The organism is Orbus sasakiae (genome assembly GCF_039542345.1).
GTDB classification, from domain to species: Bacteria; Pseudomonadota; Gammaproteobacteria; order Enterobacterales; family Orbaceae; genus Orbus; species Orbus sasakiae.
This window is the reverse complement of sequence record NZ_BAABHY010000001.1, coordinates 1-57,671: the sequence shown is the minus strand read 5'-3', so window position 1 is coordinate 57,671 and position 57,671 is coordinate 1. Positions and strand designations below refer to the sequence as shown.

Genomic DNA, 57,671 nt, shown 5'->3' with positions numbered 1-57,671 from the left:
ATAATCCAATTTCCATGCGATATGCCATTATTACCTCTTATAATGGTGGTGCCGGTAGTGTATTACGCACATTCTCTGATGACCGCAAAAAAGCGGTAGACGTGATTAATTCACTCACGCCTGAGCAGGTTTATAAAAAACTAACATCATCGCATGCGTCGCAAGAATCGCGTAACTACTTGATTAAAGTTAACCGTATTTTGACACAATAAGACGATGGTAAGACATAATAACGGGCCCAATATTGAACAGGAAAAAGTCACGATTAGCTGTATGATTGACTTGTACTGCACCAAAAAACACGGGCAACCCAAAAACCAATTGTGTCAGGAATGTGAAGACCTAAAAACCTACGCGATGGCAAGGCTGACGTATTGTCGTTATGGTGAGCAAAAATCGACATGTGAAAAATGTCCGACACATTGTTATCGTAAAGATTACAAACAAAAAATAAAGCAGGTGATGCGATTTGCCGGTCCAAGAATGATGTTATACCATCCAATTATGGCACTGCGTCACTTATATAAAAATTTAAAACATAAGCAATAAATATAATAAATACTATGCCAACATCACTGCCAGAAGATAATTACCAACACTTACTTGATGAAAAAGTTAAACAGACTCAAACGTTATTTGCACCGTTTGCTCTGCCCCAACTCACTGTTTATCCTTCACCCCCTCGACACTATCGTATGCGTGCTGAGTTTAGAATATGGCAAAAAGGTGAAGATATTTATCATGTTATGTATGATCAAAAAACACGTCAACGCATTAGAGTTGAACATTTTCCTGTTGCAACGAAAATCATTAATGATGCCATGACAACGCTTATTGCGTTACTTAAACCCAATGATATTTTACGTTATAAGTTATTTCAGGTGGATTACCTGTCATCACTTAGTGGCCAACTGATTATCACACTACTCTATCATCGGCGTCTTGCTGAAGATTGGCAAGTACAAGCCCGTTTACTTAAAGAGCAACTCATTACATTAGGCTTTGATGTGAATATTGTCGGTCGCGCATCAAACCAGAAAATCAGTGTTGATAAAGACTATGTTTACGAAAAACTCCCTATTCTTGGGCGTGATTACACTTATCAACAAATTGAAAATAGTTTCACTCAACCGAATGCTCACATTAATATTGATATGTTGTCTTGGGTGATTAACTTAACTAAAAACGCGACAGACGACCTACTTGAACTCTATTGCGGTAATGGCAATTTCTCGATTGCTTTAGCGCAAAACTTCCGTCAAGTTATCGCAACTGAAGTGGCAAAAACGTCAGTGAAGTCGGCATTACATAATATTGAAATTAATCATGCCGACAATGTCAACATTGTTCGCCTATCAGCAGAGGAATTTACTCAAGCAATTCATGGCGAACGTGATTTTAAACGTTTAAATGGAATACGCTTATCCGATTATACATTTAATACCGTTTTAGTTGACCCACCACGCAGTGGATTGGATAATGAAACACTTGCAATGGTTGCCAAATATCGCACGATTATTTATATTTCATGCAATCCGCTAAGTCTGAAAGATAATTTGTCTTTTCTCAGTAAAACTCATAAAATTGAACATGCCGCTGTCTTTGATCAGTTTCCTTACACAAAACATCTTGAAATAGGCATGGTTTTAAGTAAAATTGATCGGTAGCTCTTATGAATATTCATTTATTCAATGAGTTAGCCTTGCAAAATATAAAAAAATTATAAAAAAAAACCCTAACCGAAGTTAGGGGTGCATTAAATTGCAAGGAATGGATGAAAGGAAATAAAACAATGAAACAACTATAACTCTAGGCTTCATTGTTAAATAAGGATAGCAGGCATCTTCGTACTGAAAGATGACATAGAAATGACAAAATGGTCATGATTATATCATTAAGAAATTTTTATTTACTTATTAATATATAGTATGTAGCCTTCGGTTAAGTCTATAGTCAATATCAAAGGAAATATCGCTAAAATGAAATTATTGGTTGTTGAGGATGAAGTCAAGACGGGTGAATATCTTCGTCAAGGATTGGTTGAATCTGGTTTTATTGTTGATCTCACTAATAATGGGCTTGATGGCTATCATCGCGCGATGACTGAAGATTATGATTTGATTATTTTAGATGTCATGCTACCTGATATAAGCGGCTGGAAAATCGTGCAGTCGTTACGTGAAGGTCAAAAAGATACGCAAATTATTCTCTTAACCGCAATGGGCAGTGTTGAAGATAAGGTTAAAGGATTTAACCTAGGCGCTGATGATTACTTAGTTAAACCGTTCTCTTTTGCTGAACTGTTAGCTCGCATTAAATCACTACTAAGACGCAATGTCCCACAGGTTAATTTACATCAATTAACAATGGCTGATTTGGTTATGGATTTACCCAAACGTACTGTCACCCGTGCGGGTAAACGCATTGATTTAACCAATAAAGAATTTTTACTCTTAGAATACTTCCTACGCTATCAAGGTGAAGTATTACCGCGTTCATTAATCGCGTCTCAAGTATGGGATATGAATTTTGATAGTGATACTAACGTGATTGATGTTGCTGTGCGTAGACTGCGCAACAAAATCGATGCAACATTCGAACCTAAATTAATTCATACTGTTCGTGGAATGGGCTATAAACTTGATATTATCGCTGAAGAAAAAATATAACAACCGAACACGTTTTTTTTCGACTATAAAAATGCCTGTTATCGCATGCCTATTGGCATGTACTTTACTTTATGTTTTGAGTTACTTTATTGAACGCTCTTTTGAAAAATATGTCATTGCGCAAAATGTCACAGAACTCAATTCAGTGATCGATTCACTCGAACGGGAATTGTCTTATTATGACCCTGAAGCCGAACGTAATGATCTTATCCAAAATATTTTATTAATTTTAGCCAGTCATTATCAACTTTTTGTCAATATTACTGACGAAAACAAAAATATCCTATACAAAACACGTGGCCCGAACTTATTGCAAGTGCGTAAAAATATTGATGTTGAAAACATCATTGAAACCCATGGTTCAGCCATTTGGAATTATGATCAGCATTCTTATCGTATTGCCGCATCGAGTGTTACAGCGGCAGATCAAAAAGAATATACTATCATTGTTGCTGTCAGTCGTGATCTGCAATTAGAGTTTACCGAAAGACTGCATAATGGTTTGCTGATCTTAATTACGATTTCGTGTGTTTTAGTCCTGCTTGGAACACTACTAACCATTTATCTGACGCAAGAACCGATTAATCGACTGATCAAAAAAATTGGGTCAGTCAATTCAAAAAGCTTAAACAACCGTATTCAGCCCTCTTCATTGCCAGCTAAGTATGCCAGTTTAGTTGATGCATTTAATGACATGATTTCACGCATGGAGACGCTATTTCAGAGGCAACATAATTTTACCGCCGATCTTGCCCATGAAATGCGTACCCCCATTACCAATTTAACAACACAAACACAAATTGCGTTAAACAACGCCAGAACGGCGGATGAATATAAAGAAATCCTCTATTCAAATTTGGAAGAATTCGAAAGGCTTACGCAAATTATTACCGATATGCTGTTTTTAGCACAAGCGGATAACAAACAGCTTGTTCCACAGCTTGTTGAAGTGGATCTGTCTAATATGTTTGCGATGATGTTCGACTACTATGAATACCTAAGTGAAGAAAAAGACATTCGTTTAAAACTGCAAGGTACCTGCCCGTCAATTCAAGGCGATAAATTGATGATAGGACGAGCTGTCGGTAACTTGCTATCAAATGCGATTCGCTATACTCCTGATAATCAAACGATCACGGTCACACTGAGCCAAGTCAGTAATAAATTGGTCAAAGTGGTGATCGCAAATCCTGGTAAAAAAATCGAAGCCAGACATTTACCATTACTGTTTGATCGCTTCTATCGACCGGATGAATCACGACAACGTAATGGTGAAGGTGCTGGTATCGGCCTTGCGATTGTGAAATCGATTGTTGAAGCTCATCATGGACGCATCACGGTTGAATCTGACAATGAATCAACCCGATTCATTATGACCTTCCCTATTCCACCTAAAGGCAAAAAATCCGCATAAACGGATCAAAAATTACGTTATTCATTGTGTAACTTGCTGTATAATGTTGACAAAATTGTGTCCAAAATACGCAACGTGCGTTTGTGTTAGATTAATATAATGCTGTAGCGCGTAACGATTCTATTAGGAATAATGTGTGAAGTTTTTAAAAGTTCTAAAATTTTTACTAAAGTTTGCGATTGGTTGCATCCTGTCTGGGATGGTTGTCGCAATAGCTGGGTATTACTACTATTCGCAAGATTTGCCTGACGTTGTTCAGCTTAAAGACGTCAGACTGCAAACCCCGATGCAAGTTTTAAGTAGTGATGGAGAACTGATTGCCACATTCGGTGAGCGACGCCGTATTCCATTAAAATATGAAGACATCCCACCAGTCGTATTACAAGCCGTTATTGCAACGGAAGATTCCCGTTTTTATGATCATTTTGGCGTTGATCCTGTCGGGATTTTGCGTGCGATGTATATCGGATTGAAAAATCGTAGTTTTTCTCAAGGCGGTAGTACGATTACCCAACAAGTTGCTAAAAACTTTTTCCTAACCCCTGAAAAAAGTATTGGTCGAAAAATCCGTGAAATGATTTTGGCGATTCGGATGGAGAAAGAACTCTCCAAAGAAGAAATTATTGCCCTTTACCTCAATATGATTAACTTTGGTTCAAGAGCTTATGGCGTTGGCTCTGCGGCTTATACTTTTTTTGGTAAACAACCGAATGAATTAACCATTAGTGAAGCTGCACTTTTAGCCGGTTTACCCAATGCGCCATCCGCCTATAATCCAATTTATCACCCAGATCGCGCTTTAACGCGACGTAACTGGGTATTACACCGCATGTTGGATCAAGGGTTTATTGACCAACAACAATATGAACATGCTATTGCGGAACCATTGAATGTCGCCTATCACGTACCAAAAATCGCTTTCTCAGCACCTTATGTTGCCGAAATGGCAAGGCAATTCATGTATGATAAATTTGGCGAACAAGCCTACACTGACGGTTATAAAGTTTACACAACCATTTCAAAATTAGACCAAGTGACCGCCACCAATGCGATTCATGACCAAGTCATTAATTATGATATTCGTCATGGTTATCGCGGGCCAGAAAGAACATTATGGAAAGCTGACGAAGCAGCCTGGAGTGAGGATAAAATCTTATCCGCTCTTGGTAACTATATGTGTTATAACGAGCTATGCCCGGCAGTAGTGATTAAGGATAATGACACTCAGGCGACAGCACTATTATCCGATGGCAAAAAAATCCAAATAAGTTTTGATGGCGTAAAATGGGCGAGAGCTTACATTAATGACAATCAACAAGGTCCATTACCAACAACGGTGTCCTCGGTCATTAAAGCGGGTCAACAAATCTGGGTAAAACAGCAAGATAATCAATGGATGCTGGCACAAATTCCAAGTATTAATGGCTCACTGGTGTCAATCAATTCAGATAATGGTCAAATTCGTGCATTGGTTGGTGGGTTCAACTACAATATCAGTAAGTTTAATCGCGCCACACAAGCCATAAGACAGATTGGTTCAACCATAAAACCATTTATTTATACTGCAGCATTAGACAAAGGCTTAACCATGTCAACCATGCTCAATGATGCGCCAATTATGCGTACCAATGCAGGGAGTGATGCGTGGCGACCTAAAAATTCACCACCTGTATATCAAGGTCCACTGCGTTTACGTGTTGGCCTCAGCATGTCAAAAAACGTGATGATGGTAAGAACCTTACGTGCAATTGGTGTTGATTATGCCGCGACGTATCTTGAACGCTTTGGTTTCCCTAAAGATAATATTTCACGCCATGAATCATTAGCATTAGGTTCTGCATCATTTACACCACTACAAGTCACCCGTGCTTATGCGGTACTTGCTAACGGCGGTTATTTGGTTACCCCTTATTTAATTGATCGCATTGAATACAGTGAAGGTGGCGTTATTTATCAACATGCGCCAGAAATTGCATGCCATGACTGCCTAATAGAATTGGCCGATGAAAATCGAGACCGTCAAGTCAATCTTGATAATGTCGAAAATGTGATTCAATCATCAGGGGCTGACGAGCCAGAACAATCAAAATTAAAAGCGGATGATAGTATGCTACTGCCAGATCCTAGCATTCCGTTCGATCGCTTGATTAATCCAGATGGCAGCGTTGCACAGGCGATTGATGAAAATAAAACCAAAGGCCCTGTTTATGCACCCCACGTGATTAGCAGTGATATTGCATTTATCATAAAAGATGCACTGAAATCTACAATTTGGGGCGATCCAAATGGCTTATGGACAGGAACTGCTTGGCGTTCAAAATCACTTGGCCGCAAAGATATTGGCGGTAAAACCGGTACGACAAACTCATCAAAAGATGTGTGGTTTGCTGGTTTTGGCGCAAATATTGTCACGACAGTGTGGCTTGGATTCGATGACCACCGCCGTGAACTGGGTAAAGCAAGACGTGACACGCTCAGTAATAATTCCTATATTGCAGCAGAAGGGGGTGCCGTTACCGCAAATCCGGTATGGAATGATTATATGTCAGTTATTTTAAAAGATATTCCACAGCAGCAAGACATTAAACCTGCCACGGTTATTTCGGTATTAATTGATAAAAAGAGCGGATTGCTTGCCACTCAACCAGGCAACGATGCAATCATGGAATATTTTATTGAAGGCACAGAACCGACCAAATATGCAACAAAAGAGGTTGGAACGAAAGTGACTGATGAAAATGGAAATACATCAGAACTATTTTAATAAGGCAAATAATCAAGATAACGCATTATGAATGGATTTATTCGAGTTATTGGTGGAAAGTGGCGCGGACGTAAACTGCCCGTTTTAGATAACGAGGGCTTACGCCCAACCACCGACCGCGTTAAAGAGACACTCTTTAATTGGCTCATGCCAGTCATCCATGACGCGAACTGCCTTGATTGTTTTGCTGGAAGCGGTTCACTCGGGTTTGAAGCGTTATCGCGTGGCGCAAAACACGCGACACTGCTTGAAAAAAACCGCACTGCGGCTCAACAGCTTAACAAAAATAAGCAGTTACTACAGATCCAAAATGGACACATTTTGCAAACCGATACCATCAACTGGTTAGCCTCATCTGCCGATCAAAAATTTGATGTGGTTTTTGTTGATCCCCCTTTTCATCATGGACTTGCGTCTAAAACAATACAACGCCTTGAAACATATGATTGGCTATCAAACGGTGCCTATATCTATGTTGAAACCGAACAAAATGGTTTACTCAGTCGTGATGTTCCGCTAAATTGGACATTACACCGTGAAAAAACCACAGGCCAAGTTCATTCATATTTATTTATTAGAGAAAATGCGTAATGTTTATTATTATTGGCAAAATAGTCTACCTTTTGATTTGGTTATTCTTATTATTTAATCTGGTTTTTCCTTATCCTAAACCAGCTAATGTGGTGGCTTACATCGCACTCGCCTCATTTGCTATTGTGCATGGACTACAAGCCTGGTTACTTAGCTCTACTTTAAGTAGCCAAGAAAAACAACAAGATCGCTTTAAAGTGCTACGAATGTTTATATTTGGTGTATTCGAAGTATTAAGCTGGAAACAAAAAAACACTAAATCATAAAAAAATACTTGCCAGAAAAATGATTTTTTGTATAATGCTCACCTCTTCACAAGAAGAGTCTCAAAGCGGGAATAGCTCAGTTGGTAGAGCGCAACCTTGCCAAGGTTGAGGTCGCGAGTTCGAACCTCGTTTCCCGCTCCAATTATTCTTCTAAAGACATCTAAATAAGTCCATAACCTTTTAATTACACTTGTAATCCCAATTTTATTGCCCGTTTTAAGCCATTACAATTCGCTTAAAGAAAGTACAATTAAGTCCACCGTTATATTCATCTTAGACAACCGTTTTACTGGGTATTTTGCCTTATTTCCATGTTGTATTGCATTAGGTCCATATTCGGTTATGACATTCTGCTGTTTCTTGTTCTTTAGTCATTTTTGACATTTAAAACCCTTTGAACAATGAACAAGAGGATATAGCACTATGACACTGCTAACCGATTTATCTATCAGACGAGCCAAACCTACTGCCAAAGCCTATACCCTTAAATACGGCGCAGGTCTTTATCTTAACATTAAGCATAATAGTACTAAACAATGGTTGTTTCGCTTTTATTGGGACGGTACACAAAAATGTATTTCCTTTGGGGTTTACCCAAATGTGGATTCAAGGCAAGCACTTTCTTTACGGCAACATGCTTTAGATTTAATTACTTCGGGCATTGGCCACAGAACAAGCAGAAAGAGTGTGATTAAGCCGGTGGCTATGGTCTGTCAGTCTAAGTTAACCTTTGCTGAGTATGCGCAGATATGGAAGGAGTTTAAGTTTAGGAAGTTAGGTTTAGACAGAGCCAGTAAAAGGCAAAGTACACACATTCAAATTGAGTGTTATTTGTATTACCTTTATTAGGTAATAAGGTATTAACAGAGATACCCCGTGACGATGTATTAGCGGTTCAGAGTAAGATTGAACAGCGCGGAGCGTTGTCAATTGCTGAGAAGTGCCGCAGTTGATTGAATGAAATCTTTCGTCATGCTATTGCGGAAGGTTTTATTGAGCATAATCTAGCGAGTGATTTGGATATTATCGCGTTACCCCAACGCCCTACTTTACATAATCCTTTTTTGAAACTGGACGATTTTACAGGCTTTAAAGTATTATCAAGGATCTAAACAAACGCAGTTAGGGATTTATTTGTTGTTGCTAACAGGCGTCCGAATAGGTGAGTTAATACAGGCTACCCATTAGCATTTTGATTTAAAGAATAATCTGTGGTTAATCCCTGCTGATAGTGTGAAACAGCTACAAGAGCAAGTTAGGAATAGCTCTAAAGAGATACCGCCTTATATTGAGCCATTACCTAAACAGGCAGTAATCATTATTCAGTAGCTGTTAAGTTGTCGCTTTCATGGTCAACGTTATTTGTTAGCCCATTGCTATGACTTAACACAGATGGTTAGTGAAAATACACTGAATACGGCATTAAAGCGTATAGGCTATAGTGACAGGCTGACAGGTCATAGTATTCCGGCAACGATTTCAACGGCTTTAAATGAGTTGGGTTATCCTAAAGAATGGATTGAGGCACAATTATCTGCGGCTTATAATCATGCTGAGTATATTGAACAAAGACGAAACATGATGCAGGAATCGGCGGATAAGCTCGATAAATGGGAGGCACAGAAACTAAAATAGCTAAGTAAAGCTACTTGCATGCAGTTTTCAAAAAGTAAAAATGCTTTCATTAAGACAGCGCTTTTACTTATCCTTCATATTTTTTAATTGTTCTTCACTATATATTTTTAAAACTTTTAGAGTATCTTCACAACACCATGACATGTCTTCTTTTCCAACGATCTCTTGAACAGTTTGTTGGTTGAAGGGAATTTCATGCTGAAATGAAGGATTTTTAGTTTTATCAACTTGTATTTTCGCGCCATCATTTACCCAATGTGCTTCTAACCTGACATTAAGATTTTGCCATTCAATATTTTTACGTTGTCTATCTTTTTTTAACGTATAAAAGAATGCTGAATTTCCATTAGGTGTTGGATGGTTTGCCATTAGCATCAATAACAAGGGAATTCCCCACTCTGGTAAATAACTGTAAAACCAAACCCCATAACTATCAGCTACTCTAACCATCTCTATAAATTCTGATTGGGCGAGCTTTCCCTTTCCTCCCCGTAGATGCCTACAAATGATATAGGCTCGAGATAAGGAGTCAAAATCCATGAAATTAAATCGGCGTTCTTTCGCTTGAGCGTATGAGGTTATATAAGCATTTCCCTTTAAACCTGAAAAACGTGCTGTATTGGATGAAAGTGGACAAAACTCACCGTTTGATGGTGGCTCTTTATGGGCAAAATGTGCAGAATATCTTTCATTGGGAGTCATAATGCCTTTATCTATTACGACTTTATTACATGAAATACATCGTAGTTTCGGCCAGTGCAAAGAGTCACGTAACTTACCTTTCACTGTTTCTTCAAATTCTTCGATATAAATTTCTTCCCAACTCTCCCCATTTAGATATTCTGCTTTTCTCATCTCTTCCTCTCAATATGGAACACATCTAGTACTCTAACACAACAAAAAATACAAATAACAAAAGAATATATTTATTTTTTAGTAGTTATTCCAAGACTAAGTCCCATTGGAATCTGCTCAAGAGCAATAAGCATGCTATTGTCTGTAATAATTCTATCATCATACAAAACTGCATATGACGGAAACCATTTGAGTGTTTCTTGATCAAATTCATAAATTAATCTTTTTACTGGCATTTCTCTAGCTTTCAATTTAGCTATGAATTGAGCTGCTTGTGCTGCTGCATCGGGTAATTTATCATGTCCTTCATAGCTTATTTTGATATCTTTGCTTCTAAAAAGAAATGACACTTGGCAGTTATCTTGAAATGTCTGAATATCAAGTATTGGATTCTTTCTATCAGCTAATTTTTTTAGCAGCTTTTTAAACCATTTATGAAGTGCTGCATAAGTATCTTTACCTGCCTCAGTAGCAATTTTAGTTACAAATGGATTCCAAACAAGAAGTAAAAAGACCACCCCTACTCTAATCAATTCTTGTGCCAATTCGGCAGAATTATGAGAAAGATCGAGCTGATTAATTGGAAGAGGAGCATCTTCTATTACTTGCTTGACCCATTCTATGTCAACTTCTCTTGGGTCAGTACCAAAATCAATCCAAATATCATCAGATAGCGTTGGAAGAACTTTTGGTGAGAGCACTGATATTTTAGTATCTAGCCCAAGTTCTTGAAATTTTAAAATTTCACCTCCAGCATAAAATGCCAAAATTGCTACTATAAATTTTTCATCAAATTTATTTTCAAAATAAGCACTTTCTAGAACTTGTCCAAGTGGTTTGCCCGGATCATGGCTATGTAATAAAATAAAAGGGTCATTGTTGATTTGGTTAACTAATTCAACTGGATCAACTGGTACAATAATTTCACCAGCATCATTTTTTGAATTTGTCCAAATAATCCCTGAGATCACTTTACCAAAAGCCCCCTTTTGGGAATGATGTAGTATTGCTTTATTAATCCAACTTTGTGCTTCTGGGGTATTCTTGATGAAATTGGACATAAAAAACTCCGTATTGTATCTCTTTTTTTAAACAAAGTAATAATCATATTAATGATTATCTTTTAGAAAAAAAGTAAATAATAATTTAGTAAATAATTACTATTACTAATTAAAATAAATTATTATCTATAAGTCAGTTAACTAATTAGATATTTTGAAAAATTATGCGCTCATTTTCGGCGTATCATATCAAGAGGACGCGTTAAAAAAGGTTACCAACGGCCCGATGCGCCACCTCCGCCACTTCGGCCACCGCCACCAAAACCACCTCGAGAACTGCCTCCGCCAAAGCCGCCACCGAATCCACCTCGTGGACCACGTCCATTTCCGCCCATTTGTTTACGCATCGTAAACATCGCTGAAAAAAGAGTACTTGCAACAAACGTTAAAAAAAGAATGGGTAATACAATTGTCACTGGCATACCGAGGAAAAGTGAAAAACCACTGGTCGATAAACCATTAAGTAATCCTGTCACTAAGTTACGTTTGCCCGGCGATGCTTTTAGTCCCGCAAAGGGTAAAAGTAGGCTAATCACCAAACAAATGATAAAAGAGACGATTGCATAATTCATTAATGGTGATGCATATTCACTATCAAAGACATCTTGAATGCTAGTAAGTTGTGCGATACCATTTTTTTCAGTTGGCTCAACATGGTTAAGTATATCGATGATTGACGTTAAGCTATGATCAATGCCTTGATAAAAGTCATTTTGACGAAAAGCGGGAATAAGGGATTGCTCAATAATACGCTTTGCTTTGATATCGGGCAATTCACCTTCTAAACCGTAGCCAACTTCGATCCTCACTTGACGATCTTGTTTAGCAATAATCAATAAAACACCGTTATCGATGCCTTTTTTGCCTATTTTCCATTGTTCAAATGCGCGTGTCGCATATTGTTCAATAGTTTCACCGTCTAGTGTCGTAATCATTAATACCGCGATTTGCGAACCATCTGCGTGAGCGTTTTCAAAGTTGATTAATTTACTGTCGAGCTGTGTGATTTGCTGTGAGCTTAACGTCCCCGTTGTATCAATCACACGTTGAGAAAACGCAGGTATTGCTACCAACGCATTCGCTTGGTAGCAAAAAAAGAACAACACAATCAACAACGATTTAAATAATCGCATAATCAGTCAATTATTCAAAGCTAACAACAGGTGGGGTTGAAATTTGTTTTTCATTTTCAACCGCAAATTGCGCTTTTGGTTTAACATCCAAATAATCCGCGATTAATTTAGCGGGTAAACGTCTAATGTAAGTATTGTAATCTTGAATTGACTCAATATAGCGACCGCGCGCCACTGAGATTCGGTTCTCAGTGCCCTCTAACTGTGCCATGAGATCTTGGTATAAAGGGTTAGCTTTTAAATCAGGATAACTTTCACTTACCGCAATTAAACGACTTAATGAAGAACTTAATTGTTGTTGAGCTTGTTGGAATTTTGCTATCACTTCAGGATCCGTTAATTGGTCAACATTGACTTGAATTGAACCGACTTTTGCCCTGGCTTGGGTCACTTGCAGTAACACCTCTTTTTCGTGTTGCGTATACCCTTTTACGGTATTGACTAAATTCGGCACTAAATCCGCGCGACGTTGATATTGGTTAAGCACTTCAGACCAAGATGCAGCGACTTTCTCATCATGAGATTGAATGCTGTTATAACTATTAAATAGCATAAAAGCACCCACTACAATCAAGATTAAAATCACGTAGAATGGTTTAAATTTCATCTATTTACCTTTACCCATAAACTTATTTTATTATTGGTCGATGATAGTGGCCTATATCACATTTGCTCACTAGCATCGATGATTTGGGTATCCAATGATACCCTGTATTGCGTGTTAAATTAGTTCTTAAATGAATGAATCGGCGCAGGAATACGTCCACCACGTCGAATAAAATCAGCTGAACTAAATTTATTGACTGGCATGATTGGGGCATGACCTAATAAACCACCAAACTCAACATTATCACCCACTTTCATACCCGCCGCAGGAATAATACGAACCGCTGTTGTTTTATGGTTAATCACACCAATTGCCGCTTCATCTGCAATAATCGCCGAAATAGTTTCAGCGGGTGTATCTCCCGGAATCGCAATCATGTCGAGTCCGACGGAGCAAACACACGTCATGGCTTCTAACTTTTCAAGGTTTAATGAACCCTTATTAACGGCATCAATCATTCCGGCATCTTCAGAAACAGGAATAAAAGCACCACTTAACCCACCGACGTGGCCACAAGCCATCACGCCACCTTTTTTAACGGCATCGTTTAGCATCGCGAGCGCAGCCGTCGTACCATGAGTACCGACCACTTCAAGGCCCATTTCTTCGAGAATATGCGCAACCGAATCACCGATGGCAGGTGTTGGTGCTAATGATAAGTCGACAATACCAAATTGTACGCCTAGACGTTCAGAGGCTTCTTTACCAACTAATTGCCCCATACGCGTAATTTTAAACGCCGTTTTCTTGATGGTTTCAGCAACAACATCGAAAGACTCGCCTTTTACTTTCTCAAGTGCACGTTTTACAACGCCAGGCCCACTGACGCCAACATTTATCACACAGTCAGCTTCACCGACCCCATGAAATGCCCCCGCCATAAATGGATTATCTTCAACGGCATTGGCAAAAACCACTAATTTAGCACATGCCATGCTGTTATTATCCGCCGTTAACGCAGCAGCTTCTTTAATGATTTCACCCATACGTTTGACGGCATCCATGTTAATGCCTGTTTGGGTTGAGCCCACGTTAACCGATGAACAAACACGTTCTGTTTCAGCTAATGCTTTAGGAATTGAGTCGATTAAAATTTTATCGCCCTTATGAAACCCTTTTTGCACTAATGCAGAAAAACCACCAATAAAGTTAACGCCAACCGCTTTGGCAGCCGCATCGAGAGTCTTTGCAAATTCAACATAATCTTTATCATCACTTGCGCCTGCAATTAATGAAATCGGCGTGACGGAGATACGTTTATTGATAATTGGGATCCCGAACTCAGATGAAATATCTTCACCTACTTTAACCAAATTACCGGCTAGACGTGTAATCTTGTCATAAATTTTTTGGCGAGCTTTAACGCCATCGCTATCAATACAATCCAGTAATGAAATTCCCATTGTAATGGTACGAATATCGAGTTTTTCTTCCTCGATCATTTTGATCGTTTCAAGGATCTGCTTAGTTTCCATTATAAAATACCTTTAAATGAGATTATAAACGATGCATCGCATCAAAAATTTCTTCACGTTGAATGTTCACTTTAACGTTTAAGTTATCGCCAGTTTGAATTAACGTATTTTTTACTTCTTCAAAAGAGACATCGATTTTTGATAAATCCAGTAACATAATCATCGTAAAGTAATCCCCCATGATGGTTTGTGTTACATCCAAAATATTGATGTTAAGTTCATATAGCTTTTGACTTACGCCAGCAATAATCCCAGTTTGGTCTTTACCTATCACAGTCAAAATGGTTTTCATTAAATTCTCCGTGCAAAATTTATACAAGTTAAAAAATATTTGTCAGCCAACTATAATAACATCTTCAAAAATTATCTAAATAGGAGTAGATTGGTTTATCAAAAAAATTATAGCGATATTTTCCATATAAAGGTCAATAATTATGGTGTCATTTGAAAAATCAAATAAATTAGAGCACGTTTGTTACGATATTCGCGGCCCTATTCTCGATTATGCAAAAAAACTTGAGGAAGAAGGTCAAAAAATTCTTAAGCTTAATATAGGTAATCCCGCCCCATTTGGTTTTGATGCCCCTGATGAATTGCTTGTAGATGTCATTCGTAATTTACCGACATCACAAGGTTATTGTGACTCAAAAGGTTTATACTCTGCACGCAAAGCAATTATGCAAATGTATCAAGCTCGTGGTATCCAAAACCTTGATGTGGAAGATATTTACATTGGTAATGGTGTCTCTGAACTGATCGTACAATGTATGCAAGCTTTACTCAATACTGGTGATGAAATTTTAGTCCCGATGCCTGATTACCCACTTTGGACGGCTGCAATCAGTTTGTCTGGCGGTAGTGCCGTTCACTATGTTTGTGATGAAGAACAAGACTGGCAGCCTGATTTAGAAGATATTAAGAAAAAAATCACACCAAGAACCAAAGGGTTAGTGATTATTAATCCAAATAACCCAACCGGTGCTGTTTATAGTAAAGAGAATTTACTTGAAATTGCTGAGCTTGCTCGTCAACACAATTTTATCATTTTTGCTGACGAAATTTACGATAAAATTTTATATGATGATGCGGTGCATCACTCAATCGCCGCCTTAGCACCGGATCTGTTTGTTGTGACCATGAGTGGTTTATCCAAAACCTATCGTGCGGCCGGTTTTAGACAAGGTTGGATGGCTTTATGTGGGCCTAAAAAACACGTAAAAGGCTATATTGAAGGACTGAATATGCTAGCATCAATGCGCTTATGTGCTAATGTTCCTCTTCAACATGCTATTCAAGCTGCATTAGGTGGCTACCAAAGTATTAATGAGTTCATTAAACCTGGTGGACGTCTTTATGACCAATGTATGATAGCTTGGAAAATGTTAAATGATATTCCTGGTGTCTCGTGTACTAAACCACAAGGTGCACTGTATTTGTTCCCGAAATTAGATATGAAAAAGTTTAATTTGCATAATGACCAAAAATTAGTGCTCGATTTTTTACTGCAAGAAAAAGTCTTACTTGTACAAGGAACCGGATTTAACTGGCATAAACCTGATCATGTGCGAATCGTTGCCCTACCCCATACAGGTGAACTTGACGATGCAATTCAGCGCTTTGCTCGCTTCTTGTCCAATTATCGTCAATAAAAATAAAAAATATGAGGCTCACAAAATGAGCCTCTTTTTTATATATGCTTTCATATCTCTTTAATAATTATCATCTTTAAATTACACCTAAAATAAGCCGTATAAAATCGTTCAAATTTCATCCTTTCTTTTAATATTACTGTCACATTTTTTTAATAATAGTGTCACAATTGATTGTTAACTTATTGCTCATTTCATCACCGACAATAAGGTTATCGATTATCATGACATCTCGCGTTTTTGTTAAATTAACAACAAGTTTAATTTTACTCAGTCTTGCTCAATCGAGTTTTGCACTCGATAACAGAACCATCAAAGCGACCGAACTGATTACTGATTTTAGTTTACTCAATAACAGTGAAGCCGGTCGCAATTTACTACAAGAAAACTTAGCCGTCTCCATCGCTGTCAATAATAATTCAAGTGATGCACAACGTGAACAAGCCATCTACGACAATACTATTATCGCGTTGATCGGTTCAATGAATAACGGTTTATTAGTCGCAGATGCGTTAGGCCCGACAATGAGTCACATCTATTTTTCACAAAATAGTATTAATCAAAAAGATTACTCTTCAACAACCTTTTCACCCAGCTTTGCTAAGCTTTTTTCTCAAGTGAATGCACTCATCCAAATTGATTCAAGTTTTGCAAAAAATTATTTAGCTAACGGCAGTACTGATGGCAAACCTGCAAATCAAGCCGAGGGGATTGATTTACCCGATAGCGGAATATTTAATGTGTATGATGAAGCTTATCACCCATTAGACGAGAATAAAAATAGTGTGGGTAATTCAAGACCAGTACAAGTTTCCCCCTCAAGTATTGACAGTTTTACCGGTAACGACTTTTTTGGTGTTCAAACCGATAGTGCCACCGCGATTTTACCGACAGTAAAAAATAATGCGTCTTTTCCTAGTGGTCATTCTGCCTTTGGTTTCGCCAGTACGACACTCTTTGCCCAACTTGTGCCAGAACGATATCAAAACTTTGTATTACGTGGTTCACAATACGGTAACAGTCGTGTGACACTGGGCGTTCACTATGCGTTAGATGTTATTGGCGCCAGAATTATGACCACCTATACACTTGCACAAATTCTCAACAATAACCCAGAATACCTTAATCAAGATATCAAAGGCTTATTTGGTAATAAAATTACCACTAGTGATGATTTTCAACAATTGATGGTCAATGCACGTAATGACTTAAAAAATATGCTTGAACAAGGCTGTAATGCGACAATTGCGGATTGCTCGGCAAACGATAATGCAACACAAACCGATACCACCGAACAAGATCGTGCCGATTACCTTTGGCGTATGACTTATGGGTTATCCCCCATTGGCGCAACTGACCTTGCACCCGTCGTCCCAGAAGGCGCTGAAATCCTGATTGCAACGCGATTTCCCTATTTAACCGCAGATCAGCGCAGAGACGTTTTAGCAACGACAGAAATTGAATCAGGACATGCTTTAGACAATGGCTCGGGTTGGGCAAGAATCAACTTATTTGATGCGGGAGGAGGGTATGGCGCTTTTAATGGCAATGTATCCATATCGATGGATGCAAGTCAAGGTGGGTTAAGTGCCTATGATGTATGGAATAATAATATTGGCGGTAGTGGACATTTTGAAAAAAAGGGTAGCGGAACCTTAGAATTAAGTGGGCAAAATAGTTTTAATGGTACTACCGATATCAGCGAAGGGACGTTGATTGTGAGTGGTTATCACGGTGACTCAGCCGTAACGGTTAAAGACGGAGCAATGTTAAAAGGTAACGGCACGGTAGGAACGCTAAATGTTGATGCTGCGGGTGTACTTGCTGCACCATCAGTGAATCATGTTTTAACGATAAACGGTGACCTTCATTTAGCACCCAATGCCGTTTATCAAGTTGATGGCATTCATGGTCGCGTTGAATCAAATGGTAAAGCGACAATTGAGGGCAGTCAATTAAAACTCAATTTGACAACCACATCAAGTAATACAGGTAACAGCAGAACTTACCGGTCTCTATTTGATCAAAATTATACCCTGCTGACGGCCTCGCAAGGTATCGAGGGTCAATTTACCTATTCACCACCTGATTACCTTTTTATTGAGCCCACATTAAGTTACAACACTAACAATGTCACTATGCAGCTACAGCGTAATAGCACAGCATTTAGCGATATTGCTCAAACCAGCAACCAACGAAACGTAGCACAAGCCATAAATCAGTTAGCATCAGACAATCCTTTATATGAAGAAATTTTATTAGCAAGTTCACAAAATGCTGTTCGAGCAGCTTACCAACAACTCGATGGCCAACTGTATGCGGATATCACATCGTCATTATTCAACGACAGTCGCCATTTACGCGATACACTTAACCAACGCTTACGGCAAAAAACCGGTGAGGTGGATTTTGCGGAAGTCAAACAAAACCATCATGGTGCATGGATCAGATTACTCAGCACGTGGGGACATACCAATGGCGATAACAATGCACACGGATATAACTCAAAAACGTATGGTGTTCTATTAGGATTAGATAAACTCACTGAAGATAATCAAAGTGTATTCGGTATCTCAACAGGTTATACGCGTAGCTCCGTCAAAGCCCATGGAAGTGCAAGTGCAGATCTCAATAACTACCATCTTGGTTTGTATGCTAGCCATCAATATCATCAGTGGATTATGAAAATCGGCGGTATGTATTCTTGGCATAAGATTGATGCAAGCAGAACGGTTCAATACGATTTAGCCACGCCAGTTCACTTTTCGCCAAATTATCATGCACAATCAAGACAACTGTTTACCGAGCTGAGTTATAATATTGACATGCAACAACTCAAGCTTGAACCCTTTATCAATGTTGCTTACGTCAATATTCAAACCGATGGCTTCAATGAAGGTCAAGCCTCTGCCGCATTAATGACGAATAAACAGCATGATAATATTCTTTTATCGACGCAAGGCGTTCGCTTTGATGCTAAATGGTCAATCACACCAACACTTAACACCTTGTTTAGGAACGAATTGGCTTGGCAACATCAGTATGGAAATTTAGAACGAGATAGCCGTTTAGGTTTTAATGCAGGGACATCCACCTTTACCGTTAATAGTACTTCTGCAGCACGCGATGGGGTAATATTAAAAAGTCATTTAGCTCTTAAAACTGACGATAATCTTGAATTTGTACTGGGTTACAATGGATTCTGGTCTAAAAATATTAAAGATAATAGCCTAAACCTAGGAATAAATTGGGCATTTTGATTTGCAATGATGTAACGATTTAAATAGACGCAAGCCAATATTTTTATAGGGTTGCGTCTTAATGTACGACAACAACTCACCTACGGATAAGACGAGCTATGTTAATCATAACGATGCCTAAACCAAAAAACAGGATTATACCGCTGACGTTTACGTTGTTTCATGGTTTTAACAACCGCATCTAATAGATATTCGTGAGGGGAATGCCCTAATTTTGTTCGATAAGTAAACATTTCAAGGGCTTCTTTATGTGAAAAATTGGTTTTTTCACATACTTGTTGACCGACCATACTATAATGTTGGTTAATCAGCCATTGACCACCAGCCCAAGCGACCCAATCTTCGAGTAACCCAACCATCTGTTTTTTAGCTACATCAATATGTCGAGCTTGTACATTAAACCAATTTTTTGCTATCGGCATCGGCTCATGACGATAAATTTGTGCTTTTTTCATTAATGGACTAATGAACGACACTTCATGATTACCGGTTCCGACAGGATCTAAGGTAATCAAATATTCGACATCAACGCCAGATTTGGACAAAATCGAAGAAAGGTGAGCCCCATTCCAGCCACCCAGACTATGCCCAACAATATAGACTTTCGTCTGTTGACCAATATTTTTTTTGATCTGTTTATAGCGTTCATCAATAGGTTCGACTGACACGGCTTGCGTTGGGTCAACATCTTTTAATTCTTCAAAAAAAACGTCGGTATAACTCAAATAATCAATTTTATAATACAATGCTTTTTCTGTTTCAATGGGGTGTTCAAACCGAGCACTAAGCTCCTTTTCAAAAGACGCCGCTAATGCGCCAATGGTATGATGGGGCCATAGATGCGTAAAAGGTAAGTCGATGTTTCCCCATAAAAAAGACTCTTTATCAGCGGCGCCACCGATAAAAATTATATAAACAGCAGGGTGTATCATAAATCGCGTTTGCTAATAAAGAAAAGATACGCTATTGCAACACAATTAACGATACTTCTCAATATTAGCAATCAACTTTAAATGCCATTTCTTGCAATGCTATACTAACAACGTTTAGTGTGTTTGCTTAACAATCGGGAAATACACTTCCGTAATATTTTGATTAGCTGGCGTGTGATTGGGATCGGTTAAGTAAATTTCAAACGGTGCTGATGAAATCTTATAGCCTTGTGCATCAATCCATTGCATAATTTTGGTATAGACTGATGACAGCGCTGAATAAGGCCCAATTAATTTTGCCATCGCACAGGGTCGACCGTCAAATTGATGTGTACCAGTAACAGACTCTTTGACCGGTATAGCAATCTCGGCATCGAATGCTGCCGGATTGAATTCTCTGTCATGATAAAAGGTCATTGGTGCACCCACCACTGTTAATTTTTGGTCTAACACGGTTTGATATAATTTAGCCATGTTTTGACCAAATTCATTTAAACTCATTTCTAATCGTAAAGAAAAAATATTAATGGTTTTAAAATCAACTAATTGAACACTAATGTTATCTAAATAAGACATGATGTTACCTCCGTTTGTTAAATAATAAATATCTTGATCAATTTGCTGCAAAATAGACGCATAATGCGCAACTTTTTGCTGAATATCGTGTTGTTTTTGTTGGATCAAAATCAGTAACTGCTGATTATCTATAGGTGGCTGTATGAGTTTTGCAATCTCATCTAATGAAAAGCGATATTGCTTTAGCTTGCTAATCAACAACATTGTTTTCAATTGTCTAATATCGTAGTAACGGTAGCCGTTTTCTTGGTTAACATAAACAGGCTTAAGCAACCCAATTTCGTCGTAATAACGTAAGGTATTTGTTGTGACAGTGGTAATCTTTGAAAATTCGCCAATGCTTATCATATATCATTCCTCATGCACTTCATCGTAAAATTTGACTTGAGTATAAATGTTAGTGTAAGGCGAAAGTCAAGCTGCAAATAACAGATAATCGATGAATTATCATTTTCCCAACCCTATTGTTTCGACGTCTGAATCTGTGATCAAAATAACAATCAAAAAAAATGTACAACAATCTGATAGATAACACATTTTAGGTCACACTATAAGTATGCTACAATGCATTAATCATTTGCTTTTAATTATAACAATTGTCATTTTTGTAGATATTTTGACAGGAGAACACTCATGAAATGGGAAGAAAAACGCGACCTGGTTAAAATTGCAACGTGGTATTACCAATATGGTTGGACACAAGCCCAAATAGCCCAAAAAATTGGCATATCTCGTTCAATTATCTCAAAAAAATTACAAGATGCTAAAGACCTTGGTATCGTTGAAATTTTTATTAAAGATGAAACCGCACATACCGTCGAGTTAGAACAGAAATTAGAAATAAAATTTGGTCTTGATGAAGCCATTGTGATTTCAACTCACAATCTTTCTGAAGAAGAAATTTTAAATTCACTCGCCAAAAAAGCAGCGTATTCATTAAGTAAACGTATTGCAAAAATTAACAAATTGGGGATTTCATGGGGTAAAACAATCCGTAAATTTGCCAATGAGTTCCCCTATTTTAATCATAAAGACCTCACCATCGTCCCCTTAATTGGTGGCATGGGCGCCGATGAGATTGACTTGCACTCAAACCAAATCTGTTATGACCTAAAAAAGAAAATGCAGTGTAATTGTAAATACCTTTACGCCCCAGCATTGGTTGAAGACAAAGCGATGAAGCATGACCTTTGCAACAACAAATACATCAATGAGGTGCTTAATGAAGGCAAAACGGTTGATATGGCTATTGTCGGTATTTCAAGCCCTTATGGGCAAAACACCATGAAAGAGATTGGCTATATAACCGATAAGGATGTTGAAGAACTGCGCTATTACGATGTTGTTGGCGATTCAAACTCTCATTTTTACACGGCGGATGGTAAAGAAGCAAACTGTCCGCTCAATGAACATGTGATTGGATTGAGCTTAGCAGAGCTAAAGAAAATCCCGACCGTTGTTGCAATTGTCGGCGGCAATAACAAAGAACAAGCTTTACATGCTGCACTCAAAGCAGAACTGCTCAATATTATCATTATTACGGATAAAATGGCCGAATATATTCTTAATGTGACACATAAATGAATTCTAACGGTTATTTTAGCTGCTTCGGCAGCTTTTTTTTGCTCAAAACAAAAACATAACATTTGTCGATATATGTGACATATGTCATAAATTTGAGATTTGATACTGGATCTTAAATGAAAAAAAACTTATCTTTAAAAATAAGATGATAAAAAATAATCAATTATTTAAATGCGGAGATAACAAAGATGACCATATACAAACAATTGTTAGAAAGAGAAGAAAATAACAACCCCATTAAAGTCGGTGTTATTGGAGCAGGTCAAATGGGTGCCGGCATGATAGCCCAAATCGCAACGATTCCTGGTATGAGTGTCACGGGAATTAGTGACATTAATCTGAGTGCCGCACAAAAAGCGGCCGATGCTTACAATGCGAGCGCAGAAAAGAAAATCGATATTTTGATTGCCAATGACTTTAAAGAGATTATTAATTCAAACCACGTTGAAATTATTGTTGATGCAACGGGCGTTCCTGAAGTCGGCGCTAAAATTGCGTTAGAAACCCTCTTAGCCAAGAAGCATTTAGTCCTTCTAAACGTTGAAATTGATATTACTATCGGCCCATTAATGTATAAATTATTTAAAGCCGCCGATCTCATTTATACCGGTTCAGATGGTGATGAACCTGCAGCCACTTTAGAGATGTATGAATTTGCTAAATCGATGGGGATGGAAGTTTTAGTCGTCGGGAAAGGTAAAAATAATAAATTACAAATTGATGCTAACCCTGAAACAGCAAGAGCAGAAGCGTTATCTAAAGGTATGGCAGATCATATGCTAGCCGCTTTCCAAGACGGCACGAAAACCATGGCAGAAATGAATCTCCTTTCTAATGCAATGGGATTTGTACCAGATGTTGTTGGAATGCACGGTATCAAAGGCGATCTTGACTCCGTCTTACACGATTTAAACACCAAAGAAAATGGTGGCATATTAAATCAATTTGGCGTGGTTGAATATGTTGATGGGTTAGCGCCAGGGATTTTTGTGATCGTCAAAGGCCAAAATGAGAATGTTCGTCATGAACTCAGTTACCTCATGAAAAAAGGCGAGCGTGATCATCACATTCTTTATCGTCCCTTCCATCTTGCTAGCCTTGAAACACCAATGACAATCGCTAAAGCAATTTTAAATCATGACACGGCCATTGTTCCTCGCGGAGCACCTGTTTCGGAAACTGTCGCGGTGACCAAAAAAGTCATAAAAGCGGGCGAACGACTCGATGGTATTGGCGGTTTTTGTGTTCGAGGAGTGCTTGAAACACATCAAGATATGAAAAAAAATGGTCATATCCCAATTGGTTTAATCAGCGGCAATGTTGTTGCTAAACGCGATATAGCTAAAGGTACCTTTATTACCGAAGACGATGTGTCATTAGATGAAACAACCACAGTTTGGAAACTACGCAAACTGCAAGACGAAGTGTTTAGTTAACGGTGATGGGCTGCTACCCCATAGCAGCCCTTGTTTTATCATTAAATTTAGGAGCTCACTATCATGGAAATCGTGCTTGTTGCCAGCGCTATTTTTATCTTGCAGTCCATACTCAGTTTTATTCAGATCCGTTATTACCAAAGCTTCATGCACAAAATAACAACAAAATATGCAGGCTTTCAACACTACCATTTATATTCAACCATGGAACGACGATTTTTTGGTGCCAGTGCAATTGCCATTATCGTCATCGATGGGAATAAAACAATTCAAGAGTGCCATACACTACAAGGTAAATCGGTGTTTGCAAAATTTAAATCGCAAACCAAATTTCAGCATCAAAATCTAGTGCAAATGATAGATAAATTTGCGCAAGAGCAAGCAATCAGAAAGCTTTCCCTATGGGAAAAAGCAATCGTAAAAACCGCTAATAGTGCCGTTGTATCAGGCTAACTATTAGTCTCATTCATTAAATTCTTGTCGTTATACAAAAAAGGAGTCAACAATGGAATATATTGAATGGTTTGGAACACATTTTATTGGTTTATTCCAAGCCGGCGGACAAGTTTTTATCGGTTTTATTACCGGAATTGTCCCACTATTAATCGTCTTATTAACCTTCACCTATTCACTTATCGCCTTTATCGGTGAACAACGTGTCACCCGTGCAATTCAGTTTTCAGCCAAAAATATGCTATTACGTTATAGTTTAATGCCAATTTTATCGGTGTTAATGCTAACGAATCCAATGGCTTATACCTTTGGACGATTCGTAAAAGAGGAACAAAAACCCGCATTTTATGATTCTGTCGTCTCATTCCTTCATCCTGTGACAGGCCTGTTCCCCTATGCCAATGCGGGTGAACTGTTTGTCTTTTTAGGCATTGCAAATGGAGTAATGGAGGCTGGTTTTAGTCTTTCTAGCCTATCGGTACGCTATTTCTTGGCGGGTATCGTTATCATCTTAATGCGCGGTATTATTACCGAATTTATTACGAAGTTTTTAATGCGAAAAGAAAATCTATAGGAGCTTGTTATGTATAAAACAATTCTAGTTGAAAAAGGCCAAGGAGGCTGGGGAACTGGTTTAACACTGACTCCAACAGACAAACGCAATAAAGTCTTATCCGTCACTGGCGGCGGTATTCATCCGGTTGCGGCTAAAATTGCTGAATTATCAGGCGGGGAAGCCGTTGATGGATTTAAAAATGCCATTGCAGAAGATGAAATTATGTGTGCAGTAATTGATTGTGGCGGCACTGCGCGAATTGGGGTTTATCCAATGAAAAAAATCCCAACGGTGGATGTCATTCCATCAGCACCAAGTGGTCCATTAGCAAAGCATATTACCGAAGCACTGTTTGTTTCTGGCGTGAGACCAGAAAATATTTTGCTAAAGGAACAGGCCCATGAACAATCTCAGGCAAATACGCAAATCGAAGAGAATGCGCCAAAAGAAGATGATGATGCAATTTTGGATCGACAAAAATTCAAAGAAAAATATGCCAACATAAAAGCACAAAACCGTCAGACTGAAAATAACGGTTTTTTGATTACGCTATCGAGAGGGATTGGTAAAGCAATGGGTATTTTTTATCAAGCTGGCCGTGATTCAACTGACATGCTGATCAAAAATATTATTCCATTTATGGCCTTTATTAGTATGCTAATTGGGATCATTAATTACACGGGTATCGGTACGGCAATAGCGACAACCTTATCGCCATTAGCGGGCTCATTATGGGGCATGATGGCCATTGCTTTCATTTGTAGTTTACCTTTTTTATCCCCTATACTAGGGCCGGGCGCTGTGATTGCGCAAGTCATCGGCGTTCTTATTGGCTCACAAATTGCAATCGGTGCAATTCCGGTTGCTTATGCACTACCGGCACTTTTTGCTATCAATGCACAAGCAGGATGTGACTTTATTCCGGTAGGTTTATCATTAGGCGAAGCCAAACCGAAAACCGTCCAATATGGGGTCCCGGCAGTATTATATAGTCGAATGATAACTGGCGTGCTTGCCGTTGTTGTTGCTTGGATATTTAGTATTGGTATGTATTAAATCATATAAAAGGAATAAAAATATGGCTCATAGCGTTATTACCGAAATTGGCCCGATTGTTGCCGAATTTGAAGAAGAAAACGTAATTATTCTATTTGGACCAATGGCAACACCTGATTTACGCGAAATTTGCGTTATCCATGAATTTAAGGAACACCCGACTGAATCATTAATTGAGGGAGCTAAAATCAAACTGGGTAACCAGACTTACACCATCAAACAAGTGGGTAGTGAGGCTAATAAAAACTTTGAAGAACTGGGTCATGTTTCCATCTACTTTAAATCAAATGAAGATGGACTCCTTCCTGGTGCAGTTGAAGTTGAGCCGACAATTTTTCCACAACTCAATGTCGGTGATACCATTCACCTTTTACCATAATCCGAAAACTCACTAGTCGGGAGACATTCCCGCTAGTGAGCAATAACAATCATTCCCATTAAATAAACTAACCATGCAATGACCTGAAGTATAAATGCGGTTAGCTGCTTTTTTAATAAATTAAATGCACCTTTTTGACGAGCGTTTATCGTGCGCTGATTTTTATTTTTCATCAATCCGAGATTAATCAATGACGCGTCAAGTGAATTAACGTAATCATCGGTTTGAGTGTGATTTTTAGTTAAGAAACTAAATAATATGTAATCGATAGAGACGCGTATTGCATAATATTTTTGAATTAACCAAAATAATAGACAAAACAATCCACTTAACCAGATTGGGTTGGGCGGGGTAAATGAGGTGACACTAAAAAGTAATTGCAACACAGTAAAAATCAAAATTATGGATGCAGTTATATCAATATGACGGCCTTGTTTTAATAACGCACACATTATTGCAAAATTGATTTCATCATTGTCTTGTCTATTTTTCATTAATTAGCCTTTCCCATTGGTTGAGTACATTGAGATGTTTATCATTGATAACAACATGTGGTCTCGCTTTTTTTAATATTGCTATAGCCTGTTCAACATTGTTTGCAAACCCTCGAACCAATAACCAAGCTAAAACTATCGTTGCACTGCGTGAATAGCCCAAGGCACAACAAACCAAAATATCACCATCATGTCGTGCGGCATCAATTGCTTGAACGCCTTTTTTACAATCTTCAATTGAAGGTACAGTCATATCTAAAACAGGAATCAGGGTATAATGTGTTTTTAAAACTGGTACCGCAAGTTCAGCACATAAATCAATAACAGCTGCAAATGGATGCAATGTGAAAAGCCGTTTAGTCGGTAATTTACCGATATAAAGATTATCGACAACATGATTAAATGCTGGCTGCCCACGAGTCCAAAGTTGTGAATTTATGCGCATAATGCATCGATAGGGTAATAATAACCCTCCAACGACCGGTTCAAACTGACCGCTTTTTTGTTTTTGAAAACCATTAGCACCAATAATACCATAACTTAGCGTCGCAATCGCCAAGGCCGCACTTAGCCACAGTAACCATAAAGCCCAACCACCTAGCCAATAAGCAATAATGACAGAGATAACCATATTAACGAAATACAGTGTCGCCCATCGCCACTGCTTAGGATAAATCGGTTTATAGAAAATTGACATACGATCAGCTGGCCATAACCAAACACATATTGCTCCCGTTAAAGCCCCTAAAGGCACATCTAAAAAGTGATGCTGCCATGTAGTTAGCACTGAAATACCAATTAGGCTAAACCATAGGTGTAAAAAATAGCGCAGCCAACCTTTCAGGTGTTGCACATAAAAGGCCCACAAGATAACTAATAATGTAATATGTAAAGATGGTGCTTGGTTATACGGTTTATCAAAGCCCATAAGGATATCAAACAGCATCCCAAAGTAACCGTCTAATATTGGGCGTTGGAATGAAAACATCAGTGGCCATAATAAAAAAGCAATAATGCAAATAAACTGAGCAGTAAACAGCCGTTTAACTAAATTATTGAGTTCTAATTTGGTCCGAGCCAGTAATATTGCAAATCCATAAAATAAGTCAATTGACCAATAAGGAATAATTGTCCATGGCCATAGTGGAATCTGTTTTTCCCAATTAAACACGGCTGTTCCAACGTCACTTCGTAATGCGGTAACCCAATTAGCAAAGCCGTAAGTACTAAAAAAGAAAATACTTAATACGATGAGATAAAAAATCGAATAACGCCATAAACCCGTTTGTCGTGGCAAAAACACTAACAGATCCTCTTCGCAACGGAAACCGTAAAAATGCCCCACTGATCAATTCTTGTCTCTATTTTACGAAACCCGGCAGACTCGACCAATTGATCCATTTCAAGCTGTGTTCGACGCCGCATAACCCAAGCTTGACCATCACGATGGCTAGTTAATGCTCGTGCAATAAATTCTAATTGTGGATGCCATGGCTGACCCGTATAAATTAAATAACTTCCTTCATCCATACGTTCAGCAAGCCCTGTTAAAGAATCCATAATCAGATGATTATCACTAAACAGCTCATATAACCCAGATACGACTGCGAGTGTCGGCTTTACGGGTAACGAAGCGAGCTCTTGTCGGTTAAAAGCATCACCTTTTTCAAACCGAACAAGGTTTGCTAATCCTTTTGATTCAATAAGTGACTGGCCTTTACTGATATTAATATCACTGTAATCCCTTAATAAAACACAATGAGGTAACTGTTTTAATTGGCTAATCGCATCTAAAATATAGCGACCATGTCCCGCTGCGATATCAACAATATTGATACACTCATTTTGTTGATTCATCTGCTCGACCGTTAACGTTAAAAGTTCTTCAATATGCTTTTTACGTTGACGAATTCCCCGCCAACCTATTGATTGTAAATACAGAAAATCAATAAATTGCCCAAAATTGGTTTGACCAGCAGCTTGATTATGGTATACATAATCTAATGTGCTACCGGAATCAAATCCGGTATCAAAACCCAATTTAATGCCCGTCGAGAGCTTACTCGAATATTTCAGTGTCGCTCTGACCATTTTCCAATAGGCTTTTTTAAAGATATTCGTGACGGGTTGCGCCAATTTCGCAGCTTCTACACAAGTAAAACCAACTTTATCGGCATTAAGTAAAGACGGGGTATAAGGCTCAGTTGCAAAACTGGCTGATATAAATCGTCGGATATGCTCAGTCACAATATGACGATCTTTTTCACCTAATGTATCGTGATAAAATCCCGGCATCTCATGGTATTCTTTATTGGCTGAACTTAAATGATTAAAAAATTGCTTCTGTGGTTTTTTACGAACCACATAGTCAGAACCGGATACAAATAATTGTGTAGGGGTCTGTATGGCTTGAGCATCTTTGACAACACGTTTTGATGTAGAAAACAGGTCTAATAATACCCTTACTGAGATAGGACGAGTAATTAAAGGATCTGACTTAAATGATTCAATGCGCTGATTATCATGCGTTAATAATTTGGGTTTGACATAACTGTTAACAAAAAAATTACCGCGAACATTATAAAGTAAATTCAAGCCAAAAAAGGCAAAAGGCACATACAACTTCACTCTAAAGGCCGGAGAAGCTAATACTAATGCACGGACTTTGGGCACATAATCATGGATCAATGTTGCCGCAATTACCGCGCCAACACTTTGACCAATAATCGCTAAATCTTGCTCTTCAAAGCCATATGTTTGCTTAATATGTTCAACAAAGCAGTGAGCATCACGAACTAAAACCGCAAAATTAACAGCATCCCCCCGCTCACCTGGCGATAACCCATTACCTCGTGCATCCCAAGCAAAAAATTGGAAGTCATCAAGACCCAGTTCATCAACTAAATGAGCAATTCGACCTGAATGTTCATGTCCTCGATGAAATAAAATAATTGCACGTTTTTTTTGTAAACGTTGCTCTGATTGCCAATGCCGATAAAAAATATTGGATCCATCGAAACTTGTAAATTCTTTTTGTTGTTCTTGGTACATTATTCATCCATTCCTTTTTTATTATGTTCTTTCAATGCGAATCTTACCCTATTTATAATTGTTACACCAAGTAAGATCATTACAACAATAAGAATGCTATTTAACCACATTGTGGGTAACCAACCCAATGCTAATCCAATACTAACCAAGCCAAGTATAGCGGCACGATCACTCTTGCCCATCGGCCCATCATAACGTCGGGAAACACCAATAAATGGGCCAAGAACACCAGCATATTCACTTAGTAATGAAAGTATAATTAATATAACGACAAACAATAAATGGGTATCAGGTAAGTAAATAAGAATACAAAATAACGCACTATCAGAAATCACATCACAAAGCTCATTTAAGTAAACACCTAAATTTGATTTTTGTTTATATTCACGCGCTAACATTCCATCAATCGCATTTAAAGCCATACGAATAAACATCCACAATGGGATAAGCCATAATATGAGTAAATTAGGTAATAGCCAAATCACAACAATGGCAATAAATAATGAACCTAAACATGCTACTATTGTGACTTGATTTGCGGTAATCGAATGCTGATAAAGTTTTTTTACCCATGGTCTTAACAACGCTTGAAAACGCGGTTTTAACTGATAAACAGAAAGCATAAATTATCCTTATTATAATAAGTAGTAAGCAAATAGCGAATGTAAAGTAAAAATAGTAATGTAAATCTGATTAATTTGATAGAGAGAAAATGGTTTACACACTGGCAGGATTTCAATATATTTTAGCCGCACTTTATTGAGAGGCTCATTTTTAGCTTCACAACGCAAAATAGTGAAATTGTGCTCTTTGAGTTTCGTTAAATTATTGTCATCACCTATAAATATAGTGTAAAAATTATCTTACCTAACTTGCGACCTTCTCCGTGATTAAAGGTTTACAGCCAAAATGCTGCTGCGATCCCTCTCATCTGAATTAAAACACTACATATAGTTATCAGTTAAATTAATAGCCACTACATATTGTATTTTTTGATTAAGATCAATTATCATATGTCTTCTTTAAAAAGTACTTTATGGATAAGAGTCATGAATAAATCTATGTTAGTTACCAAACGCGATGGTCATAAAGAACCGATCGACCTTGATAAAATTCACCGAGTCATTGATTGGGCAGCTGAAGGCCTAAATAATGTATCAGTTTCACAAGTTGAATTGCGATCGCATATTCAGTTTTATGATGGTATTCGCACTGCTGATATTCATGAAACGATTATCAGAGCGGCAGCTGATTTGATTTCTCAAGATGCGCCTGATTACCAATATTTAGCTGCACGTCTTGCTATTTTCCATTTACGTAAAAAAGCATATGGTCAATTTGAACCCCCAAAACTTTATCCACATGTTAAAAAATTAGTTGAGGCAGGTCGTTACGATAAACATCTGCTTATCGACTATAGCGAAGATGAATTTAACCAAATGGATCAATTTATTGACCATTGGCGCGATATGACGTTTTCATACGCAGCGGTTAAACAGTTAGAAGGTAAATACCTTGTACAAAACCGTGTTAACGGTGAAATTTATGAAAGCGCACAATTTTTATATATCCTCGTGGCTGCGTGCTTATTTGCGAATTATCCAAAAGAAACACGCCTTGATTATGTAAAACGTTTTTATGATGCGATTTCGACATTTAAAATCTCGCTACCAACCCCAATCATGGCTGGCGTAAGAACGCCTACTCGTCAGTTCAGTTCCTGTGTTTTAATTGAATGTGATGATAGTTTAGATTCAATTAATGCGACCGCCAGTGCGATTGTTAAATATGTGTCACAACGTGCCGGTATCGGTGTCAATGCAGGAAGAATTCGTGCATTAGGAAGTCCAATCCGTGGTGGTGAAGCATTCCATACTGGATGTATTCCTTTTTATAAATACTTCCAAACGGCCGTTAAATCCTGTTCGCAAGGTGGTGTCCGTGGCGGCGCTGCGACGGTGTTTTACCCACTGTGGCATTTAGAAGTTGAAAGCTTATTAGTCTTACGTAATAACCGCGGCGTTGAAGAAAACCGTGTGCGACACTTAGACTATGGCGTCCAAATCAATAAATTGATGTATCAACGTTTGATTAAAGGTGAAAATATTACGCTATTTAGTCCTTCTGATGTACCTGGACTTTATGATGCATTCTTCGCTGATCAAGATGAATTTGAACGTTTATATGCTAAATATGAGGCAGATAAAACAATTCGTAAACGTGAAGTCAAAGCCGTTGAGCTGTTCGCATTATTAATGCAAGAACGTGCTTCAACAGGTCGAATTTATATCCAAAACGTCGATCACTGCAATACACACAGTCCATTTAATGCGCAAGTTGCACCGGTTCGCCAGTCTAACTTATGTATGGAAATTGCATTACCTACTAAACCACTAAATAACATTAATGATGAAACGGGTGAAATTGCTTTATGTACGCTATCGGCGTTTAACTTAGGTAAAATTGAGTCATTAGATGATTTTGAAGAGTTAGCAAGACTGGCTGTTCGTGCATTAGATGCTTTACTTGATTACCAAGATTATCCTGTTCCTGCGGCCAAAACGTCATCACTAAACCGCCGTACACTAGGAATTGGTGTGATTAACTATGCCTATTACTTAGCTAAACATGGCGTGAAATACTCTGATGGTAGTGCCAATAATTTAACGCATCGTACTTTTGAAGCAATGCAATACTACCTACTTAAAGCATCAAATGAATTAGCGATGGAAAAAGGGGCGTGTCCACTCTTTAGTGAAACGACCTATGCACAAGGTATTTTACCAATTGATACTTATAAACGTGATCTTGATGATATTGTGAAATCAACACTACAGTATGATTGGGAAGCATTACGTGAATCCATTAAAGTGCATGGTCTGCGTAACTCAACATTATCGGCGTTAATGCCATCAGAAACATCATCACAGATTTCTAATGCAACAAATGGTATCGAACCACCTCGTGGATATGTCAGTGTTAAAGCCTCTAAAGATGGGATTTTGAAACAAGTTGTACCGGAATATGAAACGCTAAAACAGTTTTATGAACTACTTTGGCAGATTCCAAACAATACCGGGTACTTACAATTAGTTGGGATTATGCAAAAGTTTGTTGATCAATCGATTTCAGCAAACACAAACTATGACCCAACCAAATTCCCAAATGACAAGGTCCCAATGAAACAGTTATTGGCGGATCTCTTAACGACTTATAAATATGGTGTTAAAACACTTTACTATCACAATACACGCGATGGTGCAGATGATATCCAAGGCGATATTACGATTGCCTCTGATGATGGATGTGAAGGCGGTGCTTGTAAGATTTAATTCGTCAAATATTCGGTGAATTTAATAACAATAAATAGGCTGTAAGGTAGGATGATAAAAACGGTGTATTCATCCTACCCTTGCGTCAATACGCAAGTAAGGAATCAGCTATAACAAAACTTTAACCATTGAGGATCTCATAATGAGTTATACTATTTTTTCTCAAACACATAATGATCAGCTCAAAGAACCCATGTTTTTAGGTCAACCGGTAAACGTAGCCCGTTATGATCAACAAAAATACGAAATGTTTGAGAAGCTCATCGAAAAACAATTATCCTTCTTCTGGCGCCCCGAAGAAGTGGATATTTCCCAAGATCGTATCGATTATGCAGCGTTACCTGAACACGAAAAGCATATTTTTATTAGCAATTTAAAATACCAAACATTATTAGATTCGATTCAAGGTCGTAGTCCAAATATTGCCTTATTACCATTGATTTCAATTCCCGAACTCGAAACGTGGGTTGAAACCTGGTCATTCTCTGAAACCATTCATTCACGCTCTTACACACACATTATTCGTAATATCGTAAATGATCCATCAATCGTATTTGATGATATTGTCACTAACGAAGAGATCAAAAAACGCGCAACCGATATTGCCGGTTATTATGATGATTTGATTGAATACTCAAGTTACTACAACTTATTAGGTCTTGGTAAACACGAAGTAAATGGTAAAACCATCAACATTGATATGCGTGAATTAAAGAAAAAACTTTATCTGTGTTTGATGAGTGTTAATGCACTTGAAGCGATTCGTTTTTATGTCAGTTTTGCGTGTTCATTTGCGTTTGCTGAACGTGAACTGATGGAAGGTAATGCAAAAATTATTAAATTAATTGCCCGCGATGAAGCACTGCATTTAACCAGTACACAATTTATGATAAATACCCTTCGCAGTGGTGAAGATGATCCTGAAATGGAACACATTGCTAAAGAGTGTGAACAACAAGCATATGATCTATTTTTAAAAGCTGCTAACCAAGAAAAAGAATGGGCTGAATATCTGTTCTCTGGTGGTTCAATGATTGGATTAAATAAAGACATTTTATGTCAATATATCGAATACATCACCAATATCCGTATGCAAGCGGTTGGCTTAACATTACCATTTAAAACAAAATCAAATCCAATTCCATGGATTAATAACTGGTTAGTATCCGATAACGTTCAAGTTGCACCACAAGAAGCCGAAATGAGCTCCTACTTAGTGGGTCAAATTGATTCTGAAATTAACGAAGATGATTTAAGTGACTTTAAATTGTAATCAAAATGTAAATAAATGTAATTGCATTTTATCTATTACATAATGATTAAAATTATTTTAATGATAAATAACATGTAGTTAGAAATAAAAAATCATAATTGTAAATATATCTTAATTTATATTTACAATGAAATTGCATTTGTTGATGTTAAGTGATAATCTAAATATGCTTAAAAACGGACTAAGTCGATCCTAGCATTAGGTTTTACTTAGGTTTTGAAGCTATTTTTCCTTTCCGTTAAAATTTTTTGGGCTTATTTTATAAGCCCTTTTTTATGACGATTTTTCGTTGACGTTATCTTAATGGATTAGAAAAAAAGTTTATTGGTGAGTTATTATTGACTTCCGTCTCTTTTAAGGTAAGGATAGATAATAATTTATTGTTAATGATAAATGCAGACTCATGAATCCTGAAATTTATGCCGATATTAACCTCCCCTTTTCACCGCTTGCTTTTACTGATGAGCAACTTGAGCTTAATGCATTAAAAGTCGAATTGGATCGATTCTATCACTGGTCAGTCGCACAGTTTGAATCCAATATGGATATCGAGATACTGGTGCATACACGAGCAAAATTTATTGATGAACTTTTGCACCGTTTATGGCAACACTACCAATTACCACCTCAAGTGTCTTCATTATTCAAGCGTAATCGGATTGCATTAATGGCCGTTGGTGGATATGGTCGAGGTGAACTTCATCCTTTATCAGATATTGATATATTAATTGTAAGTGACGCTCCATTAACAAAATTACTCGAAGAACGTATCGGCGAATTAGTTCGGTTGTTGTGGGATTTACGATTAGATGTTGGTCACAGTGTCAGAACCTTAAAAGGGTGTTTGCAAGAGGCAAAAGCTGACATCACTATCATGACCAATTTACTTGAGTCACGATTGATTGCGGGCAGTCAAAACCTAGTCAATGATTTACAAAAATGCATTTTTGCCGATAAAATATGGCCATCAGCCGAATTTTACCGCGCTAAAGTCGATGAACAAATACAACGTCATAAACAGTACCACAGCACCAGTTATAATTTAGAACCTGACATTAAAAATAGCCCAGGTGGCTTGCGCGATATTCAAATCATCCAATGGATTGCCTTACGTCATTTTGGTGGTATCTCATTAAAAGAGATAACCCAGTTTAACTATTTAACGACTGAAGAAATTAAAGAAATTAAAAACTGCCGTCGGTTTCTATGGCGTATGCGTTTTGCATTACACTGTGTAATTACGCGTTATGACAACCGCTTATTATTTGACAGGCAACTCAGCATTGCTCACTTGCTGGGTTATCAAGGTGATGGCAATCAACCTGTCGAAAAGATGATGCACGATTACTATCGGGTTGTACATAACATTACTGAACTCAATCAAATGCTACTTCAGTTATTTGAAGAGTCTATTCTTGCCCTGAATCCACAAAATAAGCCATACAGTATTGATGAGTATTTTCAAATTCGAGATAAGTTAATTGATATCAAAGACAATGACTTATTTACCAACGATCCGACCATGATTTTGCAACTGTTTCATACCATGCTGCTTAATCCTCAAATTATAGGCATCTATTCAAATACCATTCGTCAGCTACGTTCTGCAAGGCGTAAACTCGATGGGCTACTGTGCGAATACCCTAAAGCACGTGACCATTTTTTAGCGATGATTAAGCATCCCGAAGTCATCAAAAAAGCACTGTTGCCAATGCACCAATATGGCATATTAGCCACTTATATCCCTGGCTGGAAACGCATTGTCGGTATGATGCAATTCGATCTTTTTCATGCTTATACCGTTGATGAACATACCATTAGATTACTATTAGAAATCGCCGATTTATCAACAGAACAAGGCCAAAAGAAGCATCCAAATAGCTCAAAAGTGTATGCCAAATTAGCTAAACCGGAATTACTGATTATCACAGCACTGTATCATGATATTGCAAAAGGAAAATCAGGTGATCACTCAGAATTAGGTGCCGAATTGGTTAAAGACTTTTGCCAATTACACGATATTGACAAAAAAGACAGTGAACTGATCAGTTGGTTAGTGCGTTATCATTTATTGATGTCCGTGACGGCACAAAGCCGTGATTTACAAGATCCGATGGTCATTCGCGAATTTGCTAACCAGGTCAAAAGTAAAACTCGCTTACAATATTTGCTCTGCTTAACCGTTGCCGATGTGTGTGCCACTAATGAAACCTTGTGGAACAGTTGGAAGCAAAGCTTAATGCGCGAACTGTACTTTTTAACGCTGCGGACATTAGATTTGGGGAGTCACCAAATACCGGAACAACGCAGTATTGCCCGTGAACATAAAAAAGAAGCCTTACAGATTTTAGTTGAACAAGGCTTTGATGCACACTTGATTGAGCAATTCTGGCTTGATTATCGATTTGATTATTTTTTACGTTATGCAACAGAGCAAATTGTGTGGCATGCTAAAAATTTATTAAACCATCATTTAACTGAACCGTTAGTCTTCATTAATTCAAAACCATTCCATGGTGGGACTGAAATTTGTATTTATTCACCAGATAGGCCTTACTTATTTGCCACCGTGAGCAATGAATTAAGTAAGCGCAATCTTAATATTCATGATGCTTTAATTATTACCAATAAAAACGAGTTTGCACTAGATACCTTTATTGTTTTAGAGCCAAATGGTCAGCTCATTGCAGCAGATCGCCATCATGACATTATACAAGGTCTACAAAAAGCGTTAAAACAAACCGATTATAAACGTGTTAAAGTCAAACGACCATCGTCTAAGTTACGTTACTTTTCGGTTCCGACTCAAGTCAATTTTTTATCGACATTAAGTGATAGAAAAACGTATATGGAGCTCATTGCTCTTGATAGACCGGGTTTATTGGCCTGCTTAGGTGAAGTTTTTGCTAATTTGGAACTCTCTTTACGCAGCGCAAAAATTGTCACGATTGGTGAGCATGTTGAAGACTTTTTTGTTTTAACCAACAAAGATAAGCAAGCCTTAGATGAGCAAAGTTGCACTCAATTAAGAGAGGCCATTATTCAAGCCATTGATAATATGGATGAATAAATGAATTTCGCGTCTATTTATGATGAATCGTTAAGCTAACATGGGGCTTTCGCGTTAATAACGATATTTAGAACCGTATCATTAATTAAAAATATTAAGGGCTGTACCTTTTAAAAATATCCGTAATATTGTTAACCAATACGTTTGCGTTAATCTTATACAATCAGTCTCAGGATGATGCGGATAGTGCACGCTAAATGAAGACTTGAACGGCAACCGCCGAGTCAGCGCACAAGGGTACATAATACATTCAATTAGTCTTTGAGAGTGTCTATGGAATTTTTTATTATTTTGTTCCCGATTTTTTGTATTTTCATTGTCGGATTTATTGCACAAAAAACGCTTAAGTTTGATATTGCGAACTTATCAAAAATGTCACTGTACGTTTTATCTCCGTTTCTGGCATTTAAAACCTTTTATACACATCAGCTAAATATGGATTATCTCTATTATATTATTTATATTTTCGCGCTGTGCATTACTTTAATCATTATTGTGTCTATTTGGTCTTTGGTCATGAAATATAATACCAAAGAACGTTGTGCAATGATTTTAAGTTCATGTTTTATGAACAATGGTAACTACGGTACCCCTGTCATATTGGTTTTTTTTGGTTCACTTGGATTTGATCTTGCCGTTATCATGATGGTTCTACAACAGTTTGTTATGAGTACGCTCGGTATTTATTATGCGGCAAAAGGAAGTAGCTACCAAGATGTCGTCAGCCAAAAAGAGGTATTATTAAAAGTTGTTCGTATGCCGGTGGCTTATGGTGCTTTTTTAGGTATCCTTTTTCAGCTATGCCATATTCCCTTAAGCACATCAATTTTTACGTCAATTTCGATGATTGGCGACTCATCGATTGTCATTATTATGATTATTTTAGGTATGCAACTAGCCCGATTGCAGATCACACAACTTGATTATCCGAAAATCGCTTTTGCTCTGGTCAATAAAATGGTTTTAGCTCCGTTGGTAGCATTAGCCATCGTGTACTTCATGCCGATTGATTATACCTATAAGCAGATTTTGATTGTGCTTGCCGCTATGCCAACAGCAGCAAATACCACCCTACTCTCCGTGCAATTTGATACTAAACCTGAATTAGTTTCAAGTGCCACATTTATTAGTACCCTTTTAAGTCTACTGACTTTGCCGATCATTCTTTGGTTGGTGGGTACGCCTATTCCATTTTAGTCATTCCCGCTTATAAAAATACCGCTAAATATTTAGCGGTATTTTAGGGTCAATTAGACATCATTTTATTACTGCTAGAAACCATTTTTCTTATAAACATCATCTGGATTCGGACCAGTACGGAAATCTTGATTGAGCTGATCAATCTGTTTAATCTCTGCATCGGTTAATTCAAAATCAAAGATGTTAGCATTATCAGCAATTCGAATTGGATTACTCGATTTAGGAATTGCAATAAACCCTTTTTGCATGTGCCAGCGTAGCGTAATTTGTGTCGGCGATTTGTGATATTTTTGCCCCAATTCAAGCAGCAGTTTTTCATCGTTAATTTTACCACGAGCAAGTGGTGACCATGCTTCAATGGCAATATGTTCTTGTTGTAAGTACTGGACTAACTTTTCTTGAGTCAGGTAAGGATGCAATTCAATCTGATTGATCACAGGTTTAACATTCGCTTTGGTCGATAATAATTCTAGATGAGAAATATTAAAATTGCACACGCCAATGGCTTTTGCGCGTTTTTCCTCAAAAATACGCTCAAAGGCTTTCCACGTTTCAAAAAAAGTATTGCTTAATGGCCAATGGACTAAAAAGAGATCAACATAATCCATTTGTAAATCATCTAAAACCTGATCAAAGGCGTGCAGTGTTTCATCATACCCTTGATTTTTATTGTGTATTTTAGATGTCACACAATAATCTTGTCTTTTATAACCACTATTTTTTAAAGCTGTACCTAATTCTCGCTCGTTTTTGTAGAGCTGTGCAGTGTCGAATGAACGGTAGCCAACGTTGAGTGCTTGAGCAATTGCTTTCTCCATTTCGTCTAAATCAGTAATTTTATAAGTACCAAAACCTAATCTAGGGAGTGAAACATATTCATTTAATTTAACGGTTGAAGAGAATGACAACGACATAAAACCTCCGATTTATTTAAACCCATCAATGATGACAATGAAATAAGTATACACGCAATCTATTTCAAATAAAGTTATCGATTAAATTAGCCTTATTTGGGAGGACAGTCATCCCCCTATTACGAGTTTTTTTTACACTATAATCGCCTATTACAACAATAATTTAACGAAAATATTTAAATACAATAAGATGTAAGGGAAACAAATTCCGCAATAAATCACTTATTTTTTATACACAAAAGCAGTATGATAATCTTGCTAATAGAGCAAATAAGGAGTTACTAATGAAACTATACTATAGTCCTGGTGCGTGTTCATTGACACAGCATATTCTGCTTTGTATGTCTGATTTAGAGTTTTCTGTTGAGCGGGTCGATCTTAAAACGAAGCGAACCGAACGTAACCGTAATTTTTTTGAAATCAACCCTCGTGGGCAAGTCCCAACGCTTGAGCTTGATGATAAAACCATCCTGACTGAAAATATTGCAATTGCTCAGTATATTGCTGATAAAGTCCCTAATGTAAAATTGTTAGCCCCCGTTGGCGAGCTTGAACGTTACCAAACGTTATCTTGGTTAAGTTATGTTGCCACTGAGCTTCATAAAGCCTATGGTCCACTCTTTAAATCACAAGTACAGGCAGAGAAAGATGCCGCGATTACTGCACTTAAAGATAAATATGCTTATTTGGAAGCGCGCTTAAAAGATCGTCATTTTATCGCAACCGATTACTTCACGATTGCTGATGCTTATTTGTATGTTGTACTGCGCTGGCGTAAAGTGATCCCTAATTTGCCACCATATCCGGCGATTGATCAGTTTATGCAGCGCGTTGATGCATTTGATGCCGTTAAACAAGCCCTTGCACAAGAAGCAAAATAACTGACAGATAAAAACAAAAAAGGGCTTTCGCCCTTTTTTTATGAATCCGCACTCACCGCTTTAATTTTCGGTTTATGGGTTATAGATAGCACGGTACCAATCGAAGATATAATAATTAATACAATCGAAACTAATTGATAACCTGATAACGTTTCATTTAAAAAAATCAATCCAGATAATGCACCTAAAACAGGTGATAAACTCATTAATGTACTAAACGTTAATGCCGGAACCCTTGGCAAAGCAACCATGTCGAGAGCATACGGTATTGCTGAGGCCAGTAATGCCACAATAAAGGCTAATGGCAAAACATCAATTGAAAACATCATCGGACCGCTTTGCCAAACACCAATAGGAAAAATGACAAACGAGATGATAACTGATCCAAGAGCCACACTCGATGCGCCTTGCAACTGGCCAGCCTTACGACCGAACACAATATACATCGCCCAGCATGCGCCAGCACAGATCGCCAATAAAACGCCGACTAAGTCTAAGTCAGCACCCGCACTATGAATCGGTAATAGCATGACTAACCCAATAATCGCAATAGCAAGCCAAACGAAATCGGTAATTTTTCGAGCAGCAAACATCGCAACTGTAATCGGCCCCGTTAATTCAATCGCAACCGCAATACCAATTGGAATACGTTCAATCGATGAATAATAAGACAGATTCATAAATCCTAATGCAAATCCGTAGAGTACAATATACTTCCACGCTTGTTTTGAAATCGGTTTGCGCCACGGCTTAAAGATGAGCACTAGCATGATTGATGAAAAAAGTAATCGCCATGCTGTCATCCCCGAGGGGCCTAAGATTGGGAATAAATATTTCGCTAATGATGAGCTGCCTTGCACGGATGCCATTGAAATTAGAATAATGGCAATAGGCCAAAAACGACTTAACATCTTTATTTCTCCGTTTGTATTAACCGCTTTGGTGAGATCGAATTACCAATCCATTGGCCCACCCCAATAAAATCCATTTGTTGGTAAAGTCTTACAATTTGTGGTGTCGAACTCAACGGATTAACCTCGATTGTTCGCCCCAATAAAATATCAGTACCCTGCGCGAATGAAAGTGTCATGATCGGATAATCTTGTACAGGGCTATCGACAGGCAATAATAATGATTCAAGCAATTCAATATCATCTTTATGTTGCTGTAAATATTCAAGCGTTACCATTTTTTCAGCAGGATACGTTGAGACGTGTATGCGACGTAAATAAATAATATGCGCGCCACAACCGAGCATTTCACCTAAGTCATCGATGATAGTCCGAATATACGTACCTTTAGAACAATGAATTTCAAGCTCAAGCTGATTGTCATTAAACGCAATAAATCGATTTTCATAAATCGTGATCGGTCTTGCTTCACGTTCAATGGTAATGCCTTGTCTTGCATACTCATATAGCGGACGCCCTTGATGTTTTAATGCAGAAAACATCGTTGGTACCTGCATAATATCCCCACGAAAATGGGTCAAGGCTTGCTCAATATCCATTTGGGTAATCAATACGGGTTTTTCAGCAATAATTTGCCCGTCAGAATCAGACGTATCCGTTCGTTGGCCTAAACGGGCAATCACTCGATAACGTTTATCCGAATCCAATAAATATTGTGAAAACTTTGTCGACTCACCAAAACAAATTGGCAACATACCGGTTGCCAATGGATCTAAAGCCCCGGTATGACCGGCTTTTTGTGCCGTGAACAGCCGCTTTACTTTTTGTAATGCATCGTTTGATGTCAAGCCGGTGGGTTTATCTAATAATAAAACGCCGTGAATATCACGGCCTTTGCGTTTTCTTGCCATTTTTGATCTTAAATTAATTAATCTTTATGACGGCTTACGTCTTTATGAATAACTTCACTCACTAAGTTAGACATGCGCATCCCTTCAACTAACGATTCATCATAGACGAATTTAAGTTCTGGGATAATTCTCAGTTGCATTGCCTTACCGACTAATGAGCGAATATAACCTGTTGCATCATTTAATATTTTTAAACCTTGTTCAACAACTTCAGGTTCACTATCATTAAGGAAGGTGACAAATACTTTGGCATAAGAAAGATCTCTGGATAAATCAACGCCAGAAACCGTGACCATACCTAAACGAGGATCTTTAATTTCCCTTTGAAGTATAATTGCAATTTCTTTTTGTAGCTCGTGACCCACGCGTTGTGGACGACTAAATGATTTTGCCATATTAAATCTCCTTTTTACAAAATAGCCCTTGTTATAACCATATTAACTATGATCATAACGTAAGGGCTAAATAACTAACAATTGGTATACTAATTATATGGTACGTTTAATTTCGATCGTTTCAAATACTTCGATCATATCACCCACGCGGACATCGTTATAGTTACGAACACCAATACCACATTCCATACCATTACGGACTTCATTAACATCATCTTTAAAGCGACGTAATGATTCAAGTTCGCCTTCATAAATAACAACGTTATCACGTAATACACGGATTTTGTTATGACGTTTAACAATACCTTCCGTCACCATACAACCAGCAATTGCACCAAATTTTGGTGATTTAAACACATCACGAACTTCAGCAAGCCCGATAATTTCTTGTTTATATTCTGGTGCAAGCATACCACTCATGGCTTGTTTAACTTCATCAATCAAGTCATAAATAACAGAGTAGTAACGTAAATCTAAGTTCTCAGATTCAATCACTTTACGCGCAGAAGCATCAGCACGGACGTTGAAGCCCAGTATGATAGCATTTGATGCAGCAGCAAGTGATGCATCTGTTTCTGTAATACCACCCACACCTGAACCAATAATTTTTACTTTCACTTCATCCGTTGAGAGTTTAAGTAACGCATCAGATATGGCTTCAACAGAACCTTGTACGTCAGCTTTAAGTACGATATTTAACTCAGAAACATCACCATCCGTCATGTTGGTGAACATATTTTCGAGTTTCGCTTTTTGTTGACGCGCAAGTTTAACATCACGGAATTTACCTTGACGATAAAGTGCAACTTCACGTGCTTTTTTCTCATCACGTACGACAGTTGCTTCATCACCAGCAGATGGTACCCCTGATAAACCTAGAATCTCAACGGGCATTGAAGGACCTGCTTCTGACACTTCTTTACCGAGTTCATTACGCATAGCACGAATACGACCATATTCAAAGCCACATAATACGATATCACCTTTATGTAAGGTACCTGATTGTACTAACACGGTAGCCACTGGACCACGACCTTTATCAAGGAATGATTCAATAACGACACCACTTGCCATACCAGTATCAATCGCACTTAATTCTAATACTTCTGCTTGTAATAAAATGGCTTCAAGCAGTTGATCAATCCCGGTACCCGCTTTGGCAGAGACATGAACAAATTGTGCATCACCACCCCAATCTTCTGACATCACGCCATATTGAGCAAGCTCACCTTTAACACGGTCAGGATCGGCTTCAGGTTTATCGATTTTATTAACTGCAACAACAATTGGCACATTTGCCGCTTTAGCATGCTGAATCGCTTCAATCGTTTGTGGCATCACGCCATCATCTGCGGCAACAACTAATACGACGATATCTGTTGCTTTCGCACCACGAGCACGCATTGAGGTAAACGCAGCATGGCCTGGTGTATCTAAAAATGTGATTTCACCATTTGCGGTTTTAACATGGTATGCACCAATATGCTGAGTAATACCACCAGCTTCGCCCGATGCCACTTTCGCTTTACGAATATAATCCAGCAATGACGTTTTACCATGGTCTACGTGACCCATAATCGTCACAACCGGAGCACGAGACACTTTTTCAGCGCCGGTATCACGATCACTCATCAGAGATTCTTCTAACTCGTTCTCACGACGTAAAACCACTTTATGTCCCATTTCTTCAGCCACTAATTGTGCTGTTTCTTGGTCAATAACTTGATTGATGGTTGCCATTGCGCCCATCTTCATCATGGTTTTAATCACTTCTGAACCTTTAACGGCCATTTTGTTTGCTAATTCAGCAACGGTGATTGTTTCACCAATAACCACATCACGGTTAACGGCTTGAACGGGTTTATTAAAACCTTGTTGAATGGTACTTTTACCTTTCTTTTTATGACCGCTACGGGTAATCGCTCGCGCTTCTTCACGCTCAGCTTTACTCTCAGATAATTTGCTGCCTTTTTTCTGTTTAGCGACTTTACTGCCACGACCACGAGCGCGACCACTTTCGACTTCACGATCGTTATCATCTTCAGCGGCTCTAGCATATACAGATGTGGTAAGGTGATAATCTTCATCTTCACTGCTACGTTCTTGCTCAGGACCTTTTTCATTGTACTGTTCAGCAAGTTTACGCGCTTCTTCTGCCATACGTTTTGCTTCTTCTTCAAGTTTACGACGGTGTTCTTCTTCCGCTTTACGCTTGATTTCATTCGCTTCAGCTTCTAAACGTGCTTTTTCTTCAGCGATTTTTTTCGCTTTCGGGTCTTGCGCCGCTTCTTTTTGCTCTTTTAGCTCTTTTTCAGCATTGGCTTTGACAATAGCAGCCTGTTTCGCTTTTTCTTCTTGTTGTTCTTTTTCGATACGTTTTTTCTCTTCTGCTTCTTGTTTTGCTTTTTCTTCAGCCTCTAAACGCGCTTTCTCTTCAGCTGCTTTTTGCTCAGCCTCTAAGCGCGCTTTTTCTTGTTCAGCAGCAATATCTGCTGGGTCGCGTTTTACAAAAGTGCGTTTTTTACGAACTTCAATTTTAACTTCTTTACTCTTACCACCAGAGCCTTGAACATTCAAAGTAGTATGAGTTTTACGCTGTAACGTCAATTTAGTTGGCCCTTTTTGCGGATTTAAAAACGCAAGTAAAGCCTCCTTCTCTTTTTGACTAACAGAATCTGATGCACTTTTTTTCATACCGGCATCAGCAAACTGCTGCAACAGGGTCGCCACTGGAGTATTGATCTCTTGCGCCAGTGTTTCTATTGATACTTTGGTCATGTGTTACTGTCCCTTCCTGTTACGTTTAATTATTCATTTGCAAACCAACAAATATTACGAGCTTTCATAATTAGCTCACCAGCTTGCTCACTTGTTAGGCCTTCAATGTCAGCCAGGTCATCGGTACCTTGTTCTGCAAGATCTTCAAGCGTCACAACGCCTTGAGAAGCTAATTGATATGCAAGTTCTTGCGTCATACCTTGTAGACTTAATAAATCCTGAGCTGGTTGATTATTACCACTGTTGGCTAATGCTAATGTGGTTAACGCATCTTTGGCTCGGGTTCGTAGGGCTTCAACGATATCTTCATCAAGCTCTTCGATTTCAAGTAATTCATCAACCGGAACATAAGCCAGTTCTTCTAAGTTAGTGAATCCCTCTTCAACGAGTAACGTTGCAAGATCTTCTTCAATATCAAGATGTTTCATTAAATTCTTGATGGCAGAGAATGATTCTGCATGATGTTTTTCTTGTAGCTGATCAGTTGTCATGACATTCAATGTCCAACCCGTCAACTGTGAAGCTAAACGAATATTTTGGCCATTACGACCAATTGCTTGCGGAAGGTTTTCTTCTTGAACCGCAATATCCATAGTGTGCTTATCTTCGTCTACAACAATCGATACAACATCTGCTGGTGCCATTGCATTAATGACGTATTGCGCAGGATTATCATCCCACAATACGATATCAATGCGTTCACCACCAAATTCATTTGACACAGCTTGTACGCGTGCACCACGCATACCAACACATGCCCCGACCGGATCGATTCGACGGTCATTACTTTTTACTGCAATTTTAGCGCGAGAACCAGGATCACGAGCAACCCCTTTGATGTCGATCATCTCTTCACCAATTTCAGGCACTTCAATACGGAATAACTCTTCCATCATTTGTGGATTAGAACGACTCACGTAAAGTTGAGCTGGTTTATTGTCGTTTTCAACAATATATAAAATGCCACGTACACGATCGCCAATACGGAAATTTTCACGCGGAAGCATATCTTCACGTGACATCATCGCATCGGCATTACTTCCTAAGTCTAAAATAACGCTATCACGATTTGTTTTTTTAACAATCCCCGTGACAATTTCGCCAATACGGTTACGAAACATATCGATAATCATTGCACGTTCAGCTTCACGGACTTTTTGTACAATCACTTGTTTTGCAGTTTGCGTGGTAATTCGGTCAAATGCAATCGATTCGATTTGCTCTTCGACATAGTCACCTAAGTTTTTATCAGGTTCTTCATATTGTGCTGCATCTAATGTGATTTCGCGCAGTGGCTGAGTTACGTCATTAACCACTAACCAACGGCGGAATGTATCATAGTCACCGGTTTTGTGGTCAATTTTTACGATAACATCAATATCTTGTCCATTTTTCTTTTTCGTTGCTGTTGCTAATGCTGATTCAAGCGCTTCAAAAATCTTGTCTCTCGTTAGGGATTTTTCGTTAGATACCGCTTCAACAACCGCTAAAATTTCTTTATTCATCCTATGTTACCTACTTATCTATTTTTAAATTCGGTCTTAAAATTTCGCTTAAAATTTTGGAACAATATTAGCTTTTTGAATATTACTTAAAGCAAATACTTCATCTTTACCATCAATTATGAGCGTGATCATTTCATTATCATCCGCGGCTTTAATTGCCCCTTTCCAATTACGTCGATTTGCCACAGCAATACGTAATGAAATAGTGATTTCTTCCCCTAAAAAGCGGCGATAATGTTCTAAAGTAAATAAAGGTCGGTCCATTCCTGGTGACGAAACTTCTAGGTTGTATGCTGTCGTAATCGGATCTTCAACATCCAGCACAGCACTGACTTGGCGACTGACATCAGCACAATCATCAACAGTAATACCATTTTCACTATCAATATAAATTCGTAGTACCGGATTGCGACTGCGAACATATTCAACGCCAACGAGTTCATACCCAAGTGCCATAATTGGGCCTTGAATGATATCCACTAATCGCTGTTCTAAACTAGCCAATTAAACCTCCACAGCATAATTAACAAAATAAAAAAGGGCATAAAGCCCACTTATTCTTAATCCATTAAAATCGTTAGCAACAAATTTCAGGTGTTAAAAAACCCCGACAAGCGAGGCTACATTTTAAAATCCTGTAATGAAGCCACTTCATTGAATTGCTTTTAAAATATGGTGATATTAAACAAGAATTCAAGTGGTTGCGGGGGCTGGATTTGAACCAACGACCTTCGGGTTATGAGCCCGACGAGCTACCAAGCTGCTCCACCCCGCGATAGATGAGCAAGAAGTATACCCCTTTTAGGTAAAAAAGCAAATATTAATTTTACCTAAAAGGGATTGCACTGAATAAAAGCGCACTAATTACAATAGTGTGAACTCAATGTGATTAGCTATTGTGAATCGAGAACATCGCAATTTTCAGCCACTTGTTTGAGCGCTTGTTTGAGTGCATCAATATCTTTTTCTAACTGATTGATATAATTTGATGCATTCGTTTTATATTGTTCAAACACATTTAACAGATCATTTTTTTCACGTTTTTCCTGCTCTAAAATAGCATTCAATCTCGTTATCTGATCTTTTGATTTCGCTAAATCACTTACATATAAGTTGTTAGCTTTTTCGACAGATTGTACTTTTTGTTCTAGTTGCCGGTTTTGCTGTTGACTGTCATTAAGTGACTTTTCAAGCTTATCAACGTTGTTTTGCACTTGCGCTAATTTCTGTGTAGCCTCAGTTTCATTTTGTTGTAACTGCAATGTTAACGCTGATTTTTGTTGTTCAAGCTGCTGATGTTGCTGCTGACTCTCGTTAAGTGAGTTTTCAAGCTTATCAACGTTGTTTTGCACTTGCGTTAATTTTTGTGCAGTCTCCGTTTCATTTTGTTGTAACTGCAATGTTAACGCTGATTTTTGTTGTTCAAGCTGCTGATGTTGCTGCTGACTCTCTTTAAGTGACTTTTCAAGCATATCAACGTTGTTTTGCGCTTGCGTTAATTTTTGTGCAGTCTTCGTTTCATTTTGTTGTAACTGAAATGCTAACGCAGATTTTTGTTGCTCAAGCTGCTGATGTTTCTGCTGACTCTCTTTAAGTGACTTTTCAAGCATATCAACGTTGTTTTGCGCTTGCGTTAATTTTTGTGCAGTCTCCGTTTCATTTTGTTGTAACTGCAATGCTAACGCAGATTTTTGTTGCTCAAGCTGCTCAATTTTTCGTTGATACTCATCAAGCTCATTTTGATGTTGTACCCCTTTATTTTGTGCTTCGGCAAGTTGTGCATTGAGTGTTTGCACTATTGTCTCTTTTTGAGTTGATAATGCATCAAAATTTTCTAATTGTGCTTGCAGCTTAGTTGATAATTTTGCAATCTCTGCCTCTGACAAAGTAAGTTCCTGCTGCAATTGAGCATTAATGCCTTCTGAGTCTGCTAATTTTGTTTTCAACTCAAGTAACGATTGCTGTAATGTCGCAAGTTGTTGTGTACTAGTGCTTTGCTGTTCAGATAATAAATGATTAACGCTATTACGATCACTTTCAGCCTTAGCCAAGTCAGTATTTAATACATTGATCTTCGATTCTAATTCATTAATCTTCTGTGTTGATGCATTGCTATTCTGATTGTTTTGCTCGATAAGTGCCGCTTTTTCAAGCTCAAGTGCATCATAACGAGCCTTAAGTTCATCTAACGCTTTTTGAACCTTCGAAGTATTATCAGTCAGCACTTGATTATCTTGTGAATATTGCGAAATTAAGGCTTGTTTCTCTTTCTCTGAATCTGCCAATGCTTGTTCAAGTTGAGATTTTTCAGCAGCTAATTGATTCAATTTCGTATCAAAATCGTGCTTATCTTGTATCAATTGTTCTTGAAGTGCTTGTTTATCAATATCGGCCGTTTCTAATGAGACTTTGAGGACCACAATTTCTGAGTGTAATTCATTGAGTTTAGATGCGTAATCAATCTTTTCTTTGATTACATCAGAGAATATTTTCTCACTTTCATGATTTAATTGCTGAAGCGTTAAATTCAACTGGTCGATGGTATTGGTCGATTGTTGATAATTTTCTTTTGCTAAACTTAATGCTTCAGACAATGATATTTTGTCTTGATTTAGTATTGCAATCTGCTGATTTAAATCTGCAATTTGTGCTGTCTGTGAATCAATTTTTTCAGCTAAGGCTTGTTGAGTTTGCGCTAACTGTTCTGCCAATTGCTGCTTTTGCTCAGTGATGGTTTGTAATTCAAGCGTAAATTGTTGAGATTTCTCTTGCCACTGTGCAAGTTGATTGACAGATTGATTTTGCGTATCCGCTTGTAACTGTTGCTTTTCGTGCTCAAGTTGCGATAGACGCTGTTTTAAATCGGCTTCTTGATTTTGTAAATCAACGATGCGTTGTTGCAACTGACTTTCCGTTAGCTGTAATTTATCATTTAATACATTTTTATCTTGTTCTGCTTGGGCAATTTGAGCCTGTAACGCGCTCTGTTTTTGTGAAATTTCATCACGTTGTTGTTCTAATATTGCTTGTTTTTCATTCACTTGTGCCGCTAAATTTGCTTTTTCTTGCTCTAGCGCTTTGAGTTGCTCAGTCAGATCAAATATTTGTTTTTGTAAATCACTTAGTGATTTTTCGTCAGTTGATGTACGAGACTGAAATTGCTCATACAATTCACTTTTACTGCGCTCCATTGCTAATAAGGCATCTTCAAGTTCACGTTTATTTAACGTTAAACTTTCTACACGCTCAGTTAATGTTTTATTTAAATTTGTAAAATCTTGCTCCAATTTTTGTTTATCATCTTCAGCTGATTTTAATGATGCAGTTAAGGTATCAAGATTCATTTGTAGCTGAACAATCTTATTATTCTGAGATTGATCATTTTGCTGTAATTGCTCACGGTATTGTAAGTTTTCAGCTTGTAATTGTTCGATTTGTGCTTTTAAGTTATCACTATCGGCAGTCAATTTGATAATCTTATCCGACAGTTGCTGATTTTCGCCGTTACTTTGTAATGAATAGCTATCTCTTTCTTGCTCGGCGGTTGCTAAGTCAGATTTTAATTGCTGTATTTGCTGCTGTAAGACATTGAGTTTACCCGCAGCAATGATCTTCTCATTAATTAACTGGGCAAAAAGATCTTTTTCTTGCTGCTCATAGCGCTTAATTTGACTCTGTAGTGCTTCAATATCCGCTTGTAACGTTGCTGAATGTTGTTTTTCTTGTTCCAGTGCTTTAGTCAGCGATGCCTGCGCAAGATCTTTTTGATTTAAAGCTTGAATTAATTCACTTTTTTCAGTTTCAATGTTAGCAAGATTATCTGAAATTAATTTTTCTTTATTAACCAATTCAAGTTCTAAATTTTTAATATTGGATTCCGAGTCAGCCACTAATTTTTTGAGGCTATCCACTTCTTGATTAGCTTTATCGATATTTTCAGATAACTGTTGTGAGAGTACTGCTTTATCGTTTTCAACCTGATTAAGATCCAATTTTAATGACGCAATTTTAGTTTGCAACTGATTGAGTTTTTCGGCAGAGGTAATTTTTTCTGTAATTAATTTTGAAAAAACATCTTGCTCAGTTTGTGTTGAAGCGCGTACGTCATCTTTTAATTTTTGACTATCTGCAATGAGCTGATCATAGCGAGACTTTTCTTGATTGAGTTGCGCAGTCAATGCTGTTTTTTCTTGTTCACTTTGTGCAATGACTTGTGTTAATGACGCAATTTCAGCTTGAAGTTTACTTAGCTGTTCTTGAGAAATTGTTGACGAATCAGTCTGCTTAACAACATCTTTTTGCAATAATTGGGCTTTATCAAGCTGTTTTTTTAAATCTTTGGCTTGATTTTTAGAATTTGCTAATTGTTTTTTAAGGCTTTGTAATTGTTGATTCAGCGCCTTTATTTGTGTTTCTTTTTGTTTTAATTCTTGTTCTGATGGGGTTTCAGTTGGCTGTTCTGTTGATAATTTGTCTAAATCAAGATTATCGATTGCCGACAGAAAATTTTCGCCAAATGCCAACGATTTAAAAGAGAAAGCAACCGTCAGCATCATAGCTAATTGCAATTTTTTCACAATTAATTACTCTTTGTTTTATCCACTATTCTATTAAGATCTTTTTTAACTTCAGCTAGGTAGAATTGTGAAATTGAGTTACATAAATCATTCACTTGATAAACATACATTGAAGTGATGATTTCTTTATTTTTTTCATCAATTTGCGAAAGCTGTGAAGAGTAAGCTTTTACACCTGACAAAATCTGGATTAAGGCTGTATTAACTTGGCCATACTTGGTCTTATCTTTTTTCGCTAGATAGTCACTTTCAGCAACACATTGTCTCAGCTTTTTATCATAATCATATTGTTCTACAGGAATAAGATCTTTATTTGTCGTTACTGTTGATTTGGTAGTGACGGGTTTTACGGCACAACCAACAAGTAAAGATACTACGAGAAATACAGGGGTAAAAATAAAAAGACTACGGCGCATTTTTTTATCCATTCTTTTAGTAAAATATGTTAGATAATAGTAAAAAAAGTAAATTATTGCCAGTTAATATTTAGGTTTAGCATATATTTTTTAACGACAAGTTGAAATTATTAGCGATTATAATCATCAATTCATTAATAAACACTTACATAACTTAAATATTGATTACGAATCACTTAAAATTAACGTGTTTCCTACTCTGTTTATCCGATATTTTACTTTAAAAAAGCTCTGCCAAATTATGACATTATGGCAGAGCTTTTTATGACTATTTTACGTACTTAGTTGGTCAATTAGTAATATCCGACCATATTGATGAAGAAGCCACGATATTTATAATCTTGTTTCGTTAAATCATCACTAAAGTCAGTGAAGTTATAACCAACACCAAAGCGTAAATTACGTGTAATATCGCGATCAATACCAACCATCATACCTTGTTTGACACCACCATCTTTTACTTTCAGCAAGCGATATTCACCTAATAGATGCCATTGATCGATTAAGTCATAACGAGCCTGAAACGCAGCAAATGAAGCTGAAGAATCAAACCATTGGTCAAGATAACTATAGCGTTTTTCACTTTTACGATACGCTAATTTGCTTGCAAATTCCCACTGCGCATTTAATTTATAAATGCCTTCTAATGAGAAGATATGCGAACGTTGGTCATAGCCATCTGATATTTGTCCATCACTTGAGTTATCATAATAGAAATTATAACGACCTAATAATGTCCACTGATTACTATCCCACGGACGCCATGCAAAACCAACGCCACTTTCAATGAATTTTGCAGCATCTTTATTGTTATCGTAGTCTTGTGTTAACGAGAAGTTAAATTTTCCTGATACACGTAAGCTTTCATCAACTTTCACATCTACTTTATTGGTTGTTAACCATTGATGACGGTTTTCACCACCTTTATCATCACGGTATTCAAGTTTAGTCGAGAAATCCATGTCTTTCGTCGTACGATTAACACTACCACTGATGGCGATACGGTGGATATCTTGACTATATGCACCACCAGAGTAGCCTTTTAATTTACCATCTTGGAAAGATAAACTACTACTCCAACCACCGTCAAATAAGTAATCCATACCAACAGAGTTAACCACACCTTTTTCTTTTTCAGTGTCTTTTAACTGTTGCGTTTCATTAAAGATATTTAATCTGTCAGTAATTCTCCAACGTTGGCCAATTGTCCAACCAGTGCTACCACCAAATACTGAATTATAATCAGAATTACTTTGTGCAAACGTATAGTTAGTATAAATAGTATGATCAGGACTTAAGCGATGTTCTAATGAAGCAAGCGTACTGTATCCACGGTGACCAACTGTCCCTTCAAAACCAATTGAAGATAAATCACCATAGTAATATTTGAAACCAGCTGTGACTGCATCATTATTCACGTATTGACCATGATCATCATCTAACGTCAACTGTGCAGAGGTATAAAGCTCTAATGCCGAGGTATATTTTATCGCATACTTAAGTGCAGCAAGCGTCCCTCTAGCTTTTTCGGTTGAAGTTTTGGTCTGAACATTTTTGATCTCACCCGTTAACGTCACATCATCGCTCATTCGCCATTCAGTCGAAACTTGTGATTGAATATAACTATTGTTACCTTTTTCTGCTTTAGTATGTTTCACATACATTTGAATATAATCAGCAACTTCAGCTGAGACTTCAACACCATATTCACGGCGTGCTTCACCAGAGTCAGTATTACTATTTGAGTAACCGTCACCCACGTCATGCCACCAAGCTCCAGCAGTTACTCCGCGCTCAGTAACACCCAGTTCTTTAAGGTTAATTCGGCCTTCGACAGATTTTGCAACACCACTAATCGATGGATTATTGCTGCCTTTTGATTTAAAGCTTAAACCACCATTATCAGAGTAGAATACTGGTGTACCTGTTGATTCAGTTTTAGTGTATTCGGTTTTTAAATAAGTACCATTACCTGCTTTTAAAGTAACGTCCACACCTTTGAGTTCATAATCACTACCGGCTTGATTTTCATCAACATAAGTACCACCTACAGCAATATGATCATTAACCCAATGTTGGGCTCGCACACCACCTGTAATAGATTCAGGTTCGAATCCAATCGGTACATATTCATAGTCAACAAGTAAGTATTGATCATAACCATTCAATGGCGTTTCAGTAATAATACTTGATAAGCTTTGCTTCACTATTTGCGTCAACGGTCGGTTTAGAATTATTCGACCTTGTGTTGCATTGATATCATAATCAACACCACGTGTTAACGACACAGTACCAACCACTCTACCTGTTAAATTATCACGCACTTCGACTTGAACTTTATCAGATCCACTTAAAATACGCGTATGTTTTAAGTAGTACAAACTACCACCAGTACCTAAAAACTCTGAACGCCCAGGATTACTCTGTGCTTGCGAACCGAATGCTCTAACATGAGTCTGTGTATCGCCATACTTCGTACTGTCTTGTGAATTCCAATCTAATGCTGCACCATATAATGAACGTGTATAGCGAGCATATTCTGTTCCTGAAATCCCTGTATTATAGTTACCCCACAATGCTTGGTTTTTATCCCAATCAACACGTGCATAGAATCGACCCATTGTATCAACATCACGATATACAGATGAATCATCGCCATAGGTTTGATAATATAAATCAGGATCTAAATTACGGAACACATCTTCAGGATAAGCACGACCAAAACCACTAAACAAATGTTGGATTTCTTGTTCTTTGGTATCAGCATGAGCTGTAATCGTATAACGACCATCTATTTTACTTTTTAAATAGAAGGCTAAACGTCCATCAGAAAGAATGCTTTGATCACGATAATCACCATCACTATTTGTCAAAGCAGAACTTTTACCGGCACCTGTTGCTTTATTCTGATAAGCTGTGATATCAGCAATACCGACCATAAAGAATGAGTTACCAGATACATTCACATTTAGTTTTTGATCAATTTGACCTGCACTTTTGGTGTTAACAGTAATATCAAATTGATGTTCACCAACAGGCAATAAGAAGTCTGCTGAGAACTTGCGATCTTGATCAACAGGATAAGACTCACCATCAATAAATACACTTCCATCAGGTAAGTTTGATCCCTGAATAGTCACTCTTGAACCTGCAAATGGAATATTTTGACGATAAATATTATTTGAAGACACCACTGCACCAATCAAGCTTTCAGACAGTGCTTCTTCTTTAGTCATTGCCTGACCTTTGATTTTTGAATAAGTATCTTGTATCGCTACATTACCACGTTCATCTTCTTCTGGTGTAACAAGTCTTAATTCTTGAGCATAGGTTTCATCGAAACGTCCATCTTTATCATATGCTTTCAAAACGTAGATAAGAGAATCATCATTTCGGTAACGATACTTGTTAGGTAATTCACCGTTCCATGTTACAGAAGTTATTGCTTTAACATTCACTGGAATAACGGTTAAAGGTTCGATTAAGTCAGTATCTGTTCCTCGGTAAATCGAAATTTCATAACGGTCTACAAATGCTGAATAATTAGAACGGACATAAAACTCGATAGGTTTAGTGACTTTACCATCTCTAAATGGAACATATGATGGTGCTGAAACTGATAACTCAGCAGTACCCAAATTAGCGTTTTCTGTTGCCCAGATTGCACCATTACTTGGTAAACTAATTAAATTACCAAAGTTACCAAGTCCAGGGGAGGATTCCCCCCCTTCTTTTGGTTTAATAGAGAATAATAATTCATCATCAATTCGACATTCAGTTTGATTACTACATTCATTGCCACTCATATCCGCATAAGCAAATCCAGATGAACCTGCAGCAAAAATTGTTAATAATGTGTAATCTAAAAGCTTCATACGAGTTTTCATTATTTAGCCCCCTTTGCTGAATTCATACTGCTTACAATCACAGCATGTTTTTCACCTAGGTACGCACTTAGTAATGCTCTTAAAGCATCTTCTCGCTGAGTTGATAGCGGCTGTTTTACTTCAGTCACAATAATCACTTCCTTAATATTATTTGACTTGATTCCTTCCGCCATTTGCTTAATGACATTAGTATAAGTTGCTTTGATTTCTGATTTTCCATTTTCAAACAACTTGTCACTAACCTCCATAATAAATGCTTGTGGCAATTGAACTCCAAAGTCAAATCGTACTGGTAATCCTGGTGTGATTCTTCTTACCAATGGATTATTCGATACAAATTTTGTTCCTTCTGGTAAAGAGGATGGATCGACTTTCAATATATAATTGCGCCCTCTATCCCATTTACCGCCTGAAATACCCTCAAGGTGGTAACGACCATACTGATCTGTCGTAATAATTAATCCTTCTGCACTCACAATTTTGACACCCGGAATACCTGGCTCATCTGTATCTTGGATTCCATTACCATTTCGATCATGATAAACAGTACCAACAATTAAGCTTTCACTAAATAGAGGATCACTATCACTTACAAGAATGGTAGCGGAAGCCCTATTCGAGATTGAAGTTTTTGTTAAACTTGAAGTCGTATCAGCTACACTAAATGCTCTAACGGTTGATGCTTTTGCAGTAGTAGAACTAAAGGCTTCAACATACGTTTTATGTGTACCAGGTTTGACACCTGCACCGACACGTAAAATCACTTTAAGTGTTAGTTTTTCACCTGAATTTAAACTTAAGTTTTCTAAACTTAATGGTGAATTCCCCACAATACTTAGCGAGTTTCCTCTTGGGTTTTCAGTTAATGCAGCACTATTTGCAACATAACTAAAGCCTGCTGGTAAACTTTCTAAAATACTGAATCCACTTGCTGTTGTTTTACCTTTATTTTCAGCCGTTATTGTAAATAATACGACATCACCAATTTTTACTTCTTTCTCTTTAGTTGATACAGTTAATAAAAGTTCTGCATTGGTTTCGTAGTTAATAGTTGCTATTGCTGTGCTACTTGTACTACCTGCTTTAAATTGCCATGCATCAGTACCAACAGCATCAGACTTAACAATAAATTTATATACACCTTGAGTTGGCTCAAAAACATCAGCTGGTGTGAATGAACCAATCGGCGAACCATCTGCAATAAACAAACTAAGCTCATTAGTTGTTAAGCCTGTTATACGTTTACTATTATCGCTCGCATAGAATAATTCAACAGTAACTTCCGATTCCTCAACATTATCCGCAGCAATGGTTGTAGGCGTTGCTAAGATTGTTGATTTTGTCGTATCAAACTCAGTGCCTGGAGTATAAGTCACTGTTTGAGATGCATTACTTTGCGTACTAGCCGTTTGGAACTGCCATACATCACTACCTACAGTCGGTGATTTAACAATAAACTTATAAACACCTTCACTTGGTTCAAATGTTGCAGCAGGTGAATAATTACCAACCTGAGTCCCGTTTACATACAATGTTAACTGAGTACTAGTTAATCCACTCAAGCGTTTTGTATTATCACTTGAGTAGAACAGTTCTACTGTTATCTCTGATTCAGCAATATTATCTGCCACAATACTCGCTGGGCTGGCAGTAATCGTCGATTTAGTTTGGTCAAATTCCGTCCCAGCAGTATAGGTCACCGTGGCACTTTTGGTGCTGGTGGTG

General features: G+C 37.8%; 46 protein-coding genes and 2 tRNA genes (1 of these 48 running past the window's edge). 24 read left to right on the top strand and 24 right to left on the bottom strand.

Features of this window, described 5'->3' with window-relative positions; all coding sequences use genetic code 11:
• The 11 genes from mltC to ABEA36_RS00190 form a co-directional block, all read left to right on the top strand.
• Positions 1-212: the final stretch of a membrane-bound lytic murein transglycosylase MltC gene (mltC, locus tag ABEA36_RS00240; protein ID WP_345487502.1), read on the top strand. The gene continues 868 nt to the left of window position 1, outside the view; 212 of the gene's 1,080 nt are visible here — the last part of the coding sequence; its start codon lies off the left edge, out of view; the stop codon is at positions 210-212.
• Between the two features lie 4 nt (positions 213-216).
• The gene (locus ABEA36_RS00235) at positions 217-549 is read left to right on the top strand and encodes a nitrous oxide-stimulated promoter family protein (protein ID WP_345487500.1); all 333 of its coding nucleotides are present in this window, start codon (positions 217-219) and stop codon (positions 547-549) included.
• A gap of 14 nt (positions 550-563) precedes the next feature.
• Complete coding sequence (gene trmA, locus ABEA36_RS00230; protein WP_345487498.1) at positions 564-1,667, top strand: tRNA (uridine(54)-C5)-methyltransferase TrmA; 1,104 nt, start codon at positions 564-566, stop codon at positions 1,665-1,667.
• Between the two features lie 312 nt (positions 1,668-1,979).
• Positions 1,980-2,669, top strand: coding sequence for a heavy metal response regulator transcription factor (locus ABEA36_RS00225; protein ID WP_345487495.1), 690 nt, complete (start codon positions 1,980-1,982; stop codon positions 2,667-2,669).
• A 31-nt stretch (positions 2,670-2,700) separates the two neighbouring features.
• Positions 2,701-4,083, top strand: a complete 1,383-nt coding sequence (locus ABEA36_RS00220) for a heavy metal sensor histidine kinase (protein ID WP_345487493.1) — start codon at positions 2,701-2,703, stop codon at positions 4,081-4,083.
• A 199-nt stretch (positions 4,084-4,282) separates the two neighbouring features.
• Positions 4,283-6,847, top strand: coding sequence for a transglycosylase domain-containing protein (locus tag ABEA36_RS00215; protein WP_345490796.1), 2,565 nt, complete (start codon positions 4,283-4,285; stop codon positions 6,845-6,847).
• A 27-nt stretch (positions 6,848-6,874) separates the two neighbouring features.
• Entirely contained in the window at positions 6,875-7,438 is a 564-nt protein-coding gene (rsmD, locus tag ABEA36_RS00210) for a 16S rRNA (guanine(966)-N(2))-methyltransferase RsmD (RefSeq protein ID WP_345487491.1), read from the top strand.
• The gene (locus tag ABEA36_RS00205; RefSeq protein ID WP_345487489.1) at positions 7,438-7,704 is read left to right on the top strand and encodes a DUF1145 domain-containing protein; all 267 of its coding nucleotides are present in this window, start codon (positions 7,438-7,440) and stop codon (positions 7,702-7,704) included. The genes rsmD and ABEA36_RS00205 overlap by 1 nt, the downstream gene beginning before the upstream one ends.
• A 65-nt stretch (positions 7,705-7,769) precedes the next feature.
• Positions 7,770-7,845, top strand: a tRNA-Gly gene (locus tag ABEA36_RS00200).
• Between the two features lie 282 nt (positions 7,846-8,127).
• Positions 8,128-8,553: an Arm DNA-binding domain-containing protein gene (locus ABEA36_RS00195; RefSeq protein WP_345487487.1), complete on the top strand. Its 426-nt coding sequence runs from the start codon at positions 8,128-8,130 to the stop codon at positions 8,551-8,553.
• 543 nt (positions 8,554-9,096) lie between these two features.
• A complete protein-coding gene (locus ABEA36_RS00190) occupies positions 9,097-9,339 on the top strand; it encodes a tyrosine-type recombinase/integrase (RefSeq protein ID WP_345487485.1) in 243 nt (80 codons plus the stop codon).
• 63 nt (positions 9,340-9,402) lie between these two features.
• Here the strand turns inward: ABEA36_RS00190 and ABEA36_RS00185 are convergent, their stop codons facing one another.
• The 6 genes from ABEA36_RS00185 to ABEA36_RS00160 form a co-directional block, all read right to left on the bottom strand.
• Positions 9,403-10,194, bottom strand: coding sequence for a hypothetical protein (locus tag ABEA36_RS00185; RefSeq protein ID WP_345487483.1), 792 nt, complete (start codon positions 10,192-10,194; stop codon positions 9,403-9,405).
• Between the two features lie 71 nt (positions 10,195-10,265).
• Positions 10,266-11,255: a hypothetical protein gene (locus tag ABEA36_RS00180; protein ID WP_345487481.1), complete on the bottom strand. Its 990-nt coding sequence runs from the start codon at positions 11,253-11,255 to the stop codon at positions 10,266-10,268.
• Positions 11,256-11,467: 212 nt separating this feature from the next.
• Positions 11,468-12,388 carry a TPM domain-containing protein gene (locus ABEA36_RS00175; protein WP_345487479.1) on the bottom strand — a complete coding sequence of 307 codons (921 nt, stop codon included), beginning with the start codon at positions 12,386-12,388 and terminating at the stop codon, positions 11,468-11,470.
• A gap of 10 nt (positions 12,389-12,398) precedes the next feature.
• Positions 12,399-12,995, bottom strand: coding sequence for a LemA family protein (locus tag ABEA36_RS00170; protein ID WP_425571831.1), 597 nt, complete (start codon positions 12,993-12,995; stop codon positions 12,399-12,401).
• Positions 12,996-13,114: 119 nt separating this feature from the next.
• Positions 13,115-14,470 (bottom strand): PFL family protein, encoded by a 1,356-nt coding sequence (locus ABEA36_RS00165; protein WP_345487477.1) that lies wholly within the window; start codon positions 14,468-14,470, stop codon positions 13,115-13,117.
• A gap of 22 nt (positions 14,471-14,492) precedes the next feature.
• Positions 14,493-14,762 (bottom strand): ACT domain-containing protein, encoded by a 270-nt coding sequence (locus tag ABEA36_RS00160; RefSeq protein ID WP_345487475.1) that lies wholly within the window; start codon positions 14,760-14,762, stop codon positions 14,493-14,495.
• A 142-nt stretch (positions 14,763-14,904) separates the two neighbouring features.
• Here ABEA36_RS00160 and ABEA36_RS00155 point away from each other — a divergent pair, with 142 nt between their 5' ends.
• Together ABEA36_RS00155 and ABEA36_RS00150 are read left to right on the top strand one after the other, a co-directional pair.
• Entirely contained in the window at positions 14,905-16,119 is a 1,215-nt protein-coding gene (locus ABEA36_RS00155) for a pyridoxal phosphate-dependent aminotransferase (RefSeq protein WP_345487473.1), read from the top strand.
• A gap of 224 nt (positions 16,120-16,343) precedes the next feature.
• Positions 16,344-19,379: an autotransporter domain-containing protein gene (locus ABEA36_RS00150; protein WP_345487471.1), complete on the top strand. Its 3,036-nt coding sequence runs from the start codon at positions 16,344-16,346 to the stop codon at positions 19,377-19,379.
• A 101-nt stretch (positions 19,380-19,480) separates the two neighbouring features.
• Here ABEA36_RS00150 and ABEA36_RS00145 read toward each other — a convergent pair whose 3' ends face one another.
• Together ABEA36_RS00145 and ABEA36_RS00140 are read right to left on the bottom strand one after the other, a co-directional pair.
• Complete coding sequence (locus tag ABEA36_RS00145) at positions 19,481-20,311, bottom strand: alpha/beta hydrolase family protein (RefSeq protein WP_345487469.1); 831 nt, start codon at positions 20,309-20,311, stop codon at positions 19,481-19,483.
• A 114-nt stretch (positions 20,312-20,425) separates the two neighbouring features.
• The gene (locus ABEA36_RS00140; RefSeq protein WP_345487467.1) at positions 20,426-21,235 is read right to left on the bottom strand and encodes a MerR family transcriptional regulator; all 810 of its coding nucleotides are present in this window, start codon (positions 21,233-21,235) and stop codon (positions 20,426-20,428) included.
• A gap of 285 nt (positions 21,236-21,520) precedes the next feature.
• Between ABEA36_RS00140 and ABEA36_RS00135 the strand changes: the two genes are divergently transcribed.
• From ABEA36_RS00135 to ABEA36_RS00110, 6 genes are all read left to right on the top strand, one after another.
• On the top strand, positions 21,521-22,471 hold the full coding sequence (locus ABEA36_RS00135; protein WP_345487465.1) for a sugar-binding transcriptional regulator: 951 nt from the start codon (positions 21,521-21,523) through the stop codon (positions 22,469-22,471).
• Between the two features lie 188 nt (positions 22,472-22,659).
• Positions 22,660-23,907 carry an NAD(P)H-dependent oxidoreductase gene (locus ABEA36_RS00130; RefSeq protein WP_345487463.1) on the top strand — a complete coding sequence of 416 codons (1,248 nt, stop codon included), beginning with the start codon at positions 22,660-22,662 and terminating at the stop codon, positions 23,905-23,907.
• A gap of 63 nt (positions 23,908-23,970) precedes the next feature.
• Positions 23,971-24,360: a transcriptional regulator GutM gene (locus tag ABEA36_RS00125; protein ID WP_345487461.1), complete on the top strand. Its 390-nt coding sequence runs from the start codon at positions 23,971-23,973 to the stop codon at positions 24,358-24,360.
• A gap of 52 nt (positions 24,361-24,412) precedes the next feature.
• Complete coding sequence (srlA, locus tag ABEA36_RS00120) at positions 24,413-24,934, top strand: PTS glucitol/sorbitol transporter subunit IIC (RefSeq protein ID WP_345487459.1); 522 nt, start codon at positions 24,413-24,415, stop codon at positions 24,932-24,934.
• A gap of 9 nt (positions 24,935-24,943) precedes the next feature.
• Positions 24,944-25,972, top strand: coding sequence for a PTS glucitol/sorbitol transporter subunit IIB (gene srlE / locus ABEA36_RS00115; protein ID WP_345487457.1), 1,029 nt, complete (start codon positions 24,944-24,946; stop codon positions 25,970-25,972).
• 22 nt (positions 25,973-25,994) lie between these two features.
• Positions 25,995-26,351, top strand: coding sequence for a PTS glucitol/sorbitol transporter subunit IIA (locus ABEA36_RS00110; RefSeq protein ID WP_345487455.1), 357 nt, complete (start codon positions 25,995-25,997; stop codon positions 26,349-26,351).
• 32 nt (positions 26,352-26,383) lie between these two features.
• Here ABEA36_RS00110 and ABEA36_RS00105 read toward each other — a convergent pair whose 3' ends face one another.
• Genes ABEA36_RS00105 through ABEA36_RS00090 form a run of 4 tightly spaced genes read right to left on the bottom strand, consistent with a single transcriptional unit; the run spans position 26,384 to position 30,519 of the window.
• Positions 26,384-26,845, bottom strand: coding sequence for a hypothetical protein (locus ABEA36_RS00105; RefSeq protein ID WP_345487453.1), 462 nt, complete (start codon positions 26,843-26,845; stop codon positions 26,384-26,386).
• The gene (locus ABEA36_RS00100) at positions 26,835-28,148 is read right to left on the bottom strand and encodes a phosphatase PAP2/dual specificity phosphatase family protein (protein ID WP_345487451.1); all 1,314 of its coding nucleotides are present in this window, start codon (positions 28,146-28,148) and stop codon (positions 26,835-26,837) included. The genes ABEA36_RS00105 and ABEA36_RS00100 overlap by 11 nt, the downstream gene beginning before the upstream one ends.
• Positions 28,148-29,896 (bottom strand): bifunctional alpha/beta hydrolase/class I SAM-dependent methyltransferase, encoded by a 1,749-nt coding sequence (locus tag ABEA36_RS00095; protein ID WP_345487449.1) that lies wholly within the window; start codon positions 29,894-29,896, stop codon positions 28,148-28,150. Before ABEA36_RS00095 ends, ABEA36_RS00100 begins: the two co-directional genes overlap by 1 nt.
• Entirely contained in the window at positions 29,896-30,519 is a 624-nt protein-coding gene (locus ABEA36_RS00090; RefSeq protein ID WP_345487447.1) for a CDP-alcohol phosphatidyltransferase family protein, read from the bottom strand. The genes ABEA36_RS00095 and ABEA36_RS00090 overlap by 1 nt, the downstream gene beginning before the upstream one ends.
• A 426-nt stretch (positions 30,520-30,945) precedes the next feature.
• On the opposite strand from ABEA36_RS00090, the gene nrdA reads away from it, so the two are divergent.
• From nrdA to ABEA36_RS00070, 4 genes are all read left to right on the top strand, one after another.
• Complete coding sequence (gene nrdA / locus ABEA36_RS00085) at positions 30,946-33,228, top strand: class 1a ribonucleoside-diphosphate reductase subunit alpha (RefSeq protein ID WP_345487445.1); 2,283 nt, start codon at positions 30,946-30,948, stop codon at positions 33,226-33,228.
• A gap of 142 nt (positions 33,229-33,370) precedes the next feature.
• Positions 33,371-34,501, top strand: a complete 1,131-nt coding sequence (gene nrdB, locus ABEA36_RS00080) for a class Ia ribonucleoside-diphosphate reductase subunit beta (RefSeq protein ID WP_345487443.1) — start codon at positions 33,371-33,373, stop codon at positions 34,499-34,501.
• 403 nt (positions 34,502-34,904) lie between these two features.
• Complete coding sequence (gene glnD, locus ABEA36_RS00075) at positions 34,905-37,571, top strand: bifunctional uridylyltransferase/uridylyl-removing protein GlnD (protein WP_345487441.1); 2,667 nt, start codon at positions 34,905-34,907, stop codon at positions 37,569-37,571.
• Between the two features lie 273 nt (positions 37,572-37,844).
• The gene (locus ABEA36_RS00070) at positions 37,845-38,768 is read left to right on the top strand and encodes an AEC family transporter (RefSeq protein ID WP_345487439.1); all 924 of its coding nucleotides are present in this window, start codon (positions 37,845-37,847) and stop codon (positions 38,766-38,768) included.
• Positions 38,769-38,842: 74 nt separating this feature from the next.
• Here ABEA36_RS00070 and ABEA36_RS00065 read toward each other — a convergent pair whose 3' ends face one another.
• Positions 38,843-39,685, bottom strand: a complete 843-nt coding sequence (locus tag ABEA36_RS00065) for an aldo/keto reductase (protein WP_345487437.1) — start codon at positions 39,683-39,685, stop codon at positions 38,843-38,845.
• 284 nt (positions 39,686-39,969) lie between these two features.
• Between ABEA36_RS00065 and gstA the strand changes: the two genes are divergently transcribed.
• Entirely contained in the window at positions 39,970-40,566 is a 597-nt protein-coding gene (gstA, locus tag ABEA36_RS00060) for a glutathione transferase GstA (protein WP_345487435.1), read from the top strand.
• A gap of 38 nt (positions 40,567-40,604) precedes the next feature.
• Here gstA and ABEA36_RS00055 read toward each other — a convergent pair whose 3' ends face one another.
• The 11 genes from ABEA36_RS00055 to ABEA36_RS00005 form a co-directional block, all read right to left on the bottom strand.
• A complete protein-coding gene (locus ABEA36_RS00055; protein WP_345487433.1) occupies positions 40,605-41,477 on the bottom strand; it encodes an EamA family transporter in 873 nt (290 codons plus the stop codon).
• Positions 41,478-41,479: 2 nt separating this feature from the next.
• A complete protein-coding gene (truB, locus tag ABEA36_RS00050) occupies positions 41,480-42,388 on the bottom strand; it encodes a tRNA pseudouridine(55) synthase TruB (RefSeq protein WP_345487431.1) in 909 nt (302 codons plus the stop codon).
• Positions 42,389-42,405: 17 nt separating this feature from the next.
• Positions 42,406-42,783, bottom strand: coding sequence for a 30S ribosome-binding factor RbfA (gene rbfA / locus ABEA36_RS00045; protein WP_345487429.1), 378 nt, complete (start codon positions 42,781-42,783; stop codon positions 42,406-42,408).
• A 93-nt stretch (positions 42,784-42,876) separates the two neighbouring features.
• The gene (infB, locus tag ABEA36_RS00040; protein WP_345487426.1) at positions 42,877-45,561 is read right to left on the bottom strand and encodes a translation initiation factor IF-2; all 2,685 of its coding nucleotides are present in this window, start codon (positions 45,559-45,561) and stop codon (positions 42,877-42,879) included.
• Positions 45,562-45,590: 29 nt separating this feature from the next.
• The gene (gene nusA, locus ABEA36_RS00035; protein ID WP_345487424.1) at positions 45,591-47,066 is read right to left on the bottom strand and encodes a transcription termination factor NusA; all 1,476 of its coding nucleotides are present in this window, start codon (positions 47,064-47,066) and stop codon (positions 45,591-45,593) included.
• A 48-nt stretch (positions 47,067-47,114) separates the two neighbouring features.
• The gene (gene rimP, locus ABEA36_RS00030; protein WP_345487422.1) at positions 47,115-47,570 is read right to left on the bottom strand and encodes a ribosome maturation factor RimP; all 456 of its coding nucleotides are present in this window, start codon (positions 47,568-47,570) and stop codon (positions 47,115-47,117) included.
• Positions 47,571-47,764: 194 nt separating this feature from the next.
• Positions 47,765-47,841: transfer RNA gene (locus tag ABEA36_RS00025), tRNA-Met, on the bottom strand.
• Between the two features lie 118 nt (positions 47,842-47,959).
• On the bottom strand, positions 47,960-51,643 hold the full coding sequence (locus tag ABEA36_RS00020) for a coiled-coil domain-containing protein (protein WP_345487420.1): 3,684 nt from the start codon (positions 51,641-51,643) through the stop codon (positions 47,960-47,962).
• Positions 51,644-51,645: 2 nt separating this feature from the next.
• Positions 51,646-52,059 (bottom strand): hypothetical protein, encoded by a 414-nt coding sequence (locus ABEA36_RS00015; RefSeq protein WP_345487418.1) that lies wholly within the window; start codon positions 52,057-52,059, stop codon positions 51,646-51,648.
• 293 nt (positions 52,060-52,352) lie between these two features.
• Positions 52,353-55,946: a TonB-dependent receptor gene (locus tag ABEA36_RS00010; RefSeq protein ID WP_345487416.1), complete on the bottom strand. Its 3,594-nt coding sequence runs from the start codon at positions 55,944-55,946 to the stop codon at positions 52,353-52,355.
• A partial coding sequence (locus tag ABEA36_RS00005) for an invasin domain 3-containing protein (protein ID WP_345487414.1) occupies positions 55,946-57,671 on the bottom strand: 1,726 nt, incomplete at its 5' end. The genes ABEA36_RS00010 and ABEA36_RS00005, both read right to left, overlap by 1 nt.

Excerpts from the sequence above, each read along its gene's own strand:
- ABEA36_RS00235 (WP_345487500.1), top strand. The coding sequence starts at position 217 with ATGGTAAGACATAATAACGGGCCCAATATTGAACAGGAAAAAGTCACG.
- trmA (WP_345487498.1), top strand. The coding sequence starts at position 564 with ATGCCAACATCACTGCCAGAAGATAATTACCAACACTTACTTGATGAA.
- ABEA36_RS00225 (WP_345487495.1), top strand. The coding sequence starts at position 1,980 with ATGAAATTATTGGTTGTTGAGGATGAAGTCAAGACGGGTGAATATCTT.
- ABEA36_RS00220 (WP_345487493.1), top strand. The coding sequence starts at position 2,701 with ATGCCTGTTATCGCATGCCTATTGGCATGTACTTTACTTTATGTTTTG.
- ABEA36_RS00215 (WP_345490796.1), top strand. The coding sequence starts at position 4,283 with ATGGTTGTCGCAATAGCTGGGTATTACTACTATTCGCAAGATTTGCCT.
- rsmD (WP_345487491.1), top strand. The coding sequence starts at position 6,875 with ATGAATGGATTTATTCGAGTTATTGGTGGAAAGTGGCGCGGACGTAAA.
- ABEA36_RS00205 (WP_345487489.1), top strand. The coding sequence starts at position 7,438 with ATGTTTATTATTATTGGCAAAATAGTCTACCTTTTGATTTGGTTATTC.
- ABEA36_RS00195 (WP_345487487.1), top strand. The coding sequence starts at position 8,128 with ATGACACTGCTAACCGATTTATCTATCAGACGAGCCAAACCTACTGCC.
- ABEA36_RS00190 (WP_345487485.1), top strand. The coding sequence starts at position 9,097 with ATGGTTAGTGAAAATACACTGAATACGGCATTAAAGCGTATAGGCTAT.
- ABEA36_RS00185 (WP_345487483.1), bottom strand. The coding sequence starts at position 10,194 with ATGAGAAAAGCAGAATATCTAAATGGGGAGAGTTGGGAAGAAATTTAT.
- ABEA36_RS00180 (WP_345487481.1), bottom strand. The coding sequence starts at position 11,255 with ATGTCCAATTTCATCAAGAATACCCCAGAAGCACAAAGTTGGATTAAT.
- ABEA36_RS00175 (WP_345487479.1), bottom strand. The coding sequence starts at position 12,388 with ATGCGATTATTTAAATCGTTGTTGATTGTGTTGTTCTTTTTTTGCTAC.
- ABEA36_RS00170 (WP_425571831.1), bottom strand. The coding sequence starts at position 12,995 with ATGAAATTTAAACCATTCTACGTGATTTTAATCTTGATTGTAGTGGGT.
- ABEA36_RS00165 (WP_345487477.1), bottom strand. The coding sequence starts at position 14,470 with ATGGAAACTAAGCAGATCCTTGAAACGATCAAAATGATCGAGGAAGAA.
- ABEA36_RS00160 (WP_345487475.1), bottom strand. The coding sequence starts at position 14,762 with ATGAAAACCATTTTGACTGTGATAGGTAAAGACCAAACTGGGATTATT.
- ABEA36_RS00155 (WP_345487473.1), top strand. The coding sequence starts at position 14,905 with ATGGTGTCATTTGAAAAATCAAATAAATTAGAGCACGTTTGTTACGAT.
- ABEA36_RS00150 (WP_345487471.1), top strand. The coding sequence starts at position 16,344 with ATGACATCTCGCGTTTTTGTTAAATTAACAACAAGTTTAATTTTACTC.
- ABEA36_RS00145 (WP_345487469.1), bottom strand. The coding sequence starts at position 20,311 with ATGATACACCCTGCTGTTTATATAATTTTTATCGGTGGCGCCGCTGAT.
- ABEA36_RS00140 (WP_345487467.1), bottom strand. The coding sequence starts at position 21,235 with ATGATAAGCATTGGCGAATTTTCAAAGATTACCACTGTCACAACAAAT.
- ABEA36_RS00135 (WP_345487465.1), top strand. The coding sequence starts at position 21,521 with ATGAAATGGGAAGAAAAACGCGACCTGGTTAAAATTGCAACGTGGTAT.
- ABEA36_RS00130 (WP_345487463.1), top strand. The coding sequence starts at position 22,660 with ATGACCATATACAAACAATTGTTAGAAAGAGAAGAAAATAACAACCCC.
- ABEA36_RS00125 (WP_345487461.1), top strand. The coding sequence starts at position 23,971 with ATGGAAATCGTGCTTGTTGCCAGCGCTATTTTTATCTTGCAGTCCATA.
- srlA (WP_345487459.1), top strand. The coding sequence starts at position 24,413 with ATGGAATATATTGAATGGTTTGGAACACATTTTATTGGTTTATTCCAA.
- srlE (WP_345487457.1), top strand. The coding sequence starts at position 24,944 with ATGTATAAAACAATTCTAGTTGAAAAAGGCCAAGGAGGCTGGGGAACT.
- ABEA36_RS00110 (WP_345487455.1), top strand. The coding sequence starts at position 25,995 with ATGGCTCATAGCGTTATTACCGAAATTGGCCCGATTGTTGCCGAATTT.
- ABEA36_RS00105 (WP_345487453.1), bottom strand. The coding sequence starts at position 26,845 with ATGAAAAATAGACAAGACAATGATGAAATCAATTTTGCAATAATGTGT.
- ABEA36_RS00095 (WP_345487449.1), bottom strand. The coding sequence starts at position 29,896 with ATGTACCAAGAACAACAAAAAGAATTTACAAGTTTCGATGGATCCAAT.
- ABEA36_RS00090 (WP_345487447.1), bottom strand. The coding sequence starts at position 30,519 with ATGCTTTCTGTTTATCAGTTAAAACCGCGTTTTCAAGCGTTGTTAAGA.
- nrdA (WP_345487445.1), top strand. The coding sequence starts at position 30,946 with ATGAATAAATCTATGTTAGTTACCAAACGCGATGGTCATAAAGAACCG.
- nrdB (WP_345487443.1), top strand. The coding sequence starts at position 33,371 with ATGAGTTATACTATTTTTTCTCAAACACATAATGATCAGCTCAAAGAA.
- glnD (WP_345487441.1), top strand. The coding sequence starts at position 34,905 with ATGAATCCTGAAATTTATGCCGATATTAACCTCCCCTTTTCACCGCTT.
- ABEA36_RS00070 (WP_345487439.1), top strand. The coding sequence starts at position 37,845 with ATGGAATTTTTTATTATTTTGTTCCCGATTTTTTGTATTTTCATTGTC.
- ABEA36_RS00065 (WP_345487437.1), bottom strand. The coding sequence starts at position 39,685 with ATGTCGTTGTCATTCTCTTCAACCGTTAAATTAAATGAATATGTTTCA.
- gstA (WP_345487435.1), top strand. The coding sequence starts at position 39,970 with ATGAAACTATACTATAGTCCTGGTGCGTGTTCATTGACACAGCATATT.
- ABEA36_RS00055 (WP_345487433.1), bottom strand. The coding sequence starts at position 41,477 with ATGTTAAGTCGTTTTTGGCCTATTGCCATTATTCTAATTTCAATGGCA.
- truB (WP_345487431.1), bottom strand. The coding sequence starts at position 42,388 with ATGGCAAGAAAACGCAAAGGCCGTGATATTCACGGCGTTTTATTATTA.
- rbfA (WP_345487429.1), bottom strand. The coding sequence starts at position 42,783 with ATGGCAAAATCATTTAGTCGTCCACAACGCGTGGGTCACGAGCTACAA.
- infB (WP_345487426.1), bottom strand. The coding sequence starts at position 45,561 with ATGACCAAAGTATCAATAGAAACACTGGCGCAAGAGATCAATACTCCA.
- nusA (WP_345487424.1), bottom strand. The coding sequence starts at position 47,066 with ATGAATAAAGAAATTTTAGCGGTTGTTGAAGCGGTATCTAACGAAAAA.
- ABEA36_RS00015 (WP_345487418.1), bottom strand. The coding sequence starts at position 52,059 with ATGCGCCGTAGTCTTTTTATTTTTACCCCTGTATTTCTCGTAGTATCT.
- ABEA36_RS00010 (WP_345487416.1), bottom strand. The coding sequence starts at position 55,946 with ATGAAAACTCGTATGAAGCTTTTAGATTACACATTATTAACAATTTTT.